Annotated in this window: 40 protein-coding genes and 3 pseudogenes; 14 read left to right on the forward strand and 29 right to left on the reverse strand. The window is 62.6% G+C overall.

The window, feature by feature from the left end; translation table 11 throughout:
* Positions 1-2,036 (reverse strand): beta strand repeat-containing protein (locus AWB74_RS48730; protein ID WP_407642511.1); only part of this gene is annotated, 2,036 nt, incomplete at its 3' end.
* Between AWB74_RS48730 and AWB74_RS45925 the strand changes: the two genes are divergently transcribed.
* Together AWB74_RS45925 and AWB74_RS45930 are read left to right on the forward strand one after the other, a co-directional pair.
* Positions 1,996-3,558 carry a hypothetical protein gene (locus AWB74_RS45925; protein WP_143749384.1) on the forward strand — a complete coding sequence of 521 codons (1,563 nt, stop codon included), beginning with the start codon at positions 1,996-1,998 and terminating at the stop codon, positions 3,556-3,558. The genes AWB74_RS48730 and AWB74_RS45925 overlap by 41 nt on opposite strands.
* 3 nt (positions 3,559-3,561) lie before the next feature.
* Complete coding sequence (locus AWB74_RS45930; protein WP_061151386.1) at positions 3,562-4,548, forward strand: hypothetical protein; 987 nt, start codon at positions 3,562-3,564, stop codon at positions 4,546-4,548.
* A 260-nt stretch (positions 4,549-4,808) separates the two neighbouring features.
* Here AWB74_RS45930 and AWB74_RS48735 read toward each other — a convergent pair.
* The 6 genes and pseudogenes from AWB74_RS48735 to edd form a co-directional block, all read right to left on the reverse strand.
* Positions 4,809-4,916: pseudogene (locus AWB74_RS48735) on the reverse strand (ESPR domain-containing protein); the annotation flags it as partial.
* Positions 4,917-5,265: 349 nt separating this feature from the next.
* Positions 5,266-6,386 (reverse strand): annotated as a pseudogene (locus AWB74_RS35980) (DUF2827 domain-containing protein).
* Positions 6,387-6,431: 45 nt separating this feature from the next.
* On the reverse strand, positions 6,432-7,583 hold the full coding sequence (locus AWB74_RS35985) for a DUF2827 domain-containing protein (protein ID WP_061151387.1): 1,152 nt from the start codon (positions 7,581-7,583) through the stop codon (positions 6,432-6,434).
* The gene (locus AWB74_RS35990) at positions 7,580-8,740 is read right to left on the reverse strand and encodes a DUF2827 domain-containing protein (RefSeq protein WP_087039381.1); all 1,161 of its coding nucleotides are present in this window, start codon (positions 8,738-8,740) and stop codon (positions 7,580-7,582) included. The genes AWB74_RS35985 and AWB74_RS35990 overlap by 4 nt, the downstream gene beginning before the upstream one ends.
* A gap of 539 nt (positions 8,741-9,279) precedes the next feature.
* A complete protein-coding gene (gene eda / locus AWB74_RS35995; RefSeq protein ID WP_061151388.1) occupies positions 9,280-9,912 on the reverse strand; it encodes a bifunctional 4-hydroxy-2-oxoglutarate aldolase/2-dehydro-3-deoxy-phosphogluconate aldolase in 633 nt (210 codons plus the stop codon).
* Between the two features lie 76 nt (positions 9,913-9,988).
* Positions 9,989-11,944: a phosphogluconate dehydratase gene (edd, locus tag AWB74_RS36000; RefSeq protein WP_061151389.1), complete on the reverse strand. Its 1,956-nt coding sequence runs from the start codon at positions 11,942-11,944 to the stop codon at positions 9,989-9,991.
* A 298-nt stretch (positions 11,945-12,242) separates the two neighbouring features.
* Here edd and AWB74_RS36005 point away from each other — a divergent pair, with 298 nt between their 5' ends.
* A complete protein-coding gene (locus AWB74_RS36005) occupies positions 12,243-13,082 on the forward strand; it encodes a MurR/RpiR family transcriptional regulator (RefSeq protein ID WP_061151390.1) in 840 nt (279 codons plus the stop codon).
* Positions 13,083-13,439: 357 nt separating this feature from the next.
* Complete coding sequence (locus AWB74_RS36010; protein WP_143749385.1) at positions 13,440-15,062, forward strand: hypothetical protein; 1,623 nt, start codon at positions 13,440-13,442, stop codon at positions 15,060-15,062.
* Here the strand turns inward: AWB74_RS36010 and AWB74_RS36015 are convergent.
* From AWB74_RS36015 to AWB74_RS36055, 9 genes are all read right to left on the reverse strand, one after another.
* On the reverse strand, positions 15,049-15,465 hold the full coding sequence (locus AWB74_RS36015) for a CopD family protein (RefSeq protein ID WP_061151392.1): 417 nt from the start codon (positions 15,463-15,465) through the stop codon (positions 15,049-15,051). The two genes, AWB74_RS36010 and AWB74_RS36015, sit on opposite strands and share 14 nt — an antisense overlap.
* A gap of 22 nt (positions 15,466-15,487) precedes the next feature.
* Positions 15,488-16,759, reverse strand: coding sequence for a glutamate-5-semialdehyde dehydrogenase (locus AWB74_RS36020; RefSeq protein ID WP_061151393.1), 1,272 nt, complete (start codon positions 16,757-16,759; stop codon positions 15,488-15,490).
* Positions 16,760-16,859: 100 nt separating this feature from the next.
* A complete protein-coding gene (gene holA, locus AWB74_RS36025; RefSeq protein WP_061151394.1) occupies positions 16,860-17,936 on the reverse strand; it encodes a DNA polymerase III subunit delta in 1,077 nt (358 codons plus the stop codon).
* Between the two features lie 21 nt (positions 17,937-17,957).
* Complete coding sequence (locus AWB74_RS36030; protein ID WP_061151395.1) at positions 17,958-18,509, reverse strand: LPS-assembly lipoprotein LptE; 552 nt, start codon at positions 18,507-18,509, stop codon at positions 17,958-17,960.
* Positions 18,510-18,550: 41 nt separating this feature from the next.
* Positions 18,551-21,145 (reverse strand): leucine--tRNA ligase, encoded by a 2,595-nt coding sequence (gene leuS, locus AWB74_RS36035; RefSeq protein WP_061151396.1) that lies wholly within the window; start codon positions 21,143-21,145, stop codon positions 18,551-18,553.
* 304 nt (positions 21,146-21,449) lie between these two features.
* Positions 21,450-21,884, reverse strand: coding sequence for an ExbD/TolR family protein (locus tag AWB74_RS36040; protein ID WP_061151397.1), 435 nt, complete (start codon positions 21,882-21,884; stop codon positions 21,450-21,452).
* A gap of 12 nt (positions 21,885-21,896) precedes the next feature.
* Complete coding sequence (locus tag AWB74_RS36045; protein ID WP_061122526.1) at positions 21,897-22,562, reverse strand: MotA/TolQ/ExbB proton channel family protein; 666 nt, start codon at positions 22,560-22,562, stop codon at positions 21,897-21,899.
* Positions 22,563-22,572: 10 nt separating this feature from the next.
* On the reverse strand, positions 22,573-23,370 hold the full coding sequence (gene dapB, locus AWB74_RS36050; RefSeq protein WP_061151398.1) for a 4-hydroxy-tetrahydrodipicolinate reductase: 798 nt from the start codon (positions 23,368-23,370) through the stop codon (positions 22,573-22,575).
* Between the two features lie 123 nt (positions 23,371-23,493).
* A complete protein-coding gene (locus AWB74_RS36055) occupies positions 23,494-24,276 on the reverse strand; it encodes an outer membrane protein assembly factor BamE (protein WP_061151399.1) in 783 nt (260 codons plus the stop codon).
* Positions 24,277-24,447: 171 nt separating this feature from the next.
* On the opposite strand from AWB74_RS36055, the gene fur reads away from it, so the two are divergent.
* Positions 24,448-24,876: a ferric iron uptake transcriptional regulator gene (gene fur, locus AWB74_RS36060; protein ID WP_061122523.1), complete on the forward strand. Its 429-nt coding sequence runs from the start codon at positions 24,448-24,450 to the stop codon at positions 24,874-24,876.
* A 131-nt stretch (positions 24,877-25,007) separates the two neighbouring features.
* On the opposite strand, the gene AWB74_RS36065 is transcribed toward fur, so the two are convergent.
* Genes AWB74_RS36065 through AWB74_RS36075 form a run of 3 tightly spaced genes read right to left on the reverse strand, consistent with a single transcriptional unit; the run spans position 25,008 to position 27,874 of the window.
* Entirely contained in the window at positions 25,008-25,517 is a 510-nt protein-coding gene (locus tag AWB74_RS36065; protein ID WP_061151400.1) for an ureidoglycolate lyase, read from the reverse strand.
* Positions 25,514-26,524 (reverse strand): allantoicase, encoded by a 1,011-nt coding sequence (gene alc, locus AWB74_RS36070; RefSeq protein WP_061151401.1) that lies wholly within the window; start codon positions 26,522-26,524, stop codon positions 25,514-25,516. The genes AWB74_RS36065 and alc overlap by 4 nt, the downstream gene beginning before the upstream one ends.
* 30 nt (positions 26,525-26,554) lie before the next feature.
* Positions 26,555-27,874 (reverse strand): C4-dicarboxylate transporter DctA, encoded by a 1,320-nt coding sequence (locus AWB74_RS36075; protein ID WP_061151402.1) that lies wholly within the window; start codon positions 27,872-27,874, stop codon positions 26,555-26,557.
* A 228-nt stretch (positions 27,875-28,102) separates the two neighbouring features.
* Here AWB74_RS36075 and AWB74_RS36080 point away from each other — a divergent pair, with 228 nt between their 5' ends.
* A complete protein-coding gene (locus tag AWB74_RS36080) occupies positions 28,103-28,795 on the forward strand; it encodes a FadR/GntR family transcriptional regulator (RefSeq protein ID WP_061122520.1) in 693 nt (230 codons plus the stop codon).
* A 111-nt stretch (positions 28,796-28,906) separates the two neighbouring features.
* Complete coding sequence (locus tag AWB74_RS36085; RefSeq protein WP_061151403.1) at positions 28,907-29,296, forward strand: hypothetical protein; 390 nt, start codon at positions 28,907-28,909, stop codon at positions 29,294-29,296.
* A 78-nt stretch (positions 29,297-29,374) separates the two neighbouring features.
* Here AWB74_RS36085 and gap read toward each other — a convergent pair whose 3' ends face one another.
* Both gap and tkt read right to left on the reverse strand, forming a co-directional pair.
* Positions 29,375-30,385 (reverse strand): type I glyceraldehyde-3-phosphate dehydrogenase, encoded by a 1,011-nt coding sequence (gene gap / locus AWB74_RS36090; RefSeq protein ID WP_061151404.1) that lies wholly within the window; start codon positions 30,383-30,385, stop codon positions 29,375-29,377.
* Positions 30,386-30,432: 47 nt separating this feature from the next.
* Entirely contained in the window at positions 30,433-32,487 is a 2,055-nt protein-coding gene (gene tkt, locus AWB74_RS36095) for a transketolase (protein ID WP_061151405.1), read from the reverse strand.
* Between the two features lie 392 nt (positions 32,488-32,879).
* On the opposite strand from tkt, the gene AWB74_RS36100 reads away from it, so the two are divergent.
* Together AWB74_RS36100 and AWB74_RS36105 are read left to right on the forward strand one after the other, a co-directional pair.
* Positions 32,880-33,293 (forward strand): VOC family protein, encoded by a 414-nt coding sequence (locus tag AWB74_RS36100; protein WP_061122516.1) that lies wholly within the window; start codon positions 32,880-32,882, stop codon positions 33,291-33,293.
* Positions 33,294-33,345: 52 nt separating this feature from the next.
* The gene (locus tag AWB74_RS36105; RefSeq protein WP_061151406.1) at positions 33,346-34,083 is read left to right on the forward strand and encodes a 16S rRNA (uracil(1498)-N(3))-methyltransferase; all 738 of its coding nucleotides are present in this window, start codon (positions 33,346-33,348) and stop codon (positions 34,081-34,083) included.
* Positions 34,084-34,152: 69 nt separating this feature from the next.
* Here AWB74_RS36105 and AWB74_RS36110 read toward each other — a convergent pair whose 3' ends face one another.
* On the reverse strand, positions 34,153-34,719 hold the full coding sequence (locus tag AWB74_RS36110; RefSeq protein WP_061122514.1) for a barstar family protein: 567 nt from the start codon (positions 34,717-34,719) through the stop codon (positions 34,153-34,155).
* Between the two features lie 16 nt (positions 34,720-34,735).
* Entirely contained in the window at positions 34,736-35,215 is a 480-nt protein-coding gene (locus tag AWB74_RS36115; protein WP_087039383.1) for a ribonuclease, read from the reverse strand.
* A 203-nt stretch (positions 35,216-35,418) separates the two neighbouring features.
* Between AWB74_RS36115 and AWB74_RS45935 the strand changes: the two genes are divergently transcribed.
* Entirely contained in the window at positions 35,419-35,619 is a 201-nt protein-coding gene (locus AWB74_RS45935; protein WP_143749386.1) for a hypothetical protein, read from the forward strand.
* A gap of 12 nt (positions 35,620-35,631) precedes the next feature.
* Here AWB74_RS45935 and AWB74_RS36125 read toward each other — a convergent pair whose 3' ends face one another.
* On the reverse strand, positions 35,632-37,926 hold the full coding sequence (locus AWB74_RS36125) for an NADP-dependent malic enzyme (RefSeq protein WP_061151409.1): 2,295 nt from the start codon (positions 37,924-37,926) through the stop codon (positions 35,632-35,634).
* A 241-nt stretch (positions 37,927-38,167) separates the two neighbouring features.
* Between AWB74_RS36125 and thiL the strand changes: the two genes are divergently transcribed.
* The 4 genes from thiL to AWB74_RS36145 are packed head-to-tail and all read left to right on the forward strand — an operon-like array spanning position 38,168 to position 43,537.
* Positions 38,168-39,157, forward strand: a complete 990-nt coding sequence (gene thiL / locus AWB74_RS36130; protein WP_061151410.1) for a thiamine-phosphate kinase — start codon at positions 38,168-38,170, stop codon at positions 39,155-39,157.
* Positions 39,147-39,680: a phosphatidylglycerophosphatase A family protein gene (locus AWB74_RS36135; protein WP_200822083.1), complete on the forward strand. Its 534-nt coding sequence runs from the start codon at positions 39,147-39,149 to the stop codon at positions 39,678-39,680. Before thiL ends, AWB74_RS36135 begins: the two co-directional genes overlap by 11 nt.
* 28 nt (positions 39,681-39,708) lie before the next feature.
* On the forward strand, positions 39,709-40,209 hold the full coding sequence (locus AWB74_RS36140; protein WP_061151411.1) for a CinA family protein: 501 nt from the start codon (positions 39,709-39,711) through the stop codon (positions 40,207-40,209).
* Positions 40,210-40,222: 13 nt separating this feature from the next.
* Positions 40,223-43,537: a DEAD/DEAH box helicase gene (locus AWB74_RS36145; RefSeq protein ID WP_061151412.1), complete on the forward strand. Its 3,315-nt coding sequence runs from the start codon at positions 40,223-40,225 to the stop codon at positions 43,535-43,537.
* Positions 43,538-43,547: 10 nt separating this feature from the next.
* On the opposite strand, the gene pyrF is transcribed toward AWB74_RS36145, so the two are convergent.
* The 5 genes and pseudogenes from pyrF to AWB74_RS47550 all read right to left on the reverse strand — a co-directional run.
* Entirely contained in the window at positions 43,548-44,363 is an 816-nt protein-coding gene (gene pyrF, locus AWB74_RS36150) for an orotidine-5'-phosphate decarboxylase (RefSeq protein WP_061151413.1), read from the reverse strand.
* A 55-nt stretch (positions 44,364-44,418) separates the two neighbouring features.
* Positions 44,419-45,507 carry an aldose 1-epimerase gene (locus tag AWB74_RS36155; protein WP_061151414.1) on the reverse strand — a complete coding sequence of 363 codons (1,089 nt, stop codon included), beginning with the start codon at positions 45,505-45,507 and terminating at the stop codon, positions 44,419-44,421.
* An 82-nt stretch (positions 45,508-45,589) separates the two neighbouring features.
* Positions 45,590-46,477 carry an SMP-30/gluconolactonase/LRE family protein gene (locus AWB74_RS36160; protein ID WP_061151415.1) on the reverse strand — a complete coding sequence of 296 codons (888 nt, stop codon included), beginning with the start codon at positions 46,475-46,477 and terminating at the stop codon, positions 45,590-45,592.
* The gene (locus tag AWB74_RS36165; protein WP_061151416.1) at positions 46,468-47,256 is read right to left on the reverse strand and encodes an SDR family NAD(P)-dependent oxidoreductase; all 789 of its coding nucleotides are present in this window, start codon (positions 47,254-47,256) and stop codon (positions 46,468-46,470) included. Before AWB74_RS36165 ends, AWB74_RS36160 begins: the two co-directional genes overlap by 10 nt.
* Before the next feature lie 633 nt (positions 47,257-47,889).
* A pseudogene (locus tag AWB74_RS47550) lies at positions 47,890-48,075 on the reverse strand (IS481 family transposase); the annotation flags it as partial.

The raw sequence follows: 48,075 nt of genomic DNA on the forward strand, positions 1-48,075 counted from the left end.
CCGATGCCCGTCGAAGCCGACACCGACAGCGAGTTCATGCCCGTGGACAGCGAACCGATGCCCGTCGAAGCCGACACTGACAGCGAGCTCACACCCGTGGACAGCGAACTCACCCCCGTGGACAGGCTGCTGAGGCCCGTCGAAGTCGATACCGACAGCGAGCTCACGCCCGTGGACAGGCTGTTCAGGCCCGTCGAAGTCGAGCTCGACAGCGAGTTCAGACCCGTCGACAGGCTGCTGAGGCCCGTCGAACTCGAGGTCGACAGCGAGTTCAGACCCGTCGACAGGCTGCTCACGCCCGTCGAACTCGAGACCGACAGACTGCTCAGCGCACTGTTCGTCGTGCTCAGACCCGTCGAGAGCGAATTGACGCTCGTCGAAACCGTGGTCGACATTGAAACGATCGTCGCAGCGCCGGAAGTCGAGAAGGCAGTCGACAGAGACGTGATCCCCGTGGAAGACGACGCGGACAGCGAAGTCAGCTGACCGAAGTTCACTGCATCCAGAGCGCTCGTGCCGTCTGCAACGTTGGTGAGCTTGACCGCGGAGCCGCCCTTGTTCAGCGTGACTTGCGAGTGGCTCGCATCGTCGTACATGACTGCATTGGACAGCGTGCTCGAAAGGCTCGTAACGTTGCTGTTGGTCGTGCTCAGGCCGGTCGACAAACCGCCCACCGCGCTGTTCGTGCCGCTAAGAGCCGTGGAAAGCGAATTCACACCCGTCGACAGACTACCCACACCGACGGACAGACTGTTGACTCCCGTGGACAGGCTGCCGATACCGGTGGAAACCGACGCAGACAGCGAATTCACACTCGTGGAGAGCGAGCTCACGCCCGTGGACAGGCTGCTGACGCCCGTCGACAGACTGTTCACGCCCGTCGACACGCTGCTGATGCCGGTTGAAGCCGACGCCGACAGCGAATTGATACCCGTCGACAGACTGTTCATGCCCGTGGACAGACTGCTGATGCCCGTCGAGGTCGACACCGACAAGCTGTTCAGACCCGTCGACAGCGAGCTCACACCCGTGGACAGACTGCTGATGCCCGTCGAGGTCGACACCGACAGCGAGCTCACGCCCGTGGACAGCGAACTGAGACCCGTGGAAGTCGACACCGACAGCGAGTTGATGCCCGTCGACGCCGAGGTCGACAGCGAGTTCACGCCTGTGGACAGGCTGCTGATGCCCGTTGAGGTCGAGACCGACAGCGAGTTCAGGCCGGTCGACAGCGAGCTCACGCCCGTGGACAACGAGTTCACACCTGTGGACAGGCTGCTGAGGCCCGTCGAAGTCGACGTCGACAGCGAGTTCACACCGGTCGACAACGAGTTGATGCCCGTCGAAGCCGAGGCCGACAGCGAGTTCATACCGGTCGACAGCGAGTTGATGCCTGTCGAAGCCGAGGCAGACAGCGAATTCACGCCCGTGGACAGGCTGCTGATGCCCGTCGAAGTCGAGGTCGACAAGCTGTTCAGACCCGTCGACAGCGAACTAACGCCCGTCGAGGTCGAAACCGACAAGCTGCTCAGCCCCGTCGACAGACTGTTGACGCCCGTGGACAGGCTGCTGAGGCCCGTCGAGGTCGACACCGACAGCGAACTCACGCCCGTGGACAGGCTGCTGAGGCCCGTCGAGGTCGATACGGACAGCGAATTCACACCCGTCGAAAGGCTGTTGATGCCCGTGGAGGCCGACGTGGACAGCGAATTGATGCCGGTGGACAGGCTGCCAATGCCCGTCGACGTCGAGACAGACAGGCTGTTCAGACCACTGTTGGTCGTGCTAAGGCCCGTCGACAGCGAGTCGACGCTCGTCGAAACCAGGGTCGACAGCGAAGCGATGGTCGCCGCACCCGAAGTCGAGAATGCGGACGACAGAGACGTGATCCCCGTGGAGCTGGACGCGGACAGCGAAGTCAGCTGACCGAAGTTCACTGCATCCAGGGCGCTCGTGCCGTTTGCAACGTTGGTGAGCTTGACCGCCGAGCCACCCTTGTTCAGCGTGACTTGCGAGTGCGTCGAATCGTCGTACATGACCGCATTGGACAGCGTGCTCGACAGGCTCGTGACATTGCTGTTGGTTGTGTTCAACCCGGTCGACAAGCTGTTCACTGCTACGTTGGTCGTGCTCAAACCAGTCGACAAGGACGTCACCGATGTCGACAGCACGCCTACGGTGCTGTTGGTCGTGCTCAAACCGGTCGACATGCTCGTCACAGAGCTATTTACGCCGGACAAGCCGGTCGACAGCGAACCGATGCCCGTCGACGCCGAAGTGGACAATGATCCCAGGCCGGCCGACAACGAACTGACGGTGCTGTTGGTCGTGCTCAAGCCGGTGGAGAGGCTGCTCACCGCGCTGCCAGTCGTGGAGAGACCGGTCGAGAGCGTATCCACGGTCGTGGACAGGCTGCCCACACGGCTATTCGTTGTGGAAAGTCCGGTCGACAGACTGTCGACCCTGCTATTCGTCGTGGACAGGCCTGTCGAGAGGCTCGACACCGTGCTGTTGGTCGTCGAGAGACCCGTCGACAGCGAGCCGATGCCCGTCGATGCGGAGCTCGACAGCGAACCCAGGCCGGTCGAAAGGCTGTTCACCGTGCTGTTGGTCGTCGAGAGGCCCGTCGAGAGGCTCGACACCGCGCTGTTGGTCGTGGACAGGCCCGTCGAGAGACTGCTCACGTTGCTGTTGGTCGTCGAAAGACCCGTCGACAGCGAGTCGACCGTCGTCGAGAGGCTGCTCACCGAGCTGTTGGTCGTGCTCAAGCCCGTCGAGAGGCTGTTCACGTTGCTGTTGGTCGTCGAAAGACCCGTCGACAGCGAGTCGATCCGGCTACCTGCCGTGCTCAGACCCGTCGACAGCGAAGTCGTGGACGTCGACAAGCTGCCGACCGTGCTGTTGGTCGTGCTCAAGCCCGTCGAGAGGCTCGTCACATTGCTGTTGGTAGTCGACAGGCCCGTCGAGAGGCTCGTCACCGCGCTGTTGGTCGTCGACAGACCCGTCGACAGACTGCTCACCGCGCTGTTGGTCGTGCTCAGGCCGGTCGACAACGAACCGATACCCGTCGAAGCCGAAATCGACAGCGAATTCAAGCCCGTCGAAAGGCTGGTCACGTTGCTGTTGGTCGTCGAGAGACCCGTCGACAGGCTGTCGACGCGGCTGGAGGTCGTGCTCATCGTCGTCGACAGGCTGTCGACGCGGCTGTTGGTCGTGCTCAGACCCGTGGAGACGCTGCTCACGGCGCTGTTGGTCGTGGACAGGCCCGTCGAGAGGCTCGACACCGTGCTGTTGGTCGTCGAAAGACCCGTCGACAGCGAACCGATGCCCGTCGATGCGGAGCTCGACAGCGAACCCAGGCCGGTCGAAAGGCTGTTCACCGTGCTGTTGGTCGTCGAGAGGCCCGTCGAGAGGCTCGACACCGCGCTGTTGGTCGTGGACAGGCCCGTCGAGAGGCTGCTCACTGCACTTCCGGTCGTGGAAAGGCCGGTCGAGAGACTACTCACGTTGCTATTGGTGGTAGACAAGCCAGTGGACAGGCTACTCACGTTGCTGTAGGTCGTGGACAGCCCGGTCGAGAGGCTGCTAACCGAACTGTTTGTCGTGCTCAGCCCCGTGGAAAGGCTATCCACGCGGCTATTCGTCGTGCTGAGGCCGGTCGAGATGCTGCTCACCGCGCCATTCGTCGTGCTCAACCCCGTGGAGAGGCTGCTGACCGCGCTGCTAGTCGTTGACAGGCCGGTCGAAAGGCTGCTGACCGCGCTATTCGTGGTACTCAGACCGGTCGACAAGCTATTGACGGAACTATTCGTCGTGCTGAGCCCCGTGGACAGACTGCTTACGGTGCTGTTGGTCGTACTTATGCCGCTCGAAAGACTGGCAACGGAACTGTTCGTCGTGCTCAGGCCCGTGGATAGACTGCCTACGTTACTAGTGGCCGTGCTGAGTCCTGTTGAAAGGCTGCTTACAACGGAATTACTCGTGCTGAGACCCGTGGACAGGGAAGCAATACCCGTCGAGGCCGAAACAGACAAGGAACTCACGCCCGTCGACAAACTGCTCACACGGCTATTGATCGTGCTGACACTGTTCGAAAGCGAGTTCACGCTCGTCGACAGCGACGAAACGCCGGTGGACATCGAGCTTACACTGCTCGACGTACTTCCCGATACGGAAGTCCAAGCGGTCGATAGAGAACCGAGCCCGGTAGACAAGCTGGCGGATGCCGAAACCCATGACGAGGACACCGAACTGACGCCAGTAGACAGACTCGCCGAAGCACTTGTCCACCCGGTCGACAACGAACTCACGGCGGTCGACATTGAGCTGAGACCGGTTGACGTCGATTGCGACAATGAGCTAATGGCCGTCGAAGCGGACGTCGACACGCTCCAAACCTGCCCCGTAGTCGCAGCCTCGGCCCCCCCCGAAACAACCGGCGAAGCCAAAACGTTCGTAATGGCGTGGTTCGTCATATCAACCGTTTGTGTCATCCTAATCAAACTGGTCGCACCGATCTCTACGGACCCTGATCCAATCGCGATGTAATCAGTAGTACCCTTCGTAGACCCAGCCCCGTCATTCAACACGACGCCCTGGCCATTGACGAAGTTCGTGCAGGTCACATCGCCATTTGGCATCGTTCCTTGACTGGCGGTATTAAAGTAGTACCCGCCGTTGGACGAATTACATGTTGCAACGACCTGAGCCGAAACAGCAGAAGCGCCAAAAAGCAACGCCGCGGCAAGCCCTGCTCCCGTCATAACTCGGCCCGAATACGCCGAAGCGGACTCATCAACGACCACTGAGCCCTTCACTTCTCCGGAACTCTTTTTCCCGTGCGCCATTGCGGTTTCCGCAACTGCTACGAACGTCCCAACCTTCTCATTCCAAATACTGCGGTATGACTTATTCATAAACCGAATTGACCCACTGAAAACGAGCGTCTTTCACAAACAAAAAAGGAAACACCTTAACCACTGAGCAGAATATTCACGAACGCACGCGCGATGAAGCGGACATGTCTTAAAAGTCCAAGAACGGCACGTCGAGAAAGCCCTGCTCTCGATGATTTTTCGGAAAATACTCAAACACATGCGATGAACGTTGCATCGCGCTCACCGCACAAAAATATCTAAAAATGGGAAAACTCCCAATCCGAGGATCGGCGAGCACACATCAGGGATTGAAGCGGCAATCACAAAATTCCGAAGGACCTATGGGCCCTTCGGAATGTTGTTACTCAGCAAGATATCGAAGTTTGAATCAACGAGCCGGGCGGCTCACGACCGAATCCAAAAGCTGGGAATACGCCGCAGTCATGCTCTCATCACCGGGGATGAAGCGCCCTATCGCTGCTCGCTGCTTATCTCGATAATGTGCGTAGTCGCGATCGTGACTGTCGATGGCGTCGATTAGCCGCCGAGCGCCTTGCGCCACGTCATTCGCCTGATAGTAATACCCGAGGTCCGTACAGAGCGTCGCATTATGCACGAGCGGATAACCCTGCCAGCAAACTTCCAGGTAAAAATAGTTCAACGGATTTTCCCACTGGTGGGAAACAACGATATCCGTCTCCTGTGCAAGGAAAACCGGCGTCTCGTGCCGTCCTAGGAAAATTGACTTGTGCTGATATCGAGCTGATTCATCAGGGAGATGAATTCTTTGCAGTTGATTGCCAGATGCTCGGCATTCGTCACCTGCAACCTCGCAATCACCTCCGGCCGCTCGCGGAAGGCCAATTCCGCGATCATCGCCGGATACAGACAGAATTTCACAACATTGATATTCGGCTCCATCACGCTGAGCCGCTTCGGACCGTCGTGCGGCTGATACTCGCCGGCGTTCGGCAGATGCGCCGTGCGCGTGTTGAGGAAAACCGGGCTCCAGATGAACGGCACGACCTGCGCAGTTCGTCGACGCAGCACTTCGAAATACGCCTGGCTGATATTCGCGACCTGCGGAATCATCCAGATATCGTCATAGCGCTGATTCACGAAGAGGTGCTCGCCGAAACTCGGCTTGTTGAACAACACCGATTCCATCGCGTGAACGTACTCGAAGCCACAGCAATACGAGATGAGCCGCCCGCCGCGCCGCTTCAGATATTCCGTCGCCGCAGGATCGATCTGCCCGCCGAGTTCGATCAGCACGTCGACGTTGTCTTTAGCGTCTGCGAAGCTGACCGTGGGCCAGCGTTTCAGATCCCACGGGAGTTGATCGGTGATCGGGACGTTCGTCGTATTGACGAGCACCGCGCTCTCCACGTTCGGGCAATGACGCAACGCTTCGGCGAGGAACACCGCGTTCTGCTTGATGCCATTGTTCCAGAGTGTTTCGGCCGGATGATGCAGGCCAATGGTAATACCAATACGAAGTTTCTTCATTGCGCGCTACTCCATGCGTCGACGCAAAATTGCTGAATGCGGTGCTTACGCTCTCGCGTATAACGATTCGATGGCCTCGGTATAGATCCGAACGTTCGCTTCGCTTTCCGGATCGAGCGTATGGAGAAACGCGCTGGCCGTCGCTTTGTAGTTGTCGAGATTCTCGTCGTGCTCCGCGAACGCGCGGCGCAGCGCGTGGCCGCCTTCCTCGCAGTCGAAATCGTGATACCGATAGCCGCAGCCGCCGATCAGATGCGAGTTATGGATCAACGGATAGCCGCCGTACAGCGCTTCGTAATACACGTAGTTTTGCGCGTTTTCCCAGTGATGGCTGACGACCGCGTCCACCGAACGCGGCACGATCTGCGCGAAGGGAAACCGCCCTTCGAAGAAGGCGAGGCCGTGCTTGACGAGATTCAGACTCTGCGCGAAGCCGACGAACGCCGAGTGCTCTTTCAGCTTCAGCGTGTTGTAGGCATACACGCGCTCGATCATGTCCGCATTTTCGCGATGCGCCATTTCGCACGCGAGCAAGGGGATGTAGCTCGTCTTCACCATGCAGACATTCGGCTCGAAGATGCCGATGCGCCAGCGCTGCCGCCTCGGCTGGTAACCGAATTTGAATTCCGGCGGCAGCTTCGCTGCTTCTCGATCGAGCACCAACGGGCTCCAGAGATGCGGCATGAGTTTCACCGGGGCACGGAACAAGGTCTCGAAATACGGCGCACAACTGTCCTCGTATTCGGGCAGCGTCCAGACTTCGTCGTAAGGCGCGCCTGAGATCAGCAACGCGTGCTGCAGGTTGAACACCATTCGCTCGATGTCGATCACGTAGTCGTTGCCCACCCGCATCGTGACGATCTTGCCGCCGCGCTCGCGAAATTTCACCGACCACTCGCGGTTGAGCTGGGCGCTCATCTCGATCATGAGATCGAGCTTCGTCGAGGCCGTTTCCATGTCGATGAGCGGCACCGGCGAATCGGCGAGAAAGCGTTTGGCATCCTCAGGGCCACCATCGCCGCCGCCCATCACGAGATACGTGGCTTTGACACGCGGCGAGCGCATCAACAGCATGACGAGATACAGGCAGTTTTGAAAAATGCCGTTCTCCCAAAGTGATTGCTCGCCCTTGCGGATATATATGGATACGCCGACATTCAGCCGGTCCGGCATACCTTTTTTCGTAACCTTGTTCATACGCCCAGCTTCGCCTCGCTATGGCCATACAAATGGAGCACGCGATCCGCAAACGCATCCAGGTTGGCCTGATTGAAGGGATTGACTGCATCGATCACGCGTTGCGCACGCATGCGATAGTCGTTTAGCGAATCGTCGTGCTCGCGTGCGGCAAGCAGCAACTGCCGTCCGCCTTCCTGGGCATCGAAGCCCGGGTAGTAGTAGCCGGCGTCGCGCAGCCACGGCGAGTTGTGAATCAGCGGATAACCGCCGTACAGCGCATCCAGATACAGATAGTTCTGGTCGTTGCCCCACTGATGCGACACCACCGCGTCGGCGTACTGCGCCATGAAGCCGGCGATGTCATTGCGTCCGTGAAATGTCGACTTGCCGTCCTTCACGATATCGAGCGAGTTAGCCATGTGAAGAAGCGTCGGATGTTCCTTCATGTGCATCGTGTTGAGCGCATGCATTGCGGCAACGCTCGAGCGGTCGGCGCGGTACGCTTCCTCGCAGATCAGCATCGGAATGCTGGAGGTTTTCACCACGGAGATGTTCGGCTCGAACATCGCGACACGGAAGCCTTGCGCCTTGACCGGCGGCTGCAACGAAGAATCCTTGCGCGGCACATAGCCGTATTGCAGTCCGTGCTCGACGACCTCGGCAATGCGCCGTTCGAGGAACTGCGGATGCCAGATGTACGGAATAAGGTGGACGTCGCACCGATGCAGCGCGCGCATCATCGGGATAGACAGACGATCTTTCGGCATCAGCCAGACTTCGTCGTACCGATCGGGGCGCATGCTGTGCGTCGGCTTGTCGAACACCGGCGCTTCGACCAGACCGACATACGGCTGCCCGCAGCAGAAATACACGACCTTCTTGCCACGCGCGCGCATGAGATCGAGCCATTGCGTATCGAGCGCGCCGCCCATTTCGAAAATGAGATCGACTGCATCCGTCGCTTCGGGTATGCGCACGATGCGCAGGCCCTTGGAATCGGTATCGACCTGCGGCGGCATTGCGTTTTGATTACCAACATCAATCAGACAAATTGAGTCAATGAATGGCAGCTTTTGTAACGCTTCAGCGAAAAAGATCACATTCTGGCCCAAACCGTTCTGCCAGATGTTCTGCCCTTCATGAGTTACGACTGAAATTCCGACTCGGATTTTCATTGGATCGGCATCCACCAATTCGACATATGTCTTTTAAAAGGAGACTTCCATATTCGCTCGATGTGGACCGGCGCGTACGCTGAGGCGGCGGCCTGTTGCACGAAAGCCCTGACATGCAACGGAGCGGGAGCGAAGGAGCAATCGGAAACCGTCTCGGATTTCCTCGGAACTCTTCGTCTGAATCAATATAACGAAGAATCTCGAAAATGCACAGCAAACCAAGGATTAATGAGACTCGTCCTATCTAAGTCTCATAATCGAACAACTGCTTTCGGAATTATCGTTTCAACCAGGGAGACATACTATTTCGCGGATTGCGTCAATCGCATAACGGGCAGTGCGTCTCCCAAACGGTTTATTGCGAGGTCGCCAGGGATGCAAGTGCGGAAAACGGACGGAGGCTGTCCGCCATGCGCGAAAATAGCTGATGGAAGTGGGGCGGAATGCAGCGTGTGGAGCGAGCGCGCGGATCGCGCTCGGCGAAGCAATGTGAGAAAGCGCACAGCAGCTGAAAGAACCACTGCGCGCGGACTGCAGTTTTAACGGTGTGGGGCCAACTCGTTCGCGGCGCGTGCGAGTCGCGTCACTTCTTCCCAATTCTGTGCCGCCAGCGCCGCCTTCGGCGTCAGCCACGAGCCGCCGACACATACCACGTTCGGCAGCGCGAGGAAGCTCGACGCGGTTTCGGCGGTGATGCCGCCCGTCGGACAGAATTTCAGATTCGGGAACGGCCCGTGGAACGCCTGCAGCATCGGAATGCCGCCCGCCTGCTGCGCCGGGAAGAACTTGACGATCTCGTAGCCGAGTTCCATCGCGGTGATGATGTCGCTCGGCGTCATGACTCCCGGAAGGAGCGGCAAGCCCGCGTCTTGCGCGGCCTTGTGCATGTCCTTCGTCAGGCCTGGCGACACGCCAAACTGCGCACCCGCCTTCTTCGCCTGCTCGCAGTGCTCGGGTCTCGTGATCGTGCCCACACCGACCACGATGTCATCTGCCAACTGGCTCGCGCGCTCGATCGCCGCAATGCCCGCGGGCGTGCGCAACGTGATCTCCAGCACCTTTACACCGCCTGCATGCAGCGCGCGCGACACGTGTTCGCCTTGCTCGACCGAATCGAAGGCCAAGACGGGAATGACCGGTCCCAGACGCACGATTTCGCTTACCGTTTTCATTTGATGCGACTCCTGGTTTCTGTGCGGCGCCTTACGGTCTGTCCGCGGGTTTTCTCGGGTCCGAAAGCCGGCGCCTTCAACGATGCGAAGCGTGCGCCTTGTTCAGAGCGGAAGCGGCGGCGCGTGCGTTCTCACGGAGCGGGTTCGCGTCGTGCGCAGCGGGTGCGCGCCTGCCCTGTCCGTCGTGTGCCGCGGCTGCCGCACCGATCAGCGCACCGAACACGGACGCGCCCTCCTCGGCCGGCAGCGCTGCGCTGCGGAATACGCCGAACAGTTCGCGTCCAAAGCCAACTTCGTTCTCCGCCTGATTCAGCGGCGCTTCCACCTGGCGGGTATGCCACGTTTGCGCGTCGATCTCGACATCGAGAACGCCAGCGGGTGCGTCGATCACGATCATGTCCCCCGTGCGGACCATGCCGAGCGGACCTTGCAGCAACGCTTCCGGCGACACGTGAATCACTGCAGGAACCTTGCCCGATGCGCCCGACATGCGGCCGTCCGTGACCAGCGCGACATGAAAGCCCTGATCCTGCAATACGCCGAGCAGCGGCGTCAACCGATGCAATTCCGGCATCCCATTCGCCCGCGCGCCCTGGAACCGTACGACCGCGACGAAGTCGCGCTTCAGCTCGCCATTGTCGAACGCTTCCTGCACTTCTTCCTGCGAATTGAAGACGATGGCCGGCGCCTTCACCACGCGATGCTCTGGCGCCACAGCCGAAATCTTGATGACGCCGCGGCCAAGCTTGCCCTGCATCAGACGCAGGCCGCCGTCCGGCTGGAACGGCTCGCCGATGCTGCGTAGCACCTTCGTGTCGTGGCTTTCTTGCGCGCCGTCGACCCATTGCAGCTTGCCGTCGATGAGCTTCGGTTCCTTGGTGTAATGCGACAGGCCCTTGCCGGCGACCGTCTGGACATCTTCGTGCAGAAATCCGCCATCGAGAAGATTGCGCACGAGGAAAGCGACACCGCCCGCCGCGTGGAAATGATTTACGTCGGCCTTGCCGTTCGGATAGATTTTGGCGAGCAGCGGCACGACTTGCGAGAGTTCATCGAAGTCGTTCCAGTCGATGATGATTCCCGCCGCCCGGGCAATCGCCACGAGGTGCAGCGTGTGATTCGTGGAACCGCCCGTCGCGAGGAGCGCCACGATGCCGTTCACGATCGCCTTCTCATCGATGACATGGCCGATCGGCGTGTAGTTGCCACGCTCGAGCGTGAGATCCAGCACCCGGCGCGCAGCTTCCGCGGTGAGCGCGTCGCGCAACGGCGTATGCGGATGTACGAACGCCGCGCTCGGCAGATGCATGCCCATGACTTCCATGAGCATCTGATTGCTGTTGGCCGTGCCGTAGAACGTGCAGGTGCCATGACCGTGATATGCCGCCGCTTCGGCTTCGAGCAGCACGCCGCGATCGCATTTTCCGGTCGCGAATTCCTGGCGGACCTTGGCCTTGTCGTCGTTCGTGAGGCCGCTCGTCATCGGGCCGGCCGGCACGAAGATGGTCGGTAGATGGCCGAACTGCAGCGCGCCGATCATGAGGCCCGGCACGATCTTGTCGCAGACACCGAGGCACAGCGCCGCGTCGAACATGTTGTGCGTGAGCGCGACGGCCGTGCTCATCGCGATCACTTCGCGCGAGAAGAGCGACAACTCCATGCCTGCGTTGCCTTGCGTAACACCGTCGCACATCGCCGGCACGCCGCCCGCGAATTGCGCGATGCCGCCGTGCTCGCGCGCGGCATGTTTGATGATGTCCGGAAAGCTCTTGTAGGGCGCGTGCGCCGAAAGCATTTCGTTATATGACGACACGATGCCGATGTTCGGTTCGCGCACCGCCTTGATTGCGATCTTTTCCTGGCCTTCGAGCCCCGCGAAACCGTGCGCGAGGTTTGCGCAGGACAATGCGCCGCGAGCGGGAAACAGGCCATGCGCGGCGTCGATGCGCGCAAGATAGGCAGCGCGCGTCGGCTTGCTGCGCTCGATCACGCGATCGGTAACTTTTTTGAGTTGGGGATGCGGGGAAACCATCGAAGCTCCTTCGTCTCACTCCCGGCACGCTCGCCGTCGAGGTATGGGGTTGGACTTCACTGTAAATGACGGCCTGTCGTTGGATGAGTTCTGCCGCCGTATGGCGATATTAGTAGAAAAACTACATGAACACAATGCGTCGATTGGTCGGAACCGTTAAGCACTATATGAATAAAGATCAACGAGATGAAGCATCAGGGAAAACGCTAAGACGCATTCCAGCAAAATATGTAGTATTTGTACATCAACGACGCGTCAGATATAGTCCGAACAGTTTCCAGAATAGGCGAGAATTCCGATGTTGCTGTCCCAAGTCGAAGCGATGCGCGAGCAACTGCGTCCATCCGAGCGTAAACTGGCTAACTATGTGCTTGAAGCGCCCCGCGAAGTGCTTGACCTCTCGATGACCGATTTCGCGATGCGCGCGGGCGTCAGTCAGCCGACCATCGCGCGCTTTTGCCGGGCGCTCGGCTTTTCGGGGTTCCGCGAGTTCAAGATCCGCCTCGCGCAGGGCGTTGCAGGAGATGTGCCCACGGTTTATCGCGACGTACGAAGCGACGAACCGCCGGCCGGCGTCGCCGCGAAAGTGCTGGACCGAACCATAGGCGCGCTCATTCAGGTGCGCAACAGCCTTTCGTCGGACAGCGTCGCCGCGGCAATCGCAAAACTCAGCGAAGCGCGGCGCATCGAATTCTATGGCGCGGGCGGCTCGGGAATCGCCGCGCTCGACATGCAGCACAAGTTTTTCAAGCTCGGCGTGCCATCTGTAGCGTACGCGGATCCGCACACCTACACGACCTCGGCCGCGCTGCTCGGTCCAGGCGACGTCGTCGTTGCTATTTCGAATACCGGCCGCACGAAGGACATTCTCGACGCGTGCAAATCTGCGCTGAACGGCGGCGCGAAAGTCATCGCGATCACGCACGGCAACTCGCCGCTCGCGCGCATGGCGAGCGTGGGCCTGTTCGCGAACATGGATGAAGATACGGATATTTTTTCGCCAATGACGTCGCGCGTCTCGCATCTCGCGATCGGCGACGTTCTGGCTGTAGGATTGGCGCTTGCGCGCGGGCCGGCGCTGGCGGAAAAACTCGCCGAGGCAAAAGACGTGTTGGAAAGGCGGCGGGTCGCAATGTGACAGGCCTGCGTCCCTCGAAGCGCCTTCACAAACGCGAATGCTGCGTTGGTTGATACCATAGGGCACGGTCCTTTCCCGACCGGTTCCTTAGCATGACGAGATATGCCCAGCTTCTCCCTGGATCGTTTCGAATCCTGCATCGACGTCGGCGCACACGACGAAGCCATCAGGATGCTACACGTTCTAGACGCTCTGTTGAGACGCTGGCCTTATTCGGATCTCGGCTCGCTCATGTCTCCCGCTCCTCCACTGGCGGCACTGCCCGCGCACAGGCAACGCGAGGCCTTCGTCGACAGGGCCTCCGCAGCTTTGGCAACCTGGCTTTCCGATCCCCGCCTGGAGCTGACCGCCGCCCGCATGCAGCAACTGCTGGCGCTTCGCCCGCTCATCTGGCGCGTTTTTGCTGCAACGCCTTCGGGCAACGCCGATCATGTGACGAGCAAGTTTCTTCCTCCGGCGTCCGACCAAGAACGTGCTGCCTTGCCACGCAGTGACGCCGCGAAACGCCTCTGCCTGCTCTTCAATTCCGAATCGCGGCTGACGCTCGATATACGCGCGCTGTGGGAACTGGACCGCCACGCGGCGGTGAGTCTTTGCATCGGTATTACGGGCGAATTGTTTCCGGGCAGCGCTTTGGCGCATGCGAGACGTGAGAATTGGCTGGAATGGCTCGCCGTGCATATCGATGAAATCGACGATCCGAGTCATGTGGAGGCGAGCGCGCTGTGGGCGCTGTACATGCACTGCACCTATGCCCGCGGGGCGCAGCGTCATGCGGTCAAGCGCGGCATCAATACACTGGTTCGTGCCGAGCTCGAACAGTTTGGAATTACGGACATCAGCCCGGCAGACGGCGAGCGCCACTCCGCGAGAACGCGGCCCCTCATGCTTGTGATACCGGAACGCCTCGTCAAAGGGCATTCGATCGCTCGCACGCATTCACGAACGTTATCGGCTGCGCGCCAGCACTTCGAAGTGGTCGCCCTCTGCATGCCCGGTTCCATCGATGAAGAAGGACAGAGCATCTTCGATCGCACCTACGACCTGCCCTCGCCCATCGATATCGCTTCCTGCGTCCGACACATTCGCGAATTCGCGCAGCAGGAACGTCCTGATGTGCTGTACATGCCGAGCGTAGGCATGGCTCCGCTGACGATCTTCCTCTCGAACCTTCGCCTGGCGCCGCTCCAGATTGCCGGACTCGGTCATCCCGCGACGACCCACGCCAGCCGGATCGATTACGTCAGCGTCGAGGACGACTTCGTCGGCGATCCTTCCTGCTTCAGCGAAAAGCTCTTGCGCCTTCCGAAGGATGGGCAGCCGTATCAGCCATCGGCGCTGCTGGAAACGATCACGCCACGCATTCCCGATGCGCGGCCGCGCGCGCATATCGCTGTGGCCGCCAGCATGATGAAGCTGCATCCCAGCTTCCTCGAGGCCTGCAGACGCATTGTTGAACGGAGCGAATCAATCGTGCATCTGCATTTCCTGACGAGCGGCAGCACGGTTCTTACGCTCATGCATCTGAGCCGAATCCTGGCTCGGACGCTGACGTCCGGAAGCTATACGATCCACGGCTTCGAGCCTTATGCCCAATACGTGAATAGCCTGAATCAGATGGACATGTTCCTGAGTCCGTTTCCGTTCGGCAATACCAACGGAATCGTCGATGCGTTCACAGTCGGACTGCCCGGCATTTGCAAGACCGGACAGGAAGTATTCGAGCGTATCGACGGCGCCTTGTTCGCGCGGGCGTGGATGCCGGGATGGATGGTCGCGGACACCGAGGAAGAATATGTCGAAGCGGCCGTCCGGCTCGCAACGAATCGGAGGGAACGCGAATCGCTACGCGCGAGCATGATCGAACGGAACGTGGTTCAGCGTCTCTTCGAAGGTCGTCCGGAAGTCTTCGGGGAAATGGTGCTGGACCTATTGAACCGCCAAGCGCCGGTGGAACCGCCGCCGCTCAGAACGGCTTGATCACCACGAGCAATGTCGCGCCGAGCAACCCGAGCACCGGCAGCTCATTGAACATCCGATACCACTTGTGCGAGCGCAGGTTTGCGCCACGCTGAAACGTGTGCAGCAAGCGCCCGCAATAGGCGTGATAGACGATGAGGAGCGCGACGATGGCCAGCTTCGCATGCAGCCAGCCCTGCCCGGCGCCGATGCCCACGACGAGCCACAGCCACAGCCCGCACGCGAGCGCGGGCACGGCGATGAACGTCATGAAGCGAAACAGCTTGCGCGCCATCAACAGCAGGCGCGCGGTGGCCGCAGGGTCCGTCTCCATCGCGAGGTTCACGAAAATGCGCGGCAGATAGAAAAGCCCCGCGAACCACGAAGCCACCAGCACGATATGCAGCGATTTGATCCAGAGCATCGTTCTTCTTGTTCGATTCCGCTTATCGACGCACTTCGCCGCGGCCGAGCACCACGTACTTGAGCGACGTCAGTCCTTCCAGCCCGACCGGGCCACGCGCGTGCAGCTTGTCGTTCGAGATGCCGATTTCCGCGCCGAGACCGAACTCGAAACCGTCAGCGAAGCGCGTCGACGCGTTGACCATCACGCTCGCGGAATCCACTTCGCGCAGGAAGCGCATCGCGCGGTCGTGGTCTTCGGTCACGATCGCGTCGGTGTGATGCGAGCCGTACGCGTTGATATGCTCGACGGCTGCATCGAGTCCTTCGACGATCTTGACCGCCAAAACCGGTGCGAGATATTCCGTGCTCCAGTCTTCTTCAGTCGCGTCCACCAGCGAGCCGATCTGCGCCGCCTCGAGCACTGCGCGTGCTTCGGCGTCCACGCGCAGTTCCACGTCTTTTTCCTGATAAGCGCGCGCGAGCATCGGCAATACATCTTTCGCAATGCCCCGCGCGACGAGCAGCGTTTCCATCGTGTTGCAGGTGCCGTAACGATGCGTCTTCGCGTTGTCGCAAATGACCGCGGCCTTCGCCAGATCCGCGCGATCGTCGACGTAGACGTGACAGATGCCGTCGAGGTGCTTGATCATCGGCACCCGCGATTCTTCCATCAGCCGCGCGATCAGGCTCTTGCCGCCGCGCGGCACGATCACATCGACGAATTCGGTCATCGTGATGAGCTTGCCGACGGCCGCGCGATCCGCCGTCTCCACGACCTGCACCGCGTCCTGCGGCAGCCCCGCAGCTTCGAGCCCGACGCCGATCAGCTTCGCGAGCGCCGTGTTGCATTCGAGCGCCTCGGAACCGCCGCGCAGAATCGTGGCGTTGCCGGACTTGAGGCACAGCGCGGCGGCGTCGATGGTCACGTTCGGACGCGATTCGTAGATGATGCCGATCACGCCGAGCGGCACGCGCATCTGCCCGACCTGGATGCCGCTCGGACGGAACTTGAGCCCGCTGATTTCGCCGATCGGATCGGCCAGCGCGGCGACCTGGCGCAAGCCTTCGACCATCGTGTCGAGCGCTTTGTCGGAGAGCGTCAGGCGGTCGATGAACGCCGCGTCGTTACCTTTCTCGCGGGCGCCGGCGAGGTCGCGCGCGTTCGCCTGCTTGAGCGCCTCACGCTCGCGCTCGATGGCGTCCGCCACCGCATGCAGCGCGGCGTTTTTCGCCGCCGTCGACGCCCGTGCCATCGCGCGCGACGCCGTGCGAGCGCGGCGGCCGAGGTCGGTCATGTATTGATCGATGTTCATCGTCAGTCTCTTTCGTTGCCGAAGCTCCCGAGATTCGCGAGCGCGCAAAAAATCATTCTAAGCCGTTGCACGAATTGCAACAGCCCGTGACAAAAGCGTTCTAGCGACGCGGTCGCGGCGCTGGCGTGCCACCGCCCGCAACGGCCATCGCCAGCTCGAACATGCCGGCCCACGGATCCGGAGGCGGCTCGCTGCCGCGCTTGCCCGTGCTGCCGGACAAGCCTTTGACCTGCCGATCCAGCCGCGCCGCGAGCGACAGCGCCTTTTCGAGCGCTTCATCGGTCACCCGCGAGAGCGCCGGGCCGATGAGCCGCTCGCGCGGCCCCCACACGCGGTTCTCGCGCATCAGCGTGGCGAGCGGCTTGCCCGCCGCAACGCCGCGTTTTATGCGCAACAGCGTGCGCACTTCCTCGACGAGCGCCCACAGCACGAGCACCGCCGCTTCGCCCTCACCCTTCAGGCCATCGAGCATGCGCGCGAGCCGGCCGACATCGCCGGTCAGCATCGCCTCGTTGAGCTTGAACACGTCATAGCGCGCGACATTCAGCACGGCGTCGTGGATCTGCTCGAAGGTGAGTACACCCTCTGGGTACAACAGTCCGAGCTTCTGAATTTCCTGATGCGCGGCGAGCAGATTGCCTTCCACCCGTTCCGCGATAAACGAGAGCGCGCGCCGCCCTTCCTCGCCAGGCGCGACGCGCTGACCTTGCTGCGCGAAGCGCTGGCCGACCCACATCGGCAATTGCGCGCGCTCGATCGGATCGATCTTCAGCGCGACGCCTGTGCCGGTCAGCGCGGTGAACCAGCCCGACTTCTGCGTTGCGCTATCGAGGCGCGGCAGCGTGACGAGCGTCACGACGTCGGGGTTATCGGCGGCAGCGAGCGTCTTCAGCGCTTCGCCGCCTTCCTTGCCCGGCTTGCCCGTCGGAATGCGCAGCTCGATCAACTGGCGGTCGCCGAACAGCGACATGGACTGCGTCGCGCCGATGAGCGCGCTCCAGTCGAACGATCGATCGACGGTGAACACCGCGCGATCAGTGAAGCCGGCTGCACGCGCGGCGCCGCGGATGCGGTCGCACGCCTCCTGCGCGAGCAGATGCTCGTCGCCATAGACGACATATAGCCCTTTCAGGCCTTTCGCGAGGTGCGCTTCGAGCGCGTCGAGCTTCAGTTGCATGATCCCGGTGTGCGCGGCCGATCAGAGTGGCGGCACCGGCAGCGGCGCGCGCGGCGACACAGCCGGCGTCCGCTCGCCCGGCGCTGGGTGCAGCGAGCGCACCGTTGCGAGCCGGCGTGTCAACTGGTCGACGGCGTCGTTGCGCATGTCGTTGTAGAGCAGCGTCGCTTCCTGCGACTTGGCGAGCGTGTACTGATCGCTATAAGTCATCGAGCGATTCAGCGCGATAGCGCTCGGCGGAATGAGCATCGTGCCGTCGGCCCCGAGCAGCGAATAGTTCAGGTTGTAGACCAGTTCGTATTCCTGTACCACGCCTTGCGCGTTCAGGCTGAGCGTGCGCGTGCCCTGGCCTTCCGACAGATTGAGCGTCGCTTCGGGCTTCTCGAACGGCTTGACGATCACCGTGTCGCTGCCGCCCTGAACCATGCGCTCAATGCGCGCGACCATCTGCGGCGTGCCGCCCGCGATTGCGAGCCGCTTGAACGCGTAGTCCTGCTGGCCGCGCAACTGGAAGCCGCACGCGGACAGCGCTGCCGCTCCACCCAACAGCGCCAGAAACGAGCGCCTGCTCATGCCAGCTTCACGATCCACGTCGACTCCCTTGGCTGTGAGCATCAGACGACCACGTTCACGAGACGTCCCGGCACCACGACCACCTTCTTCGGCGCGCGGCCTTCCGAGAACTTTTCGAACATTTCGTGTGCGATCGCGGCCTTTTCGATCGCCTCGCGCGATGCATCCTTCGCGACCGTCAGCGCGCCGCGCACCTTGCCGTTGACCTGCAATACGAGCTCGATCTCCGATTGCTCCAGCGCGGCTTCGTCGACCTTCGGCCAGGGCGCGTCGAGCAGCGGGCCGAATTCCTTCTCGTAGCCCAGTTCGGACCACAACTGGAACGTGACGTGCGGCACCACCGGATACAGCACGCGCAACAGCACGCCGAAAGTTTCGTTCAGCAGGCCTTCGCCCGGATTCTTCGCGCCTTCGAGCGCGTTGAGCATCTTCATCGCGGCGGAAACGACCGTGTTGTACTGCAGGCGGCCGTAGTCGAAATCAGCCTGCTTCAGCACGGTGTAGATTTCCCGGCGCAGCGCCTTACCGTCGTCGTCGAGCTTCGAGGCGTCGAGCTTCGCGTGGTGGCGCAGCGCGTCGGCGTTGCCGTGCGCAAAGTGCCACACGCGACGCAGGAAGCGGCTCGCACCTTCCACGCCCGCGCCCGACCATTCGAGCGATTGCTCGGGCGGCGCCGCGAACATCACGAACAGGCGCGCGGTATCGGCGCCGTGCTGATCGATGAGGGTTTGCGGATCGACACCGTTGTTCTTCGACTTCGACATCTTCTCGACGCCGCCGAGCACAACCGGCTGCCCGTCCGCATTGAGCGTGGCGCCCGTCGGACGACCCTTTTCGTCGTGCGCGACGGTGACTTCGAGCGGGTTATACCAGGTCTTCTTTCCGCTCACGTCCTCACGATAGAACGTTTCGTTCAGCACCATGCCCTGCGTGAGCAGGTTCTTGGCGGGCTCGCCGAACTTGATGAGGCCCATGTCGCGCATGACCTTGGTCCAGAAGCGCGAGTACAACAGGTGCAGAATCGCGTGCTCGATGCCGCCGATGTACTGATCCATCGGCATCCAGTAGTCGGTGCGCTCGTCGACCATCGTCTTCGCATCGGGCGCGCTGTAACGCGAGAAGTACCAGGACGAATCGACGAAGGTGTCCATCGTGTCGGTCTCGCGCTTCGCTGCCGCGCCGCACTTCGGGCACGTACAGTTCAGGAACGCTGCGGACTTCGCGAGGGGGTTGCCCGTGCCGTCCGGCACGAGGTCTTCCGGCAGCACGACAGGCAGGTCCTTTTCCGGCACCGGCACGTCGCCGCAACTCGGGCAGTGGATGATGGGGATCGGCGTGCCCCAGTAGCGCTGGCGCGAAATGCCCCAGTCGCGCAGACGCCAGGTGACCTGCTTGTCGCCGAGATCTTTCGCTTTCAGGTCAGCGGCGATCGCGTCGATGGCCTGCTCGGTCGTCATGCCGTCGTACTTGCCGCTGTTGACGAGCTTGCCCGCGGTCTTATCGCCGTACCACTCTTCCCAGGCGTCCGTCGAGTACGTCTTGCCTTCGACGTCGATCACCTGATTGATCGGCAAGCCGTATTTCTTCGCGAACGCGAAATCGCGCTCGTCGTGGGACGGCACACCCATGACCGCGCCTTCGCCGTAGGACATCAGCACGTAATTGCCGATCCACACTTCGACTTGCGCGCCCGTCAACGGATGCGTGACGAAGAAGCCGGTCGGCACGCCTTTCTTTTCCATCGTCGCGACATCGGCTTCCGCGACGCCGCCGCGCTTGCATTCGTCGATGAACGCGTGAAGATCCGCGTTGTCGCGCGCGAGGCGCGTGGCGAGCGGATGCTCCGCCGCGACCGCCGCGAACGTGACGCCCATGATCGTGTCGGCTCGCGTCGTGAAGACGCGCAGCAGCTTCGCTTCGCCGTCGATTTCATACGGGAAGCCAAAGTTCACGCCGAAGCTCTTGCCGATCCAGTTCTGCTGCATGATCTTGACGCGCTCGGGCCAGCCGAGGCCTTCGAGATCGTCGAGAAGCTGATCCGCGTAATCGGTGATGCGCAGGTAGTACATCGGGATTTCGCGCTTTTCGACGAGCGCGCCCGAGCGCCAGCCGCGCCCGTCGATGACCTGTTCGTTCGCGAGCACGGTCTGATCGACCGGGTCCCAGTTCACCGTGCCCGTCTTCTTGTACGCGATGCCCTTTTCGAGCATCTTCAGGAACAACCACTGGTTCCACTTGTAGTAATCCGGCGAGCACGTGGCGACTTCGCGCGACCAGTCGATGGCGAGGCCCATCGACTGCATCTGCTTCTTCATGTACGCAATGTTTTCGTACGTCCACTTCGCCGGCGGCACGTTGTTCGCCATTGCCGCGTTTTCGGCGGGCATGCCGAACGCGTCCCAGCCCATCGGCATCAGCGTGTTGTGACCGTTCATGCGCAGATAACGGTACATCACGTCGTTGATGGTGTAGTTGCGCACGTGACCCATGTGCAGCTTGCCCGACGGATACGGCAGCATCGAGACGCAGTAGAACTTGGGCTTGGCCGAGGTCTCGGTCGTCCGGTAGACGTCATTCGCGCGCCAGTTGCTCTGCGCGGCGGATTCGACGTCGGCGGGTACGTATTTATCGTGCATGGTTTGGTTTGGCTTTCGGCAAATGCTGGGAACGGACCTCGGGACCGGCCGCTTTCGTCTCAATGGACTTCGAGCGGCGAGTCCGTGCGCGGGGGCATCGCTGACACGGCGCAGCGTCGGAATTCGGGCCTGCTGGCTCTTGCCGGGCCCGCCGAACGGGGAAATGACGATTATACCGTCCCACTTACCCGCGCAGTCGCGCGAAGCGCCTTGGCCGATGCATGATCCGGGCTCGTATCGGCAAGTTTGAACACAGGGAGCGCGATCGGCAATTCAGCCGTTCGGCATAGGCCGAATGCCGGAGTCAGCGCGCCCGCTGCGCGCCCGCGACCGGCTGCGTGACGAAGCCGATACGTTCCAGCCCTGCCTGCTGCGCCGCGCCCATGACCTGCGCGATAACTTCGTAGCGCGTCGCGCTCGACGCCCGCAGATGCAGCTCCGGCTTCTGCTCGGCCTTGCCCGCTTCGGCGAATCGTGCGCGCATCTGATCGAAACTGACGAGCGCATCGTTCCAGAAAAGCTTGCCGGCATCGTCGATGGAAAGCGTGATGGTCTGCGGCGTCTCGCGCGCGGGCTGCGACGCGACTTTCGGCAGATCGAGCCGGATCGCGTGCGTGAACAGCGGCGCGGTGATGATGAAGATGACGAGCAGAACGAGCATGACGTCGATGAGCGGCGTCATGTTGATCTCGGCCATTGGCTGGCCGTTGGATTGTTTCTCGAGTCCGCCGAAGGCCATTGCCGCGCGCTCCTACTCGGCGTCGCCGCACATGAACGCGTGCAGATCGTGCGCGAAGCCGTCGAGTTCCTCGGAAATCTGCCGCACGTAGCGTCCGAGCACGTTGTACGCGAGCACGGCCGGAATCGCGACGACGAGTCCGAACGCCGTCATGATGAGCGCCTCGCCGACCGGCCCGGCGACGTTTTCGATCATCGCCTGTCCGCTCGATGCGATGCTGCCGAGCGCGTGATAAATGCCCCAGACGGTGCCGAGCAAGCCGACGAACGGCGCGGTGCTGCCCACCGATGCGAGCAATACCTGTCCGAATTCGAGCCTTCGTTGCGAACGGAGCAACGCGTGGCGCAGCGCGCGCAGCACGCGTTCGCTGCGCTCGACACGCGCGAGCATCGCGCCGGGCATGTCGGCTTCGGACGCACGCCACGCGGCTTCGGCGAGCGGCAGAAACACACGCTCGCGATCCGCGCGCTGCAATGCGCCGATGCCTTCTTTCAGACTCGCCGCCTGCCAGAAACGCTGCAAGGCGCGTGGCCCTTGCCATTTCGCGCGCGCGAGAATCCATGTCTTGACGAGCAGAAAGCACCAGCTCGCGAGCGACATCGCGAGCAGCAAGCCGGCGACCGCGTGTGTGACGGCATCGCCGGATTGCAGGTAATGAATGACGCCTGTTGCGGCCATTGTTACGGAATCAGCGCAGGCCGAGCACGTCCTGCATGTCGAAGAAGCCCGCGTCGCGTTCTTGCAGGAAATGCGCGGCGCGCAGCGCGCCCTGCGCATACGACAGACGGCTCGCCGACTTGTGCGTGATCTCGACGCGCTCGCCGATGCCCGCGAAGAGCACCGTATGATCGCCGACGATATCGCCGCCGCGAATCGCGGAGAAGCCGATCGTCGATGGATCGCGCTCACCCGTCACGCCTTCGCGGGCGTACACCGCGCAATCTTTCAGATCGCGGCCGAGCGCCTTCGCGATCACCTCGCCCATTGCGAGCGCGGTGCCCGACGGCGCATCGACCTTGTGTCGGTGATGCGCCTCGATGACCTCGATGTCGTAACCCTGCGAAAAATGCCTCGCGGCGAATTCGAGCAGCTTCAGCGTGACGTTCACGCCGACGCTCATATTCGGCGCGAACACCACGCCGATCTTCTCGCCCGCTTTCCGGAGTTGGGCCTTCTGTTCATCGGAGAAACCCGTCGTGCCGATGATCATCTTCACGTCGTGGCGCAGCGCCGCTTCGAGATGCGCGATCGTGCCTTCGGGGCGCGTGAAGTCGATCAGATAGTCGGCATCGGCGAACACGCGTTCCACGTCGTCGGTCAGCAGAACGCCCGTGGTCTTGCCGAGGAACGCGCCCGCGTCCTGCCCGAGTTGCGGCACGCCGGGCCGGTCGAGCGCGCCGACGAGTTGCGCGTCCGGATCATTCAGAACGGTTTCGATCAGCATCCGGCCCATGCGGCCCGATGCGCCGGCGATGGCGATCTTCATGGCTGTCTCTCGTTGAGTCTCTCGATGCGTCGCGCGACGAACGCGCGGCGAATGATGCGGCTTTGCCCGTCCGGCCCGAAGCGCGCCGCCAGGGACGCGATTCGAGGCCGGAAGGCTGCGTGCTTATTGCGGCATGGTGAACTGCGTCTGGCCGCTCGCGTTGGCCGGGGTCGGCGAAGTGCTCGCCGGACCCACCGCGCTGCTGTCCGGGATGTTGATCGTCTGCGGCCGGCGCTGCAATTGAATCTGCGAATTGCTGCCAGAACTGTTGTTCGAGCCGGGCGCGCCGCCCGTCGTCGTCGGCGCGCTGCTGAACGCGGACGAACGCTGACGGCCGGCGGGCATTTCCACTTGCGCCGTCGCGCGGTTGGCAGCCTGCGCGGCTTCCTGATTGGCGTCGCCGGCAAAGGCTGCGGCCGTGTTCGGCTGCGTGGACGGCTCGCCGACCGGCGCAGTGACCGCCACCGCCGACGCCGCGGGCGTCGGAGCGGGAACAGGCTTCGCGACCTTGATGCCCTTGTCGCCATCGATTTCCGCGAGCAGTTCCAGATTCGACGGAAGATTCTCGCCGCCAGACCAGCTCACGACGCGATCGCTCGCGAAGTTCACGACGAAGTCACGCTGCTGCACGATGGATGTCGAACCACGCTTGAAATAGAACACGTAGTCCCAGCGATCCGCATGGAACATGTCGGTCAGAAGCGGCGTGCCGAGCAGTTGCTTCACCTGGTCGCGCGACATGCCGACCTGCATCTGATTGGCCGCTTCCTGCGAAACGAAGTTGCCTTGCACGACCGTGATTCGATACGGTGTGATGCTTTGCGCGATTTTCTGCGTGACGCTGTCGTACGCCGTACAGCCAGCGAGCAATGCGGCCAAAGTTGCTGCGATCACGGTACCCCGCATGCGACGGCTCTCCCTGCAATTCAATAAATTTGAAAACATTTGACCCTTCACGCGAGACGATCCAAGGCCGCGCTCTTTAATCCGATTCGCCTTGACTCCGTACGGGATGTCGGGAATCGGAAAAACGCATTACTATGAGAACCTTGAATTGTACTCTAGGGATGCCTAGCCATGACCAATCCCGCCGATCTCAAAAATATCGGGCTCAAGGCGACCCTGCCCCGCCTCAAGATTCTCGAAATTTTTCAGCATAGTCCGGTGCGCCATCTGACCGCCGAAGACGTGTATCGAAACCTGCTCAACGAAGAGCTGGATATCGGTCTCGCAACGGTTTATCGCGTGCTCACGCAGTTCGAGCAGGCCGGCCTGCTGTCGCGAAGCAATTTCGAATCGGGCAAGGCTGTGTTCGAGCTCAACGAAGGTTCGCACCACGATCACCTCGTGTGCATCGACTGCGGCCGTGTCGAAGAGTTCTTCGATGCCGAGATCGAACGCCGTCAGCAATCGATCGCGAAGGAACGCGGCTTCAAGCTCCACGAGCATGCGCTTGCGCTGTACGGCACATGCACGAAGGAAAACTGCCCGCACCGCAAGCATTGAGCGTCGCGCGCGGGCTTTAGCCGCGTCGATGAAAAAACCGCCGTCCATCTCTCGATGGACGGCGGTTTCGTTTCGCCTGTACGTTTTGCGATTTGCTTCTGCGAGCGATTCGCAGTTGCATTTCGATTCTGCTATGCCGCAACCACAGATGGCGCGCTGAGCGTATAGCGTTCGGGCAAGTCGATCTCGTCGCAATTCGGCAGATCGCCGCCGCGATCGACGACGATGAAATCGCCCGGCGCATCGAGCACGATGAGCGGGTGATGCCACACGCCGCGTGCATAGTTCACACCCTGCCAGCCGCGCGCATAGAAAGCGCGCATGCCGGCCGCATCGAACTCGCCCGCAGGCGCGACGACCACGAGATAGCGCACATCGCCGAGCGGCACGAACGCCTGGCTGCCGAGCGGATGCCGCTCCATCATCGAGATCACAACCGGCTGCGCACGCGGCTGCCCTCGAAACACGTTGATGAGCGGCCGCCCGCCGCTCTCGAAGCCCACCTCCACGTTCGCGAGATCGTGAAAGCGTTCCGTCGTGCCCGCGTTGATCGGAAAATGGCGCGCGCCCTCGAGTTCGATGACATCGCCGAACGGCGCAAAGGCTTCACGCGTAAGCGGTTCCAATCTGAGCGATTTCATTCGATTTCCCCGAAGATGCGCAGCCGCGATACGCCGCCATCCGGATAGATGTTGAAGCGCAAGTGCGTCACAGGACCGAGCGCCGCGATCTCTTTCTCGAAGCGATGCACGTTGTCCATCGAGAGCTTCTGTTCGTCGAGCAGCACGGGCCAAAACATCGCCTGCGTGACGAGCGATTCATCCGTGCCGCCCTCGACGCGCGCCGCCTGCAGCGAACAGCGGTCGGGATAATTGCCCTTGAAGTGCGCAGTGTCGACTTCGATCGCGCGGATCACGCCTGGATTGGCCAGCGCGACGATCGCCCAGTCGTTGCCCGGCTCGCGGCGCCGGCGTGTTTCCCAGCCGTCGCCCATGTTCACGCCGCGTCCCGGCATCAGCATTTGCGATGCAGGGCCGAAGTGCTGATTGTTCGCCGCGACCAGATACGCGCCGTTTTCGATCGCCGCGAGATCGAGCAGCGTGCCGCGTTCGACGCGCGAGAAATCCGTCTTCGGCTGGCCGTAGACGCGCAGCCGCGCGATGCCGCCATCGGGATAGATGTTCACGCGCAGATGCGTGTAGGCGCGCGTATCGCTGATGTCGAGATAGTGATGATGGTTGCCCTGCAGCGTCGTCGACGGCACGATCTCGCGCCAGTCGCCATCGTCCTGCGGATTCGCGCTTTCGCTGTAGCACGCTTCGATCGACGCCGCCGGCGGAAAGTTGCCGGTGAAGTGACTCGTGTCGATGTCGATGCCATGAATCACGCCCGCGCGCGCCAGCTTGACGATGCAGTAATCGTAGCCGGTCGTGCGCTTGCGGCGCGTCTCCCAGCCGTCCATCCACTTGCCGTGCTCGTCGTACTTGCCGGGAATGAACACCGCGGGCTGCGGCTCCAGCATGCGGTCTTTCGGCGCGAAGAATTCATCGGTGGCGGAGAGCGCCCGCGCGCCGAGCCGCGGGTCCGCGAGGTTCATGTAGCGGCGGGCGAAAGCGGGAGCGTCTGCGTCGAGAATCGGGTTAGCCATTTTGCGTGTCTCTCAGTGATTGACGGGTTATCAGATTGCGTGCGCGTGCTCGTGAGCTTGCGCGGGTTCCGGCGCGGCGGGCACGAAGCGGTAATCGGCGTCCTGGTCGAGCACGCGCTTGGCGCGCGCCCGGTCGATATCGTTCTCCCAGACTGCGACGACCACCGTCGCCACGCAGTTGCCGATCAGATTGGTCACGGCCCGCGCGATGCCGACGAACCAGTCGACCGGCAGGATCAGCACGAGGCCGAGCACGGGAATCGCGGGAATGGCGGAGAGCGTCGCGGCGAGAATGACGATCGCGGAGCCGGGAATGCCGTGCGCGCCCTTCGATGTCACCAGCGAAACGAGCACGACGACGATCAGGTCATGCATCGACAAAGGCGTGTTGGTCGCCTGCGCGATGAAGATCACGGCGAGCGTGAGATAGATCGAGAAGCCGTCGAGGTTGAACGAATAGCCGGTCGGAATCACGAGACCGACGGTCGAATCCTTCACGCCCATCCATTCGAGCTTGCGCATGATCTGCGGCAGCACGGCGTCCGACGAAGCCGTGCCGAGCACGATCGACAGTTCCTCGCGCAGATAGCGCACGAGCTTGAAGATCGAGAAGCCTGCGAGCCGCATCACGACCGCGAGCACGACGAACACGAACAGGAAGCAGCTCGCGTAGAACACCATCACGAGCAGGCCCAGTTGCTTGAGCGACGCCACGCCGTACTGACCCGTCGTGAACGCGATCGCACCGAGCACGCCGAGCGGCGCGAGCTTGATGATGAACGCCATGATGCGGAAGAACACGTTCGACAGCTCTTCGATGAAGACCGTCACGCGCTGCGCCTTCTCGCCGAGCATCGAGAGCGCCGCGCCGAACAGGATCGCGAACACGAGCACCTGGAGGATGTCGCCCTTCGCGAAGGCATCGATCGCAGTGTCCGGGATGATCTTCAGCAGGAAGCCCGCGGTGTCCTTCAGGCTCTTCGCGTGCTCCGTGTACGTGCTGAGCGACGCGGCATTGAGCGTATGCAGATCGATGTTCATGCCGACGCCCGGACGCGTGACCCACGCGAGAATCGCGCCGATGACGAGCGCGAGCGTGGTCATGATCTCGAAGTAGATCACGGCCTTCAGCCCGACGCGCCCGACCTTCTTGAGATCGCCCGCGCTCGCCATGCCGCTCACGACGACGCAGAACACGATCGGCCCGATCACCATCTTGATGAGCTTCAGGAAGCCGTCGCCCAATGGCCGCAACGACTGGCCGAAGTGCGGAAACAACGCGCCCACCACCACGCCGATGACCAGCGCGATCATTACCCTGCCGAACAGCGAATTCAGAAATCTCAACACGACCGTCTCCTCGTGTAATGTCTCGGGATCAGAGCAACTGTTCCGACTGGTCGGACCAGTGCTGTGATGGGGAATATTAGAAAACCGATATAGCGTCGTCAAGGAACTGTTGGTAGCGGTTTACCCTGTTTCGAGCGGGCACGGAAATGCGCGTGGAACGGCCGTTCACACGGGCGCGCGGGACGCGCATACAATGGCGGTCAGACCGGCCAATACAGCTTTCTTCTTATGAAAAACGTCCCTCACACCGTGACCGACGCCGCGATCGCGACCATTCGCGAGCGCATCGAATCGAGCGTATATCCGGTCGGAAGCTTGCTGCCGGCTCAGCGGCAACTATCGGAGGAACTGGCGATCAGCCGGGCGTCGCTGCGCGAGGCGCTCTCCACGCTCGAAGCGCTCGGCATGCTGCATATCCGGCCGGGTAAAGGCGTGTACGTCAACAGCGCGCAGGCGAGCAATGCGCATCCGTGGCGCTTCGCGGATCAGGCGTCGTTGCCCGACACGTATCAGATGCGTTTCGCGCTGGAGGGATTCGTCGCGCGGCTCGCGGCGCATTCGATCGGCGATTCGGATATCGACTGGCTCGACGACAATCTCGATTCGCTGCACGGCGCGTTGACGGAATCCGCGCTCGAAGAAGCCGCGCAACTGGATTTCGCGTTCCATATGCGCATCGTGAGTCTCGCGGGCAATGCGGCGATCGAATCGATCCTGCGCGGCAGCGCCGACATCATGAAGGAAAGCCAGCGTCTGCCGTTCTATCGGCGTGAACTGGTGTTGTCGACGTATCACGAGCACGCGGTGATCATCGAAGCATTGAAGGCGCGCGATGGCGAGAAGGCCGGACGCGCGATCGAAGGCCACATCGTGAATGCGGCGCAACGCGCGGGCGTGCATTTTCCCGTACCGAACAAGTAAAGCCCGGCACTTCCCGAAGCATGCGCGGTCTCAGCAAGGGCCGTGCGTGATGGAGGTTTCTATCCGCTTGCGCTGCCCTGCAATGACCAAACATCAAGAGGAGCAGCGTCGATGGACATGCAACAACTCGTTTCAGAATTTCTGTCTTCGGAACACGGCGCGCAAGCCACGCAAGCGCTGACCGATCAGGGCTTCAGCCAGGAAGACAGCCAGCAGATGCTCGGCGCCGCCGCGGAAACGGCGCATGCCCACGCCGAGGAACAAAACGCGGGCTTGCTCGGAAACCATCCCGGCAAGAGCTTCTTCGCCGCGTTCGCCGCCGGGCTCGTGCGCGGCGACGGTTTCCTCAAATCGATGGAGGAAGGTGGCGAAGGCGTTCTCACCGGCCGCGTCGCCGAGTCGATTGCCGCGCGCATGGGAATCGATCCTGCAACGGCATCGACGGTCGCGGCGGCGGCAACGCCTTACGTCGTGGCGTTTTTGCGGGAGAAGCTCGCGTAACGCACTTTCATCGCAGCAAAAACAAAGCCGCTCCGAGGAGCGGCTTTGTCATTTCAGCGGACCGAAACTTACTTGGCTTTATTTGGCGTTCGCGAGCGCCACAGCCGTATCCAGCATGCGGTTCGAGAAGCCCCACTCGTTGTCGTACCAGCTCGACACCTTCACGAGACGGCCCGACACCTTGGTCAGCGTCGAATCGAACGTCGACGAAGCCGGGTTGTGGTTGTAGTCGATCGACACCAGCGGCGCGTCGTTGTAGCCGAGCACGCCCTTCAGTTCACCTTCCGACGCTTCCTTCATGATCTTGTTGATCTCTTCGACCGTCGTGTCGCGCGCGGCGATGAACGACAGATCGACGACCGACACGTTGATCGTCGGGACGCGGATCGCGTAGCCATCCAGCTTGCCGTTCAGTTCCGGCAGCACGAGACCGACCGCGGAAGCCGCGCCCGTCTTCGTCGGGATCTGGCTGTGCGTGGCCGAGCGCGCGCGGCGCAGGTCTTCGTGATACACGTCCGTCAGGACCTGATCGTTCGTGTAGGCGTGGATCGTGGTCATCAGACCGTTCACCAGACCGATCTTGTCGTTCAGCGGCTTGACGAGCGGCGCGAGGCAGTTCGTCGTGCACGATGCGTTCGAGATGACCGTGTCCGACGCCTTCAGCACGTTGTGGTTCACGCCGTACACGATGGTCGCATCGACATCCTTGCCGCCCGGCGCCGAAATGATGACCTTCTTCGCGCCGCCCTTGATGTGCGCGCTCGCCTTTTCCTTCGTCGTGAAAAAGCCCGTGCACTCCAGCACCACGTCGACTTTCAGCTCGCCCCACGGCAGTTCGGCCGGGTTGCGGTTCGCCAGCACGCGGATCTTGTCGCCGTTGACGACGAGGTAGTCGCCGTCCACCGACACCTGGCCGGGGAACTTGCCGTGCGCGGTGTCGTACTGCGTGAGGTGCGCGTTGGTCTTGGCGTCGCCGAGGTCGTTGATGGCGACGATCTCGATGTCATGCTTCTTGCCGTTCTCATAGAGGGCACGCAGCGTGTTGCGGCCGATCCGGCCGTAGCCGTTGATTGCAACGCGAATCGTCATGGTCTATCTCCTGATGGCTAAAAAAACCTGCTTCGCTGACCGCGATTTTACTGCGCGGACAGGACGGACTTGGCCGTCGCGACAACATGCTCCACCGTGAAGCCGAAATGCTTGAACAGCGCGCCCGCCGGGGCCGACTCGCCGAACGTGTCGATGCCGACCACGCCGCCTTCCAGGCCCACGTACTTGTGCCAGAAATCGGTCACGCCCGCCTCGATCGCCACGCGCGCCACACCCTTCGGCAGCACGCGCTCGCGGTATTCGGCGTCCTGCTTGTCGAAGACATTCGTGCAGGGCATCGACACGACGCGTGCGCCGATGCCTTCCTTCGCCAGCGCATCCACGGCTTCCATCGCGAGCTGCACTTCCGAGCCGGTCGCGATGAGGATGATCTTGCGCGCGGGGATATCGTCGTTCCAGTCGCGCAGCACGTAGCCGCCCTTCGCGACGTTGGCGATCTGCACGTCGTTGCGCGCCGAGAACTGCAGGTTCTGGCGGCTGAAGATCAGCGTCGACGGACCGTTGTGCGCGATCGCATGCGTCCACGCGACGGCCGTCTCGACGGTGTCCGCCGGGCGCCACGTCTGCAAGTTCGGAATCAGGCGCAGGCTCGACACGTGTTCGATCGACTGGTGCGTCGGGCCGTCTTCACCGAGGCCGATGGAATCGTGCGTGAACACGAAGATCGAGCGCGACTTCATCAGCGCGGCGACGCGCAGCGCGTTGCGGCTGTAATCCGAGAACGTCAGGAACGTGCCGCCGAACGGGCGATAGCCGCCATGCAGCGCAATGCCGTTGATGGCCGCGCTCATGCCGAACTCGCGCACGCCGTAGTTGATGTGGTTGCCCCACTGAATGCCCGCGTGCTCCGGGTTCGCGTTTTCCGCGTCGCCCGCCGCGCGAACGGCCTTCGATGCCTTCCAGTTGGTGAGGTTCGAACCGGTCAGATCCGCCGATCCGCCGAGCAGTTCCGGCAGCGCGGCCGCGAGGCCTTCGATGGTCTGCTGCGATGCCTTGCGCGTCGCCACGGTTTCGGCGCGCTGGTTCGCGTCCTCGATGATCTTCGCGGCGGCTTGTGCCCAGTTCGCGGGCAGTTCGCCGTTCATGCGGCGCGTGAATTCGGCGGCTTCTGCCGCGTACTTCGCGCGATACGCATCGAACGCCTTGTTCCATTCGGTTTCGACGTGCTTGCCCTGTTCCTTCGCGTCCCACGCCCCATAGACTTCCTGCGGAATCTCGAACGGACCATAGTTCCAGCCGATGGCCGCGCGCGTCGCCGCGATTTCCTTGTCACCGAGCGGCGCGCCGTGCGCATCGTGACCGCCCGCCTTCGTCGGCGCACCCTTGCCGATGACCGTGCGACAGCAGATGAGCGTCGGCTTGTCGGACTTTTTCGCGGCGGCGATCGCTGCATCGACCGCTTCGACGCTATGGCCGTCCACCGCGCGGATCACGTTCCAGCCGTAGGCCTCGAAGCGCTTCGGCGTGTCGTCGTGGAACCAATGCTCGACGTGGCCGTCGATCGAAATGCCGTTGTCGTCGTAGAGCGCGATCAGCTTGTTCAGCTTGAGCGTGCCCGCGAGCGAGCAGGCTTCGTGCGAGATGCCTTCCATCAGGCAGCCGTCGCCGAGGAACACGTACGTGTGGTGATCGACGATCTTCGCATCGGCCTTGTTGAATTCGGCGGCGAGCAGCGCTTCGGCGAGCGCCATGCCGACCGCATTGCCGACGCCCTGGCCGAGCGGGCCGGTGGTCGTCTCGACGCCCGGCGTCATGCCGACTTCCGGATGGCCCGGCGTCTTCGAATGCAGCTGGCGGAAATTCTTCAGTTCGCTCAACGGCAGGTCGTAGCCGGTGAGGTGCAGGAGCGAATACAGCAGCATGGAACCATGACCGTTCGACAAAACGAAACGGTCGCGATCGAACCAGTGCGGGTTCGTCGGGTTGTGCTTCAGATGGCGCGACCACAGCGCGACGCCGATTTCGGCCATGCCCATCGGCATGCCGGGGTGACCGGAATTGGCTTGTTGAACGGCGTCCATGGCGAGCGCGCGGATTGCGTTGGCCATGAGGGCGGTTTGGCTGGAGGTCGGGATCGTCATGTCGTATCGAGTGCTTCGGGCTGGAGCTGAAATGATCCGTGGTGAATCTGAGCGTCGTAACTCACTTTGCAAGCAAGGCGCCGGACCCGCGGCACACAACGTTTTCAGGACCGGAACGACGAGAAACGACGAGGATCGGAAGGCCGTCATTCTAGCAGACCGGTCCGATTGACACGCGCCGGAACGCTGCCACCCAGCCGCTCCGGGAGCGTTCGGCGCGGGCATGTTCCGTGCATGTGCAAGCCGGCAAAACGTCACCTTACACGACCCTGCGCGCCGCTGACGGACGATGATTCGGCGAAATCCGTCCTCGACACCTTCGGCCAATGTTCGTACGGCTTCGTGGCAAAATGTCCGTCAATGTGCAGCAAAGGCTTCAAGGAGTGCAATCGATGACCGACCCTCGCCCCGCCGACGTTCCCTGGCTGACTCCGTACCTCACCGTGCGCGACGCGCGCGTGAGCATCGCGTTTTATGAGAAAGCGCTAGGCTTCGCGGTGCGCGACAGCGTGAACGACGACGGCACCGTCATCCATGTCGAGATGACGTATCGCGGGCAGTTGATCGTGATGTTCGCGCCTGAGGGTGCATACGGTTCGCAGGCTCGCACGCCGAAGAGCGCGGGGCAGATGGCGCCGCAGTCGTTCTATCTGTACGTCGACGACGTCGACGCGATCTTTCATAACGCGCTCGCCGTAGGCGCAAAGGCGCTCATCGAGCCGCAGGATCAGTTCTGGGGCGACCGCTTCGCCCAGATCGAAGACCCGGACGGTTATCGCTGGGCGATCGCGCGGCATCTGCGCTGAGTTTCAGGCAATTCCACTATCCGCGGACAGCCGATTCCGCGATCGACTCCCCATGCCACGTTTTTATGTCGACTGCCCGCTCTGCGTGGGCCAAACCCTGTCTCTTCCCGATGACGTCGTGCGCCACGTGCACGTCCTGCGCCTGCAAACAGGCGATTCGATCACACTCTTCGATGGCGCCGGCGGCGAATATCGTGGCGCGCTCGTCGATATCGCCAAGCGCGCGGCGACGGCGCGTCTCGACGAACACAGCGATCGCGAGGCCGAGCCGCCTTATCGCGTGACGCTCGCGCAAGGCGTCGCGGGCGGCGACAAGATGGATTGGCTGATCGAGAAGGCGGTGGAACTCGGCGTCGCGGCCATCGCGCCGATCACCGCAGAGCGCGGCGTCGTGCGCCTCGCGGGCGAGCGGGCGCTGCGTCGTCAGGCGCACTGGCAGGCGCTCACGCGTGCGGCATGCGAACAATGTGGACGCAACCGCGTGCCGGACGTCGCGCCGCCGCGCGATCTCGGCGCCTGGCTCGCCGGCCTGCCCGCCGCCGCCGATGGTGCGTTGCGCCTGCTGCTGTCGCCGCGCGCCGAGGTGAGCTTCGCGTCCCTGCCCGCCGATCCGCCGCGCGGCGCGGTCACGCTGCTCATCGGACCGGAAGCCGGTTTCTCGCCCGCCGAAGAAAACGCGATCATCCATGCAGGATTTGCCGCGCTCGGACTCGGCCCGCGCGTGCTGCGCACCGAGACGGCGGGCATTGCGGTGCTGGCCGCATTGGCCGCGCGCTGGGGCGGCTGGTAACTTACGCGGTCCTCAAACGAAAACAGCCCGATGGACGCCATCGGGCTGTGTCGTCAGACGGCGCGACGCTCAGACGAACGAATAGAACACGCGGAACGCCACTTTGCGCTCGCCCCAGAATTCGGCGGCATCGCGGAAGACGTCGAGCAGGACTTCGCGGCCTTCCTTATCGAACTTCTGCGCGATCGGCAGTTGTTCGAGCACGATCACGAAGCCCGGCTGCGAGCCCGCCTTGTGAACGAGATCGGTGAGCGAATCGTACAGCGCGTCGTAGTTCTTGCCGAAATGCTTGGGAAAGAGAAACGAGGTGGCGATGGTCTCGAGCACTTCCTGCTTGCTCTGCGCCTGGCCGAGATAGGCGTAGAGAAAATGCTGGCCGAGGCGGTTGGCTTCGTCCGCGAGTTCCTGCACCCGGAAAGCGCGGATCGACTGCACGATATTCGGCCGCACCGTCGCGAACAGCGCTTCCGGATCATCCTCTTGCAGATGGGACTCCTCAGGCCTGGTCTCGTCGTCGGGTCTGTTGTCGTGTTCTGTCATGCGTAGCCGCAATACTCGCTGGAACAGGTTGCCATCGCCGGTGGCGAAAAGATCACTCGCGACGCTGTGATCGTGCGCGTAGATGTTGTCGCTCATGCCGTTAATCCCGTAATTAATCTGCAATGCGTTTGAAACTGGAGTAGTGGTCGTCCGTGTAGTAGCAATCGCCGGTCTGCCTCTTCGGCCCGCCGCACACGATCCGGCGCGCGCCGCGATCCCGCGCGCGAGGCGTGGGCACGGTGTATTCGTGGTAGTAGCCGCGTGGATGCCGCGGAAGCACACGTTCGCGATTGCCGAACACGACGCCGTCCTTCTCGTAAGGGAAAGGGCCGCCCGCTTCGATCAGCCGCAATGTCGCGACCGCCTGCCTGGGCAACTGCGCAATGTGGACGGTGGCCAGCCCGTTACGCTCCTGCCCGCCGGTCGCTTCCGGCTGCCGCACCTGCGCCTCTTGGGCCGATTCCGCCGGCAAAACCGGCGCCGGACTCGCCGAAGCAACCGGCTCCTGAACACTTCGAGGTTCATCCTTGCCGCATGCGCCCAAAAGGACGCTCAGGGCGACGATGGAGACGAGTGCCCTCGCGCGTATCACCAAGCGGTTGTCCTCGCGTTACCCAGAGTTCGGCGACCATGAAAGATGTAAGGGTATCGCTAATGACAGGGCGAAGCAACGTTACGCCGAAAATCGGAATTTTTTTCTCAATTTTGCAAGGCTGTGCAATTACGGCGCAACGCATTCCTCAGGAAATAGCCCGAATCTGAGGGATTTTTATCTTGCATAGGATAATAATCGGCATGTGGAACCTTGAAGCCTCTGGACGGGCCGCCTCACCCGTCGCCAGCTTCGCGGCAGCGCGCTCTGCCGTCGGTTCCGCGTTTTGCGAGATCGAAGCAGACATGCTCCTTTTTCTTTCGCAGGCGTGCCGTGCTTTCACGGCACGCTTTTTTTCGTCTCCGAAAAAAAAGCGGCGGGAAAACCCGCCGCCTTTCGTCTGACTAAAACCGTTATCAGCGCGCCGCCGACGCATCCGCCACCAGCAACGCCGTCATGTTGACGATGCGTCGCACCGTCGCCGACGACGTCAGCACGTGAACCGGCTGCGCCGCGCCGAGCAGGATCGGCCCGATCGCGATGTTGTTGCCCGCCGCCGTCTTGAGCAGGTTGTACGAAATATTCGCCGCGTCGATGTTCGGCAGGATCAGCAGGTTCGCATCGCCTTCGAGCGTCGATTCCGGCAGCACGTCCTTGCGCAGCCGCGCGTCGAGCGCGACGTCGCCGTGCATTTCCCCGTCCACGTCGAGATCCGGCGCGCGCTCTTTCAGGATCGCGAGCACGTCGCGCATCTTCTGCGCCGTCGGCGCGTTGCTCGTGCCGAAGTTCGAATGCGACAGAAGCGCGATCTTCGGCAAGATGCCGAAACGCTTCACCTCTTCCGCCGCCATGATCGTGATCTCGGCGAGCTGCTCGGGCGTTGGGTCGACGTTCACGTGCGTATCGACGATGAAAATCTGGCGGCCGGGCAGCACGAGCGCGTTCATTGCCGCGTAGACCTTCGCGCCTTCCTTCTTGCCGATGACCTGATCGATGAAGTGCAGATGACGATGCGTCGTGCTCACCACGCCGCAGATCATGCCGTCCGCTTCACCCTTCTTGACGAGCATCGAGCCGATCAGCGTCGTGCGGCGGCGCATCTCGAGCTTCGCCATCTGCTCGCTGATGCCTTTGCGCGCCATCATCTTGTAATAGGTTTGCCAGAATTCGCGGTAGCGCTCGTCGTGATCGGTATCGACGACCGTGAAATCCGTGCCCGCATTCAGGCGCAGGCCGAACTTCTGAATGCGCTGCTCGATGACCGCCGGACGGCCGATGAGAATCGGCTTCGCGATCTTTTCATCGACGGCGATCTGCACCGCGCGCAGCACGCGCTCTTCCTCGCCCTCCGCGAACACGATGCGCTTCTTCTCCGGCTCCACGCTGCGCGCAAGCTGGAACACCGGCTTCATCGTCGTGCCGCTGTGGTAGACGAACTGCTGCAAGTGCTGTTCGTAGGCGTCCATGTCCTCGATCGGACGCGTCGCGACGCCGCTTTCCATCGCGGCCTTCGCCACCGCCGGCGCGATCTTCACGATGAGGCGCGGATCGAACGGCTTCGGAATCAGATATTCCGGGCCGAACGACAGATCCTGAATGCCGTAGGCCGTCGCGACGATGTCGCTCTGCTCCTGACGCGCCAGTTCGGCGATCGCGTTCACCGCCGCGATTTCCATTTCCTTCGTGATGACGGTCGCGCCCACATCGAGCGCGCCGCGGAAGATGAACGGAAAGCACAGAACGTTGTTGACCTGGTTCGGATAGTCCGTGCGGCCGGTCGCGAGCACCGCGTCCGGGCGGACTTCGAGCGCGAGTTCCGGCAGGATTTCCGGCGTCGGGTTCGCGAGCGCGAGAATCAGCGGCTTCGCGGCCATTTGCTTGACCATGTCCTGCTTGAGCACGCCGCCAGCCGACAGACCGAGGAACACGTCCGCGCCTTCCATGACTTCGGCGAGCGTGCGCGCGCTGGTTTCGCGGGCGAATTGCTCCTTGTCCGGGTCCATCAGTTCCGTGCGGCCCTTGTAGACCACGCCGGCCAGGTCCGTCACGTAGATGTTCTCGCGCTTCATGCCGAGATCGACGAGCAGATTCAGGCAGGCAAGCGCCGCCGCACCCGCGCCCGACGCGACGAGCTTCACTTCGCCGATATTCTTGCCGACCACCTTCAGACCATTGGTGATCGCCGCCGCGACGACGATGGCCGTACCGTGCTGGTCGTCGTGGAAGACGGGAATCTTCATGCGCTTGCGGCACTCGCGCTCGACGATGAAGCAATCCGGCGCCTTGATGTCTTCCAGATTGATGCCGCCGAAAGTCGGCTCGAGCGCGGCGATCACGTCGACCAGCTTGTGCGGATCGTTCTCGTTCAGCTCGATATCGAACACGTCGATGCCGGCGAACTTCTTGAAGAGCACGGCCTTGCCTTCCATCACCGGTTTCGACGCGAGCGGCCCGATGTTGCCGAGCCCGAGCACGGCCGTGCCATTCGACACGACGCCCACGAGATTGCTGCGCGCGGTGAAGCGCGCGGCGTTCAGCGGATCTTCGACGATCGCTTCGCACGCGAACGCGACGCCCGGCGAGTAGGCCAGCGCGAGGTCGCGCTGGTTGATCATCTGCTTCGTCGGCGCGATCGCGATTTTTCCGGGAACGGGAAATTCGTGATAGTCGAGCGCGGCTTCGCGCAACTTGGTATTGGCGTCAGTCGTCATAAGGCGGGCTAGCAGTGCGGGAATTAGAATGGAAGTTCGAACGCATTGTAGCGCCAATCAGAGACGGTTTCGGGCCGCGGCCCATGCATTTCGGCTACAAGTGCCGTGACTGGAAAACGTCTGATCGGGCCGTGCGGCAAGCCTTCGCGGGCTGCGACCGTTTGTTTTCGAGATACAGCGCGGGTTTTCCGGCGCTGCGTTCTCATCGTGCATCGCAACAATCAACCTCAATCGCCGACGCATGCTTTCAGAGTTTTCATTGATCGACCGTTTCTTCGCACGCCGCGCGTCGGCGCCCGCGCCGCGTCTTCAGGACGCTTCGGCGACGCCGCTCGGCATCGGCGACGACTGCGCGCTCATCGCGCCGCCGGCCGGCCATCAGCTCGCCATTTCGACGGACATGCTGGTCGAGGGCCGCCACTTCTTCGCCGATGTCGATCCTTACACGCTGGGTCACAAGGCGCTCGCGGTGAATCTGTCGGATCTCGCCGCGATGGGCGCGAAGCCGCACGCGTTCACGCTCGCGCTCGCCTTGCCGCGCGCCGACGAAGCGTGGCTCGAAGCATTCAGCGACGGCCTTTTCGCCCTCGCCGAACGCTACGATTGCGCGCTCGTCGGCGGCGATACGACGAGCGGGCCGCTCAACATCTGCATCACCGTGTTCGGCGACGTGCCCAACGGCGCCGCCTTGCGCCGCGACGCCGCGCAGCCCGGCGACGATATTTACGTGTCCGGCACATTGGGCGATGCGCGCGCGGGACTCGGCGCGATCCGCGGCGAATGGGCCGCGCCGGAGGGCTCGGACTGGCGGCGCGCACTGGAGCGCCCCGAACCGCGCGTCGCGGTGGGACTCGCGCTGCGCGGCGTCGCGCACGCGGCGCTCGATATCTCCGACGGCCTCGCAGGCGATCTCATGCACATCCTGAAGCGCTCGGGCCTGCGCGCGATCGTCGACGCCGATGCCGTACCTTGCTCGGACGCCGTGCGCGCGCTGCCCGAGCCTGCGCGCCGCCAATGCACGCTCGCGGGCGGCGACGACTACGAGCTCTGCTTCACCGCGCCCGTCGCTGCGCGCGACGCGCTCGCGAATATCGCGACGAGCGTGAATGTGCCGCTGACCCGCATCGGTACAATCGAATCATCCGGTGCGCCGCGCATCGCCTGGCGCGATGCCGCAGGCGCGCCGCTCTCCCTGACGTTGCAAGGCTTCGATCATTTTCATGCAGACTGACCCCACGCTCGCGGGTGGCGCTTCGCCGCAAAACCCGAAGCCGCGCAAGGCGAGCGCGCGCTTCATGCTCGACCATCCGCTGCACATTCTGTCGCTCGGCTTCGGCAGCGGGCTTTCGCCCATCGCGCCCGGCACGGTCGGCACCCTCTTTGCGTGGGTGTCGTTCGTCTTGTTCAATCGACACTTGACCGTTGCGGAATGGGGCGCGCTGATCGTCGTCGGCTTCATCGCCGGATGCTGGTTCACCGGCTTCACCGCGAAGAAAATGGGTATCGCGGACCCGTCGCCGGTCGTGTGGGACGAGATCGTCGCGTTCTGGCTCGTGCTGCTGCTGGTCACGCCTGCAACGTTTACCGGCCAGTTGTGGGCGTTCATCGTGTTCCGCTTTTTCGACATGGTGAAGCCGCCGCCGATCCGCTATTTCGACCGTCATTTGAAAGGCGGCTTCGGCATCATGTTCGATGATCTCGTCGCGGCGTTCTTCACGCTGCTCGTAATCGCGCTCTGGCGCATGACCGTCTGATTTCATCCCTCTCTTCGAGAACATCGCCATGCCAACCGACTCTGTCGTTCACCAACTCGCGATTCGCGTCAGCAACAAGCTGCGCGACGAACGGCTGATGCTCGCAACCGCCGAATCGTGCACGGGCGGCATGGTCGCGACCGCCATTACCGATATTTCAGGCAGCAGCGCGTGGTTCGAGCGCGGCTTCGTCACCTATTCGAATCTGGCGAAGATCGAGATGATCGGCGTGCCGGCCGCGCTCATCGAGCAGCACGGCGCAGTGAGCGAGCCCGTCGCGAAGGCGATGGCAGAAGGCGCGCTGCGCAACAGCCGCGCGCAGGTTTCGATCGCGATCACGGGCGTTGCGGGCCCGGCCGGCGGCAGCGAGGCGAAGCCGGTCGGCACGGTGTCGTTCGCGTGGAGCAACCGCCTTCATACCGGCGTCGAGACGCAGCATTTCAAGGGCGACCGCGAGCAGGTGCGCTCGCAAGCGGCGGCGCATGCGCTGAGGAAGCTGCTGGAGTTTCTCGAACAGCGCGAGCGGTGAGCCGAAGCAGCGCATGAGCAGTTCACCGCACACTCCAGTTCGCGCCATCGCGTTCACCCGATCCGAGATCGCCGCATGGGTGGGCCCGAAGACATTCGATAGAGCGCTGGGTTATGTTCGCGCTGTCTCCGGTATCGCATGGTCGGGCCCGATGCTCAGCGCGCGAGTCGCAGGCACGCAACCGGAGCCCTACGATGTCGAGATCTCCTTCCGCGGCCATCGTCCGAGCGGCTCCTGCTCGTGTCCGGTCGGCTATCAGTGCAAGCATGTTGCGGCCACGCTGCTCGCGCTGCTGGAACTCGAACAGCAGGCGTCGAAAACGGGCCTGAGTATCGAAGTCGAGCAATGGCTCTCGGGCTTTCGCGCACGGGTTCAGCAGACGCAGACGAAGGCGGCCAGGCCGGCTGGCAAAAGCGGCGGCGTGAACCATCAGATCGTGTATGTGCTCATACCCGCGCGCATTCAGTCGGCGGTCGTCGAACTGGTGACGTACAAGGCACGGCTCGGCGTCGATGGAACCATCCGCGCGGCCGAGTTCTGGTCGCCCAACTACGCGAGCTGGAACACGCCGCCGAAGTTCGTCACGCAGGACGATGACACGATCCTGCGCGCGCTCCGCAACGAACGAGGCTTCTCGACGAACGCTTTTCACCTCCGCGGCAAAAAAGGCGCGGCTGTCTGGAAGATGATGCTCGCGACCGGCCGGCTCTTCTACGAAGCCGATCTGAACAAGCTGGCGCTCGACAACCCGCTGCACGAAGGCGCACGCCGTCGCGCCGACATCGAATGGATACCGCACGGCGACGACATGATCTTCGCGGCGCTCGAAACCGAGCCGCAATCGAACGTCGTGCTGCCCGTCGAGCCGCCTTGGTACGTGGACATGTTCACGCACGAAACGGGCTTGATCGACGCGCCCGTTCCCGACGAACTGCTCGCCGACTATCTCGAGATGCCGGTGCTGACGGTCAGCGAAGCGGAAATCGTGCGAGCGGCTTTGCAGGAATTCGCGCCGACGCTGCCTGCGCCGCCCGTCGATGGCGAAATCGACATGCGCATGATCGATGTCGCGCCGACGCCCGTGCTCACGCTCGACACGCTCCTGATGGACACGCCTCGCAAGCTCGATACGAACGTGCTGGAACTCGACCTCGCGCTGCTCGATTTCGACTACGACGAGATCATGATTTCGGCCGGCAGCCCCGAAGTGCTGGCGCGGCTCGCGGATGGCGAACTCGTGCGGATCGCGCGCCGCGCCGATCTGGAAGACGCGTGCGTCGAGCGCCTCGTAAAATGCGGACTCAAATCGATATCGGACACGTCGGCGAGCCGCGACGAATCGCCCTTTGCGGGCGGCTTCATCATGCCGCGCAGCGACGCATGGCCCGCGTTCGTCAGCGACGAGATTCCCGCGTTGCGCGACGCCGGCTGGCGCGTCGAGATCACGCCGAACTCGCGCTTCGATACCGTCGAGATCGAGCAGATCGATGCACGAGCACACGCAGCCGGAAACGACTGGTTCGATATCGAGCTGGGCATCACGGTCGAAGCGCAGCGCGTGCGCCTTGAACCGCTTCTCGCCGATCTGTTCGCGCGCGACCGGCGCTGGCTCAACGGCTCGCTCGACGCCATCGACGACGCGCATGCCGTCGAATTCCGCACGCACGAAGGCCGGCGCTTCATGCTGCGCGCCGCGCGCATCAAGCCGCTCGTGCGCACGCTGATCGATCTGTTTGATCGCATCGATCGGCACGCCGAAACGCCCTTGCGCCTGTCGACGCTCGAAGCCGGCCGACTCACCGAATCCGAGGAGAAGCTGCGCTGGCAGTTCGACGGCGACACATCGATCATCGAACTGGCGCGGCGGCTGCGCCACGCCGCCGCGCCGCGCAGGATCGAGCCGCCGAGCGGACTGAGCGCGACGCTGCGTGAGTATCAGCGAGAGGGCGTCGACTGGATGCAGTTCCTGCGCGAACATGACCTCGCCGGCGTGCTCGCCGACGACATGGGTCTCGGCAAGACCGTGCAGACGCTCGCTCATATCCTCGTCGAGAAAGAAGCAGGCCGCCTCACCCAGCCGGCGCTGATCGTCGTGCCGACCACGCTCGTCACGAACTGGCAGGACGAGGCGCGGCGTTTCGCGCCAGAGCTGAAAGTGCTCGATCTGCATGGGCCGCAGCGTCACGAGCGCTTCGCCGATATCGCCGCGCACGAACTCATCGTCACGACGTATCCGCTGATCTGGCGCGATCACGAAGCGCTCGCGCAGCACGACTATCACTTGCTGATTCTCGACGAAGCGCAGTACGTGAAGAACGCATCGAGCAAAGCGGCGGGCGTCATCCGCACCTTGCGGGCGCGGCATCGGCTGTGTCTCACCGGCACGCCGCTCGAAAACCATCTCGGCGAGCTCTGGTCACAGTTCGATTTCCTGCTGCCCGGCTTTCTCGGCACGCAGAAAGAGTTCGCGGCCCGCTGGCGCAAACCGGTTGAAAAGCAGAACGACATGACGCGGCGCGACCTGCTCGCGCGCCGGATTCGCCCGTTCATGCTCCGCCGCCGCAAGGACGATGTCGCGACGGAATTGCCGCCGAAAACCACGATCGTGCGCAGCGTCGAGCTCGAAGGCGCGCAGCGCGATCTCTACGAAACCGTGCGCGCCGCGATGCAGAAGAAAGTGCGCGATGCCATCGAGAAGCAGGGTTTTGCGCGCAGCCATATCGTGATGCTGGATGCGCTATTGAAGCTTCGGCAGGTGTGTTGCGATCCGTCGCTCGTCAAGCTGACGGGCATAAAGAAAGCGCAAGGATCGGCCAAGCTCGCGTTGCTGATGGAACTGCTGCCGAATCTCATCGACGAAGGGCGGCGCGTGCTGGTGTTCTCGCAGTTCACGAGCATGCTCGCGATCATCGCCCGTATGCTCGACGATGCGGGCATCGCCTATGTCACGCTGACGGGCGAAACGACCGATCGGAAAACGCCCGTGCGGCGTTTTCAGGCAGGCGAGGCGCCCGTTTTCCTGATCAGCCTGAAAGCGGGCGGCGTCGGCCTGAATCTGACCGCCGCCGATACCGTCATTCACTACGATCCGTGGTGGAACCCGGCCGCCGAGAATCAGGCGACGGACCGGGCGCATCGCATCGGGCAGGACAAACCGGTGTTCGTGTACAAGCTGGTGGCCGCGGGCAGCATCGAGGAGAAGATTCTCGACATGCAGAAGCGCAAGGCGGCGCTCGCGGCGGGCATCCTGTCCGAAGACGCGCAGGCGGTCGCGAAGTTCTCCGCCGAGGACATCGACGCGTTGTTCGCGCCGATTCCCGACGATTGATCTACGCGCCTCACCGATACTGATTGATCGCGTCGCGCGTCTTTTTCGCCGCTTCCGCCGCGGCTTGCGCGTAGTCATCGCCCTTGCCGGCGTAGATGATCGCGCGCGACGAGTTGATCAGCATGCCGGCGCCGTTCGCCGTGCGGCCCGCGCGAACGGTCGCTTCGACATCGCCGCCCTGCGCGCCGATGCCCGGAATCAGCAGCGGCATCTCGCCGACGATCCCGCGCACCGTTTCGATTTCCTTCGGGAACGTCGCGCCGACGACCAGACCCAGTTGGCCTTTGGCGTTCCACTTTTCCGCCGCGAGCCGCGCGACGACCTGATACAGCGGCGTGCCATCGGACGTCGTCAGGAATTGCAGGTCCGAACCGCCCGCGTTCGACGTGCGGCACAGCACGATCACGCCACGGCCTTCATGCGCAAGATACGGCTCGATCGAATCGAAGCCCATGTACGGATTGACCGTCACGGCATCGGCCTTGTAGCGCTCGAAGGCTTCCTTCGCGTATTGCTCCGCCGTGCTGCCGATGTCTCCACGCTTTGCATCGAGAATCACCGGAATGCCGGGATGCTTTTCGTGGATATGCGCGATCAGCGCTTCGAGCTGATCTTCCGCGCGATGCGCCGCGAAGTACGCGATCTGCGGCTTGAACGACGACGCATACGGTGCGGTTGCATCGGCGATGGTCTTGCAGAACTCGAAAATCGCATCGGCGCGGCCGTTGAGCGCGCCGGGAAATTTCGACGGCTCGGGATCGAGGCCGACGCACAAAAGGGATTGAGTCCGCGACCACGCGGCGTTGAGGGATTCGATGAAGGACATGGCGGGGATTTCGTTGAACGTCGATGCCACGCATTTTAACGTGCGGCTCCTGCGGTCAGCGCGCCGCCGCTCTCGCCCGCGCCTTGGGTCTTGCACGCCGCGCCGCTTCCCCGATGCGCTCGACCGTAAAACGAAATCCACGCGACAGCCGTTCCCCGGGCTCGAGCACGGTCATCCCATGCGCCTCGCCGCCGCCCGGCAGATTCACCGCGTTGATCGGATGATCGACCGGCTCGAAGCAGAAGAAGCTCTCGCCCGGCGGCACATACAGCACGTAGTAGTCGGTGTCGGCGGCGATCGTCAGCGACAGTCGCCGCTTCGGCCACAGCACGCTCGTGCGGCCGCTCCAGCCGGTGAACGCGTTGTTCACCATCTCGGACGGCATCGGATAGGCGACGCCGAACTGCCACGCCGGCGGCGTCGGCACGTGACGCACCGGCAGCCAGTCGTCGCCGCACAGCCAGACGCCGCCCGCCGCCGCGGAAAGTTCCGTGTCCGCCTCGCGCATCAGAAACGGATGCAGCCCGAGGCCGAACGGCAGCGCGTCGGCGCCGGTGTTCTCGACGTCGAGCGTCACGACGAGCGTCGCGTCGTCGAGTGTGTAGGTCTGCGCGGCGCGAAACGCATACGGCTTGCCGTCGCTGCGATCGAGCGTGAGCCGCGCGCGCCCTGCCGTTTCCTCTTCGATTTGCCACGCGCCGAGCCAGCCGTCGCCGTGCAGCGGCAGCGGTTCGCCGGCGCGGTTGCATGGCACGTCGATGGAGCGCCCCGAGAACTGGAAATTCCCGTTGCCGATGCGGTTCGAATACGGCAAGAGCGGATAGCACGCGAGCTGATTCGGATCGGTGTCCGGGCCGGGCTCGATGCACGGGCGGAAGATCGGCACCAGCGTGCCTTCATGCCGCCAGTCGAAACGCGTGATGCCACCGCCGAGCGACGGCGCGAGTTCGAGTCGCAGATGCGCGTTGGCGAGCGTGATGCAGCCTTCGGCATTCGATCCGCTCATCGCGACGGCCGCGGTGCCCGGACCGGGGCGTATCGGCGGCTCGGCCGCGGCGGCCAGTCTCGACCGGCGGGCGTTCGCCTGGGCCGTGGACGTCGTCGATGCAGGATTCGGTCTTTGCTCTGTGCGCGCAACAGTCATGACTCGTGCTCCATCGAGAGGCGAAAACCCGGCACGGCCGGGACGTGTCGGACGGCGCGTCGTTGCGCGCCGCCTCAGTGCTTTAGGCTTTTCCGGCGAATACGGCTTCCGCGATGCCACGCGCGCCCGGCATCGCGACGAACACGCCGCCCGCGTGCGCATCGCTTTGCAACGCGCGATCGTCGAGTCCGATGCGCGCGCTCGTCACATACAGCGTGCCGAAGTCCGGCCCGCCGAACGCGGCGCAACTCGGCTGCGCGGTCGGCATGTCGATGCGCGTGGTCTCGCGGCCATCGGGTGCATAGCGCACCACGCGCGCGCCGCCCCACTGCGCGTTCCACAAGCCGCCTTCGGCATCGACGATGGAACCGTCGGGCACGCCTGTCGCATCCGTCAGTTCGACGAACACGCGGTCGTTCGCGAATGTCGGATAGTCGCAGACGCGGATCTGGCGTGTCGGTGAATCGCAGTAGTACATCGTCGTGCCGTCCGGGCTGAAGCCGATGCTGTTCGAGATCGCGCAGTCGCCCAACGGCAGGCGTTCGAGCGACAAATCGTGGTTCAGCCGATAGAACCCGCCGATGGCCTGCGCGTCGTCCACATCATGTTTCGTGCCGAAGACGAAGCGCCCTTCGCGGTCGCAGCGGCCGTCGTTGAGACGCGTCGGCAGATCGGCTTCGACTTCCATGATGGTGTCGATCTTGCCGGTCGCAATTTCATAGAACGCGAGCCGCGACGCGAGCCCGAGCAGCAGGAAGCGCGCATCGGCGCACGTCGAGAAGCACGCGAGGCGCTCGGGCATGTCGAACGAACCGGTCGAGCCGTCGCGCGGATCGTGGCGCCACAGTTTCTTGCCTTCGATATCGGTCCACCAGAACTGGCCGCTCGCGGCGCACCACGTCGCGCCTTCACCGAGCGTGCATCGGCTGTCGATCAACAATGTGGCGCTTTGATTGTTCATCAGGCCCATCCCCCGTCGACGATGATGTCTTGCGCGGTGATCATGCTGCTGTCGTCCGATGCAAGAAAGAGCGCGGCGCGCGCGAGATGCGCGGGCAGCAATTCCCCGCCGATGCACTGGCCTTGCTTGATGGCTTCCCTGCCGGCGTCGTCGAGCCACAGACGCTTTTGCTTTTCGGTCATCACCCAGCCGGGCACGAGCGTATTCACGCGGATGCCGAACTTTCCGAGGTCGCGCGCGAGGCCGCGCGTCATGCCCTGCACCGCGGATTTCGACGTCGTGTAGACGGGGAAGTTGCCTTGCTTGAGCATCCAGCTGATCGAGCCGAGATTGATGATCGATCCGCCGCCTGAGCGCTTCATGTCTTCGATCACGGCCTGTGCCGCGAAGAACTGATGCCGGATGTTGATCGCGATGCCTGCATCGTAGGACTCGGGCGTGACGTCTTCGATTGCGTGGCGCTTGTCGTTGGCGGCGTTGTTGACGAGCACGTTGATCGGGCCTAGCGCGCTTCTCACGTCTTCGATGCCTTTTCTCAGCGCGTCGATGTCGGTGAGGTCGACGCGCAGGAACATCGGGCGGGTTTGATTTGCCTGCAGCGCTGCGCCCAGGCGGTCGGCGAGCGCTTCGCCTGCGTCGGTGTCGATGTCGAAGAAGGCGACTTTTGCGTTCTGGTCGAAGAAGTGTTCGACGAAGCCCTCGCCGATGCCGGTGGCGCCGCCGGTGATCAGGACTGTTTTACCTTCCAGGCTGGGGTACTTTGCTAGTGATTTGCTGATGGTTGCCATGTCGCTATTTTTTCCGTGGAATCCTGAATTCGTGTCGGTCTGTTTGCTCTGCCCCTGTGCGGGGCGGCAGTCACTTTCTTTGCTGCTGCAAAGAAAGTAACCAAAGAAACAGCTATCCCCAGCCTAAGCACTTCCAGCCGGCCGCGGCACAGGCGATTGGCCTAATGGCCCCCAGAGTAGCGAGTGCCCTCGAAGGTCTCATCGGGCTTGGATCGCGCACGGTCTGTCACATCGCACCACACAACAAACTGGTTCAGCACCATTTAGCTCCAGCCCGCTTCGCGGCCGACCGGTCAATCGGGTTTGCGCGAGGTTGCGTATTTGCTCCCACCGTTGCCGGCCCACCGCTGGTTTCCCTTGCATACGCGGCGGCAGCGCGTAGCGCTGTGCCGGAACTCTTTCGTGCTGAACCAGTTTGCTTAAAGCTATCGGGCGGCAGACCGTGCGCGATCCACGCCCGATAAGACCTACGAGAACACTCGCTACTCCGGGTTCCATTCAACCGATCGCCTGTGCCGCGGCCGGCGTGAGGCACTCTGGGTCGAAAAGCTGCTTTCTTTGGTGACTTTCTTTGCAGCAGTGTATAGACCGGGGACATGGTTGACACTTTCGTCGGGGACATAGCTGACACATTCATCTTGGCGCATCGGGCTGGTTTGGGTCAAACGTCATGAGTCGATGATGAGCGAAGTAGAAGTCGTAGGCATCGGCAACTTTGCTGCTGGGTCGCGCGGCGATGTCCAGTCGGTGCAGCGCGCTGGATACGCGCAAATGGTGACCTCGAAACGTTACTTTGCCGTTCCAGCCCACGCGCAGCAC

This window comes from Caballeronia arvi, from assembly GCF_001544695.2.
Classification (GTDB): Bacteria; Pseudomonadota; Gammaproteobacteria; order Burkholderiales; family Burkholderiaceae; genus Caballeronia; species Caballeronia arvi.

Excerpts from the sequence above, each read along its gene's own strand:
- thiL (WP_061151410.1), top strand. The coding sequence starts at position 38,168 with ATGCTTTCAGAGTTTTCATTGATCGACCGTTTCTTCGCACGCCGCGCG.
- AWB74_RS36135 (WP_200822083.1), top strand. The coding sequence starts at position 39,147 with ATGCAGACTGACCCCACGCTCGCGGGTGGCGCTTCGCCGCAAAACCCG.
- AWB74_RS36020 (WP_061151393.1), bottom strand. The coding sequence starts at position 16,759 with ATGAACATCGATCAATACATGACCGACCTCGGCCGCCGCGCTCGCACG.
- pyrF (WP_061151413.1), bottom strand. The coding sequence starts at position 44,363 with ATGTCCTTCATCGAATCCCTCAACGCCGCGTGGTCGCGGACTCAATCC.
- AWB74_RS36100 (WP_061122516.1), top strand. The coding sequence starts at position 32,880 with ATGACCGACCCTCGCCCCGCCGACGTTCCCTGGCTGACTCCGTACCTC.
- AWB74_RS45935 (WP_143749386.1), top strand. The coding sequence starts at position 35,419 with ATGTGGAACCTTGAAGCCTCTGGACGGGCCGCCTCACCCGTCGCCAGC.
- AWB74_RS36110 (WP_061122514.1), bottom strand. The coding sequence starts at position 34,719 with ATGAGCGACAACATCTACGCGCACGATCACAGCGTCGCGAGTGATCTT.
- edd (WP_061151389.1), bottom strand. The coding sequence starts at position 11,944 with ATGGTTTCCCCGCATCCCCAACTCAAAAAAGTTACCGATCGCGTGATC.
- holA (WP_061151394.1), bottom strand. The coding sequence starts at position 17,936 with ATGCAACTGAAGCTCGACGCGCTCGAAGCGCACCTCGCGAAAGGCCTG.
- AWB74_RS36155 (WP_061151414.1), bottom strand. The coding sequence starts at position 45,507 with ATGACTGTTGCGCGCACAGAGCAAAGACCGAATCCTGCATCGACGACG.
- AWB74_RS36160 (WP_061151415.1), bottom strand. The coding sequence starts at position 46,477 with ATGGGCCTGATGAACAATCAAAGCGCCACATTGTTGATCGACAGCCGA.
- gap (WP_061151404.1), bottom strand. The coding sequence starts at position 30,385 with ATGACGATTCGCGTTGCAATCAACGGCTACGGCCGGATCGGCCGCAAC.
- leuS (WP_061151396.1), bottom strand. The coding sequence starts at position 21,145 with ATGCACGATAAATACGTACCCGCCGACGTCGAATCCGCCGCGCAGAGC.
- AWB74_RS35990 (WP_087039381.1), bottom strand. The coding sequence starts at position 8,740 with ATGAAAATCCGAGTCGGAATTTCAGTCGTAACTCATGAAGGGCAGAAC.
- alc (WP_061151401.1), bottom strand. The coding sequence starts at position 26,524 with ATGGCTAACCCGATTCTCGACGCAGACGCTCCCGCTTTCGCCCGCCGC.
- AWB74_RS36055 (WP_061151399.1), bottom strand. The coding sequence starts at position 24,276 with ATGCGGGGTACCGTGATCGCAGCAACTTTGGCCGCATTGCTCGCTGGC.
- AWB74_RS36140 (WP_061151411.1), top strand. The coding sequence starts at position 39,709 with ATGCCAACCGACTCTGTCGTTCACCAACTCGCGATTCGCGTCAGCAAC.
- tkt (WP_061151405.1), bottom strand. The coding sequence starts at position 32,487 with ATGACGATCCCGACCTCCAGCCAAACCGCCCTCATGGCCAACGCAATC.
- AWB74_RS36105 (WP_061151406.1), top strand. The coding sequence starts at position 33,346 with ATGCCACGTTTTTATGTCGACTGCCCGCTCTGCGTGGGCCAAACCCTG.
- AWB74_RS36045 (WP_061122526.1), bottom strand. The coding sequence starts at position 22,562 with ATGGCCGCAACAGGCGTCATTCATTACCTGCAATCCGGCGATGCCGTC.
- AWB74_RS36080 (WP_061122520.1), top strand. The coding sequence starts at position 28,103 with ATGAAAAACGTCCCTCACACCGTGACCGACGCCGCGATCGCGACCATT.
- AWB74_RS36015 (WP_061151392.1), bottom strand. The coding sequence starts at position 15,465 with ATGCTCTGGATCAAATCGCTGCATATCGTGCTGGTGGCTTCGTGGTTC.
- AWB74_RS36030 (WP_061151395.1), bottom strand. The coding sequence starts at position 18,509 with ATGAGCAGGCGCTCGTTTCTGGCGCTGTTGGGTGGAGCGGCAGCGCTG.
- AWB74_RS36065 (WP_061151400.1), bottom strand. The coding sequence starts at position 25,517 with ATGAAATCGCTCAGATTGGAACCGCTTACGCGTGAAGCCTTTGCGCCG.
- AWB74_RS36165 (WP_061151416.1), bottom strand. The coding sequence starts at position 47,256 with ATGGCAACCATCAGCAAATCACTAGCAAAGTACCCCAGCCTGGAAGGT.
- AWB74_RS36010 (WP_143749385.1), top strand. The coding sequence starts at position 13,440 with ATGCAGCAACTGCTGGCGCTTCGCCCGCTCATCTGGCGCGTTTTTGCT.
- AWB74_RS36125 (WP_061151409.1), bottom strand. The coding sequence starts at position 37,926 with ATGACGACTGACGCCAATACCAAGTTGCGCGAAGCCGCGCTCGACTAT.
- AWB74_RS36145 (WP_061151412.1), top strand. The coding sequence starts at position 40,223 with ATGAGCAGTTCACCGCACACTCCAGTTCGCGCCATCGCGTTCACCCGA.
- AWB74_RS36040 (WP_061151397.1), bottom strand. The coding sequence starts at position 21,884 with ATGGCCTTCGGCGGACTCGAGAAACAATCCAACGGCCAGCCAATGGCC.
- AWB74_RS36085 (WP_061151403.1), top strand. The coding sequence starts at position 28,907 with ATGGACATGCAACAACTCGTTTCAGAATTTCTGTCTTCGGAACACGGC.
- dapB (WP_061151398.1), bottom strand. The coding sequence starts at position 23,370 with ATGAAGATCGCCATCGCCGGCGCATCGGGCCGCATGGGCCGGATGCTG.
- AWB74_RS36005 (WP_061151390.1), top strand. The coding sequence starts at position 12,243 with ATGTTGCTGTCCCAAGTCGAAGCGATGCGCGAGCAACTGCGTCCATCC.
- AWB74_RS35985 (WP_061151387.1), bottom strand. The coding sequence starts at position 7,583 with ATGAACAAGGTTACGAAAAAAGGTATGCCGGACCGGCTGAATGTCGGC.
- eda (WP_061151388.1), bottom strand. The coding sequence starts at position 9,912 with ATGAAAACGGTAAGCGAAATCGTGCGTCTGGGACCGGTCATTCCCGTC.
- fur (WP_061122523.1), top strand. The coding sequence starts at position 24,448 with ATGACCAATCCCGCCGATCTCAAAAATATCGGGCTCAAGGCGACCCTG.